At 72.1% G+C, this 56,018-nt stretch carries 55 protein-coding genes (2 of these 55 running past the window's edge); 28 read left to right on the top strand and 27 right to left on the bottom strand.

Translation table 11 applies throughout. The annotated features are described in order from the left end of the window. Nucleotides 1–550 carry the 5' portion of a glycosyltransferase family 2 protein gene (locus tag ACFVYX_RS09415; RefSeq protein ID WP_389680761.1) on the bottom strand. The gene continues 479 nt to the left of window position 1, outside the view, so the window shows 550 of its 1,029 coding nt (coding positions 1–550); the start codon lies at nt 548–550; its stop codon lies beyond the left edge, outside the window. Between the two features lie 219 nt (nt 551–769). Here ACFVYX_RS09415 and ACFVYX_RS09410 point away from each other — a divergent pair, with 219 nt between their 5' ends. From ACFVYX_RS09410 to ACFVYX_RS09360, 11 genes are all read left to right on the top strand, one after another. After that, nucleotides 770–2,059 (top strand): DUF6716 putative glycosyltransferase, encoded by a 1,290-nt coding sequence (locus tag ACFVYX_RS09410; RefSeq protein ID WP_389680760.1) that lies wholly within the window; start codon nt 770–772, stop codon nt 2,057–2,059. Beyond that, on the top strand, nt 2,059–3,456 hold the full coding sequence (locus ACFVYX_RS09405) for a cytidylyltransferase domain-containing protein (RefSeq protein WP_389680759.1): 1,398 nt from the start codon (nt 2,059–2,061) through the stop codon (nt 3,454–3,456). Before ACFVYX_RS09410 ends, ACFVYX_RS09405 begins: the two co-directional genes overlap by 1 nt. Nucleotides 3,457–3,467: 11 nt before the next feature. Then, entirely contained in the window at nt 3,468–4,361 is an 894-nt protein-coding gene (locus ACFVYX_RS09400; protein ID WP_389680758.1) for an N-acetylneuraminate synthase family protein, read from the top strand. A gap of 107 nt (nt 4,362–4,468) precedes the next feature. Beyond that, nucleotides 4,469–5,473 carry a hypothetical protein gene (locus tag ACFVYX_RS09395; RefSeq protein WP_389681115.1) on the top strand — a complete coding sequence of 335 codons (1,005 nt, stop codon included), beginning with the start codon at nt 4,469–4,471 and terminating at the stop codon, nt 5,471–5,473. Between the two features lie 116 nt (nt 5,474–5,589). Continuing rightward, nucleotides 5,590–6,810 (top strand): amidohydrolase, encoded by a 1,221-nt coding sequence (locus tag ACFVYX_RS09390; protein ID WP_389680757.1) that lies wholly within the window; start codon nt 5,590–5,592, stop codon nt 6,808–6,810. 485 nt (nt 6,811–7,295) lie between these two features. Next, a complete protein-coding gene (locus ACFVYX_RS09385; RefSeq protein WP_389680756.1) occupies nt 7,296–8,348 on the top strand; it encodes a BMP family protein in 1,053 nt (350 codons plus the stop codon). 106 nt (nt 8,349–8,454) lie between these two features. Next, entirely contained in the window at nt 8,455–10,167 is a 1,713-nt protein-coding gene (locus ACFVYX_RS09380; RefSeq protein WP_389680755.1) for an ABC transporter ATP-binding protein, read from the top strand. Then, nucleotides 10,164–11,282 carry an ABC transporter permease gene (locus ACFVYX_RS09375; protein WP_389680754.1) on the top strand — a complete coding sequence of 373 codons (1,119 nt, stop codon included), beginning with the start codon at nt 10,164–10,166 and terminating at the stop codon, nt 11,280–11,282. The genes ACFVYX_RS09380 and ACFVYX_RS09375 overlap by 4 nt, the downstream gene beginning before the upstream one ends. Then, the gene (locus tag ACFVYX_RS09370; RefSeq protein ID WP_389680753.1) at nt 11,279–12,541 is read left to right on the top strand and encodes an ABC transporter permease; all 1,263 of its coding nucleotides are present in this window, start codon (nt 11,279–11,281) and stop codon (nt 12,539–12,541) included. The genes ACFVYX_RS09375 and ACFVYX_RS09370 overlap by 4 nt, the downstream gene beginning before the upstream one ends. Continuing rightward, nucleotides 12,538–12,933, top strand: a complete 396-nt coding sequence (locus tag ACFVYX_RS09365) for a cytidine deaminase (protein ID WP_389680752.1) — start codon at nt 12,538–12,540, stop codon at nt 12,931–12,933. The genes ACFVYX_RS09370 and ACFVYX_RS09365 overlap by 4 nt, the downstream gene beginning before the upstream one ends. Before the next feature lie 82 nt (nt 12,934–13,015). Continuing rightward, entirely contained in the window at nt 13,016–14,293 is a 1,278-nt protein-coding gene (locus ACFVYX_RS09360) for a thymidine phosphorylase (RefSeq protein WP_389680751.1), read from the top strand. 174 nt (nt 14,294–14,467) lie between these two features. Here the strand turns inward: ACFVYX_RS09360 and ACFVYX_RS09355 are convergent, their stop codons facing one another. Then, on the bottom strand, nt 14,468–15,127 hold the full coding sequence (locus ACFVYX_RS09355) for an HAD family hydrolase (RefSeq protein ID WP_389680750.1): 660 nt from the start codon (nt 15,125–15,127) through the stop codon (nt 14,468–14,470). 87 nt (nt 15,128–15,214) lie between these two features. Here ACFVYX_RS09355 and ACFVYX_RS09350 point away from each other — a divergent pair, with 87 nt between their 5' ends. Then, nucleotides 15,215–15,469 carry an STAS domain-containing protein gene (locus tag ACFVYX_RS09350; RefSeq protein WP_389680749.1) on the top strand — a complete coding sequence of 85 codons (255 nt, stop codon included), beginning with the start codon at nt 15,215–15,217 and terminating at the stop codon, nt 15,467–15,469. 7 nt (nt 15,470–15,476) lie between these two features. Here the strand turns inward: ACFVYX_RS09350 and ACFVYX_RS09345 are convergent, their stop codons facing one another. The 3 genes from ACFVYX_RS09345 to ACFVYX_RS09335 all read right to left on the bottom strand — a co-directional run bounded on the left by ACFVYX_RS09345 (nt 15,477) and on the right by ACFVYX_RS09335 (nt 18,596). After that, nucleotides 15,477–16,448 (bottom strand): sigma-70 family RNA polymerase sigma factor, encoded by a 972-nt coding sequence (locus tag ACFVYX_RS09345; protein WP_389680748.1) that lies wholly within the window; start codon nt 16,446–16,448, stop codon nt 15,477–15,479. Between the two features lie 84 nt (nt 16,449–16,532). Further along, nucleotides 16,533–17,240: a L,D-transpeptidase family protein gene (locus ACFVYX_RS09340; RefSeq protein WP_389680747.1), complete on the bottom strand. Its 708-nt coding sequence runs from the start codon at nt 17,238–17,240 to the stop codon at nt 16,533–16,535. Nucleotides 17,241–17,318: 78 nt separating this feature from the next. Further along, nucleotides 17,319–18,596 carry an MFS transporter gene (locus tag ACFVYX_RS09335; protein WP_389680746.1) on the bottom strand — a complete coding sequence of 426 codons (1,278 nt, stop codon included), beginning with the start codon at nt 18,594–18,596 and terminating at the stop codon, nt 17,319–17,321. 62 nt (nt 18,597–18,658) lie between these two features. Here ACFVYX_RS09335 and ACFVYX_RS09330 point away from each other — a divergent pair, with 62 nt between their 5' ends. Continuing rightward, complete coding sequence (locus ACFVYX_RS09330; RefSeq protein WP_389680745.1) at nt 18,659–19,630, top strand: LysR family transcriptional regulator; 972 nt, start codon at nt 18,659–18,661, stop codon at nt 19,628–19,630. Here the strand turns inward: ACFVYX_RS09330 and ACFVYX_RS09325 are convergent. After that, entirely contained in the window at nt 19,616–20,389 is a 774-nt protein-coding gene (locus ACFVYX_RS09325) for an alpha/beta hydrolase (RefSeq protein WP_389680744.1), read from the bottom strand. The genes ACFVYX_RS09330 and ACFVYX_RS09325 overlap by 15 nt on opposite strands. A gap of 243 nt (nt 20,390–20,632) precedes the next feature. Here ACFVYX_RS09325 and ACFVYX_RS09320 point away from each other — a divergent pair, with 243 nt between their 5' ends. Both ACFVYX_RS09320 and ACFVYX_RS09315 read left to right on the top strand, forming a co-directional pair. After that, nucleotides 20,633–21,787 (top strand): adenosine deaminase, encoded by a 1,155-nt coding sequence (locus tag ACFVYX_RS09320; RefSeq protein WP_389680743.1) that lies wholly within the window; start codon nt 20,633–20,635, stop codon nt 21,785–21,787. 180 nt (nt 21,788–21,967) lie between these two features. Next, nucleotides 21,968–22,327, top strand: a complete 360-nt coding sequence (locus ACFVYX_RS09315; RefSeq protein ID WP_389680742.1) for a hypothetical protein — start codon at nt 21,968–21,970, stop codon at nt 22,325–22,327. Nucleotides 22,328–22,404: 77 nt separating this feature from the next. Here the strand turns inward: ACFVYX_RS09315 and ACFVYX_RS09310 are convergent, their stop codons facing one another. The 5 genes from ACFVYX_RS09310 to afsQ1 form a co-directional block, all read right to left on the bottom strand. Next, the gene (locus ACFVYX_RS09310; protein WP_389680741.1) at nt 22,405–22,605 is read right to left on the bottom strand and encodes a PspC domain-containing protein; all 201 of its coding nucleotides are present in this window, start codon (nt 22,603–22,605) and stop codon (nt 22,405–22,407) included. 90 nt (nt 22,606–22,695) lie between these two features. After that, a complete protein-coding gene (locus ACFVYX_RS09305; protein WP_389680740.1) occupies nt 22,696–23,277 on the bottom strand; it encodes a VanZ family protein in 582 nt (193 codons plus the stop codon). A gap of 81 nt (nt 23,278–23,358) precedes the next feature. After that, on the bottom strand, nt 23,359–23,985 hold the full coding sequence (locus ACFVYX_RS09300) for a hypothetical protein (RefSeq protein WP_389680739.1): 627 nt from the start codon (nt 23,983–23,985) through the stop codon (nt 23,359–23,361). Then, nucleotides 23,982–25,514 carry an ATP-binding protein gene (locus ACFVYX_RS09295; RefSeq protein WP_389680738.1) on the bottom strand — a complete coding sequence of 511 codons (1,533 nt, stop codon included), beginning with the start codon at nt 25,512–25,514 and terminating at the stop codon, nt 23,982–23,984. The genes ACFVYX_RS09300 and ACFVYX_RS09295 overlap by 4 nt, the downstream gene beginning before the upstream one ends. Then, the gene (gene afsQ1, locus ACFVYX_RS09290) at nt 25,511–26,188 is read right to left on the bottom strand and encodes a two-component system response regulator AfsQ1 (protein ID WP_017239746.1); all 678 of its coding nucleotides are present in this window, start codon (nt 26,186–26,188) and stop codon (nt 25,511–25,513) included. Before afsQ1 ends, ACFVYX_RS09295 begins: the two co-directional genes overlap by 4 nt. Before the next feature lie 170 nt (nt 26,189–26,358). Between afsQ1 and ACFVYX_RS09285 the strand changes: the two genes are divergently transcribed. Beyond that, entirely contained in the window at nt 26,359–27,081 is a 723-nt protein-coding gene (locus tag ACFVYX_RS09285; protein WP_389680737.1) for a SigE family RNA polymerase sigma factor, read from the top strand. A 145-nt stretch (nt 27,082–27,226) separates the two neighbouring features. Here ACFVYX_RS09285 and ACFVYX_RS09280 read toward each other — a convergent pair whose 3' ends face one another. From ACFVYX_RS09280 to ACFVYX_RS09270, 3 genes are all read right to left on the bottom strand, one after another. Then, nucleotides 27,227–27,922, bottom strand: a complete 696-nt coding sequence (locus tag ACFVYX_RS09280) for a uridine kinase (RefSeq protein WP_389680736.1) — start codon at nt 27,920–27,922, stop codon at nt 27,227–27,229. A 74-nt stretch (nt 27,923–27,996) separates the two neighbouring features. After that, nucleotides 27,997–29,523: an MDR family MFS transporter gene (locus ACFVYX_RS09275; protein ID WP_389680735.1), complete on the bottom strand. Its 1,527-nt coding sequence runs from the start codon at nt 29,521–29,523 to the stop codon at nt 27,997–27,999. Between the two features lie 3 nt (nt 29,524–29,526). After that, nucleotides 29,527–30,117 carry an NADPH-dependent FMN reductase gene (locus ACFVYX_RS09270; protein ID WP_389680734.1) on the bottom strand — a complete coding sequence of 197 codons (591 nt, stop codon included), beginning with the start codon at nt 30,115–30,117 and terminating at the stop codon, nt 29,527–29,529. A 114-nt stretch (nt 30,118–30,231) separates the two neighbouring features. On the opposite strand from ACFVYX_RS09270, the gene ACFVYX_RS09265 reads away from it, so the two are divergent. After that, complete coding sequence (locus tag ACFVYX_RS09265) at nt 30,232–31,224, top strand: TetR/AcrR family transcriptional regulator C-terminal domain-containing protein (RefSeq protein ID WP_389680733.1); 993 nt, start codon at nt 30,232–30,234, stop codon at nt 31,222–31,224. Nucleotides 31,225–31,270: 46 nt separating this feature from the next. Here the strand turns inward: ACFVYX_RS09265 and ACFVYX_RS09260 are convergent, their stop codons facing one another. From ACFVYX_RS09260 to deoC, 3 genes are read right to left on the bottom strand one after another with little or no spacing between them, the layout of a single operon-like run. Beyond that, nucleotides 31,271–32,158: an aldehyde dehydrogenase family protein gene (locus ACFVYX_RS09260; RefSeq protein WP_389680732.1), complete on the bottom strand. Its 888-nt coding sequence runs from the start codon at nt 32,156–32,158 to the stop codon at nt 31,271–31,273. After that, nucleotides 32,151–33,587, bottom strand: coding sequence for an aldehyde dehydrogenase family protein (locus ACFVYX_RS09255; protein ID WP_389680731.1), 1,437 nt, complete (start codon nt 33,585–33,587; stop codon nt 32,151–32,153). Before ACFVYX_RS09255 ends, ACFVYX_RS09260 begins: the two co-directional genes overlap by 8 nt. Nucleotides 33,588–33,592: 5 nt before the next feature. After that, complete coding sequence (gene deoC, locus ACFVYX_RS09250) at nt 33,593–34,552, bottom strand: deoxyribose-phosphate aldolase (protein ID WP_389680730.1); 960 nt, start codon at nt 34,550–34,552, stop codon at nt 33,593–33,595. Between the two features lie 305 nt (nt 34,553–34,857). On the opposite strand from deoC, the gene ACFVYX_RS09245 reads away from it, so the two are divergent. The 3 genes from ACFVYX_RS09245 to ACFVYX_RS09235 all read left to right on the top strand — a co-directional run bounded on the left by ACFVYX_RS09245 (nt 34,858) and on the right by ACFVYX_RS09235 (nt 37,870). After that, entirely contained in the window at nt 34,858–36,372 is a 1,515-nt protein-coding gene (locus ACFVYX_RS09245; RefSeq protein ID WP_389680729.1) for a hypothetical protein, read from the top strand. A 129-nt stretch (nt 36,373–36,501) separates the two neighbouring features. After that, complete coding sequence (locus ACFVYX_RS09240) at nt 36,502–37,149, top strand: class F sortase (RefSeq protein WP_389680728.1); 648 nt, start codon at nt 36,502–36,504, stop codon at nt 37,147–37,149. Between the two features lie 34 nt (nt 37,150–37,183). Beyond that, the gene (locus ACFVYX_RS09235; RefSeq protein WP_389680727.1) at nt 37,184–37,870 is read left to right on the top strand and encodes a PH domain-containing protein; all 687 of its coding nucleotides are present in this window, start codon (nt 37,184–37,186) and stop codon (nt 37,868–37,870) included. 140 nt (nt 37,871–38,010) lie between these two features. On the opposite strand, the gene ACFVYX_RS09230 is transcribed toward ACFVYX_RS09235, so the two are convergent. From ACFVYX_RS09230 to ACFVYX_RS09220, 3 genes are all read right to left on the bottom strand, one after another. Continuing rightward, complete coding sequence (locus tag ACFVYX_RS09230; protein ID WP_389680726.1) at nt 38,011–39,663, bottom strand: phospho-sugar mutase; 1,653 nt, start codon at nt 39,661–39,663, stop codon at nt 38,011–38,013. A 401-nt stretch (nt 39,664–40,064) separates the two neighbouring features. Then, nucleotides 40,065–40,868 (bottom strand): purine-nucleoside phosphorylase, encoded by an 804-nt coding sequence (locus tag ACFVYX_RS09225; protein ID WP_030323930.1) that lies wholly within the window; start codon nt 40,866–40,868, stop codon nt 40,065–40,067. A 189-nt stretch (nt 40,869–41,057) separates the two neighbouring features. After that, nucleotides 41,058–41,495, bottom strand: a complete 438-nt coding sequence (locus tag ACFVYX_RS09220) for a gamma-glutamylcyclotransferase (protein ID WP_352016873.1) — start codon at nt 41,493–41,495, stop codon at nt 41,058–41,060. 240 nt (nt 41,496–41,735) lie between these two features. On the opposite strand from ACFVYX_RS09220, the gene ACFVYX_RS09215 reads away from it, so the two are divergent. Beyond that, the gene (locus tag ACFVYX_RS09215) at nt 41,736–43,175 is read left to right on the top strand and encodes an NAD(P)H-quinone dehydrogenase (RefSeq protein WP_389680725.1); all 1,440 of its coding nucleotides are present in this window, start codon (nt 41,736–41,738) and stop codon (nt 43,173–43,175) included. Between the two features lie 201 nt (nt 43,176–43,376). Further along, a complete protein-coding gene (locus ACFVYX_RS09210) occupies nt 43,377–44,324 on the top strand; it encodes a DeoR/GlpR family DNA-binding transcription regulator (RefSeq protein WP_389680724.1) in 948 nt (315 codons plus the stop codon). Nucleotides 44,325–44,487: 163 nt separating this feature from the next. Here the strand turns inward: ACFVYX_RS09210 and ACFVYX_RS09205 are convergent, their stop codons facing one another. Beyond that, nucleotides 44,488–45,033: a TetR/AcrR family transcriptional regulator gene (locus ACFVYX_RS09205; RefSeq protein WP_389680723.1), complete on the bottom strand. Its 546-nt coding sequence runs from the start codon at nt 45,031–45,033 to the stop codon at nt 44,488–44,490. 77 nt (nt 45,034–45,110) lie between these two features. Continuing rightward, nucleotides 45,111–46,865: an acetyl/propionyl/methylcrotonyl-CoA carboxylase subunit alpha gene (locus ACFVYX_RS09200; protein ID WP_389680722.1), complete on the bottom strand. Its 1,755-nt coding sequence runs from the start codon at nt 46,863–46,865 to the stop codon at nt 45,111–45,113. 371 nt (nt 46,866–47,236) lie between these two features. Here ACFVYX_RS09200 and ACFVYX_RS09195 point away from each other — a divergent pair, with 371 nt between their 5' ends. After that, on the top strand, nt 47,237–47,674 hold the full coding sequence (locus tag ACFVYX_RS09195; protein WP_389681114.1) for a hypothetical protein: 438 nt from the start codon (nt 47,237–47,239) through the stop codon (nt 47,672–47,674). A gap of 27 nt (nt 47,675–47,701) precedes the next feature. On the opposite strand, the gene ACFVYX_RS09190 is transcribed toward ACFVYX_RS09195, so the two are convergent. From ACFVYX_RS09190 to ACFVYX_RS09180, 3 genes are all read right to left on the bottom strand, one after another. Continuing rightward, entirely contained in the window at nt 47,702–48,307 is a 606-nt protein-coding gene (locus ACFVYX_RS09190; protein ID WP_389680721.1) for a nucleoside triphosphate pyrophosphatase, read from the bottom strand. Between the two features lie 80 nt (nt 48,308–48,387). After that, nucleotides 48,388–48,516: a morphogenic membrane protein MmpB gene (gene mmpB / locus ACFVYX_RS09185; protein WP_389680720.1), complete on the bottom strand. Its 129-nt coding sequence runs from the start codon at nt 48,514–48,516 to the stop codon at nt 48,388–48,390. A 71-nt stretch (nt 48,517–48,587) separates the two neighbouring features. After that, entirely contained in the window at nt 48,588–49,256 is a 669-nt protein-coding gene (locus ACFVYX_RS09180; RefSeq protein ID WP_389680719.1) for a TetR/AcrR family transcriptional regulator, read from the bottom strand. Nucleotides 49,257–49,295: 39 nt separating this feature from the next. On the opposite strand from ACFVYX_RS09180, the gene ACFVYX_RS09175 reads away from it, so the two are divergent. Next, the gene (locus tag ACFVYX_RS09175) at nt 49,296–50,696 is read left to right on the top strand and encodes an MFS transporter (protein WP_389680718.1); all 1,401 of its coding nucleotides are present in this window, start codon (nt 49,296–49,298) and stop codon (nt 50,694–50,696) included. Nucleotides 50,697–50,800: 104 nt separating this feature from the next. Here ACFVYX_RS09175 and ACFVYX_RS09170 read toward each other — a convergent pair whose 3' ends face one another. Both ACFVYX_RS09170 and ACFVYX_RS09165 read right to left on the bottom strand, forming a co-directional pair. Then, a complete protein-coding gene (locus ACFVYX_RS09170) occupies nt 50,801–51,013 on the bottom strand; it encodes an acyl-CoA carboxylase subunit epsilon (RefSeq protein WP_389680717.1) in 213 nt (70 codons plus the stop codon). A 27-nt stretch (nt 51,014–51,040) separates the two neighbouring features. After that, nucleotides 51,041–52,633 carry an acyl-CoA carboxylase subunit beta gene (locus tag ACFVYX_RS09165; protein ID WP_389680716.1) on the bottom strand — a complete coding sequence of 531 codons (1,593 nt, stop codon included), beginning with the start codon at nt 52,631–52,633 and terminating at the stop codon, nt 51,041–51,043. 134 nt (nt 52,634–52,767) lie between these two features. Between ACFVYX_RS09165 and ACFVYX_RS09160 the strand changes: the two genes are divergently transcribed. The 4 genes from ACFVYX_RS09160 to ACFVYX_RS09145 form a co-directional block, all read left to right on the top strand. After that, on the top strand, nt 52,768–53,613 hold the full coding sequence (locus ACFVYX_RS09160) for a biotin--[acetyl-CoA-carboxylase] ligase (protein WP_389680715.1): 846 nt from the start codon (nt 52,768–52,770) through the stop codon (nt 53,611–53,613). Nucleotides 53,614–53,872: 259 nt separating this feature from the next. Then, entirely contained in the window at nt 53,873–55,012 is a 1,140-nt protein-coding gene (locus ACFVYX_RS09155; protein ID WP_389680714.1) for an adenylate/guanylate cyclase domain-containing protein, read from the top strand. A gap of 67 nt (nt 55,013–55,079) precedes the next feature. Then, nucleotides 55,080–55,874 (top strand): enoyl-CoA hydratase/isomerase family protein, encoded by a 795-nt coding sequence (locus ACFVYX_RS09150; protein ID WP_389680713.1) that lies wholly within the window; start codon nt 55,080–55,082, stop codon nt 55,872–55,874. A 78-nt stretch (nt 55,875–55,952) separates the two neighbouring features. Beyond that, nucleotides 55,953–56,018 carry the start of a diguanylate cyclase domain-containing protein gene (locus tag ACFVYX_RS09145; RefSeq protein ID WP_389680712.1) on the top strand. 1,104 nt of this gene lie beyond the right edge of the window, so the window shows 66 of its 1,170 coding nt (coding positions 1–66); it begins with the start codon at nt 55,953–55,955; its stop codon lies beyond the right edge, outside the window.

Below are 56,018 nucleotides of genomic sequence, written 5' to 3'. Positions count from 1 at the left end.
TCCGCAGACCGTGCGGGAAGTGCAGAAGGCCGCGGTCGAGGAGCCGCCGGTGGTAGATCCCCGCCCAGGCGTACGGGTAGTCCACGGAGGTCGTGCGGTGCGCCGGCAGGATCGCGTCCCGCGGGTTCAGCGCCTCGCCGCGCCGGGGGACCGGCACCCGGCGGATGCCGCGGTTCCGGCCGGTGACGGAGACGTGGTCGGTGCGCAGGAAGTCGCAGCCGAGGTCCTCGGCGGCGGCGACCAGGCGGGAGTAGTAGCCGGGGGCGAGCCAGTCGTCCCCGTCGAGGAAGGTGAGGTACTCGCCGCGGGCGGCGTCGAGCCCGGTGTTCCGGGCCGTGGCGAGACCCTCGTTGTGCTCGTGCCTGATCAGGACGGCACCCGGGATCTCGCGCGCGGCCCGTTCGAGGAGCTCCGGGGTCCCGTCCGACGAGCAGTCGTCGACAAGCAGGAACTCGAAGTCCTCCCGGGCGTTGGCCCGCAGGCTCATGAGGGTGTCGGGGGCGTATGTCTGCACGTTGAAGAACGGCACGACGACGGAGAGCTTGACCACGCGGCCGACGCTAGGCGCCGCCCCGGCATTCCCCCCGACCGGTGGGCGGCGATTCGGTGAACACCAAGCGGCGGGCCGATTAACCGCCTTTCCCCGCACGTGAATCCAGCCCTCTCGGGTCCGGTTCCCGACCCACTTCAGCGGGCGGAGAGGCTCTGTTCACCGTTTGTTGTGACTCAGTTGGGCCGAAAAGCGGAATGCCCTTCTAGCGTCCTCGGCGTGCAAGCAAGTACCAGAGAAGCGGTACGGGTCGCCGTACTCGCCGACTCCGACACCCGGTGGAAATGGGGCGCCCTCACCGCGCGCCGCATCACCACGGCGACCGCCGAACCCACCGGATTCGTCCTGCGCGGACGGGCGACGCCCACCCCCCGCCAGCTCACCGAGACCGGGGTGTCCACGGCCACCCCGCGCGAGGTGACGGGCGCGGAGTTCCTGCGTGCGGTACGGGACGCGGAGACGCGCGGCGAGGGTTACGACGTCCTTGTGCTCGCCCTCGTCGGCGGCACCGCCCGGGCCGTCCTCCAGGGCCTGGCCGATCTGGACCTGGACCGGCGCCCCGTGATCGTCACCGGTTACGTCGGTGTCGTCTACGAGAAGCTCACCGACGGCCTGCTGCTGCGCCACGGCGCGGACGTCGTCCTCGCCAACTCCCTTCATGACGCCGAGCGTTTCCGCGCCGTGTACGAGGGAGTGGGAGCCGGGGCCGACTCGGTCGTCGAGGCCGCGCTGCCCTTCCTCGGCGGCGCCCCGTACGTCCCCGAGGCCGGCCGCGACACCCTGGTCTTCGCCGCCCAGCCCTCCGTACCGGCGACCCGGGCCGAACGCGCCTACGTCCTGCGACGCCTCATCGGGCACGCCCGCCTCCACCCGGGGCGCGAGGTGCTGCTCAAGCTCCGCTCCAAGCCGGGCGAACACACCACGCACCTGGAGGAGTTCCCGTTCCAGAAGCTGGTCCGCGAGCTCGACCCGCCCGCCAACTTCAGGCTCGTGTACGGGCACATGGGCGAGGTGCTCGACCGGACCGACCTCCTGGTCACCGTCTCCTCCACGGCCGCCCTCGAAGCGCTCCACCGCCGGATTCCGACCGCGATCCTCACCGACCTCGGGGTCCGCGAGGCGCTCGGCAACCACCACTTCGTCGGCTCCGGACTGCTCGCCTCCTTCGACGGCCTCGACAAGGGGCCGGCGCCCGTACCCGACGAGACCTGGCTCGCCCGGCAGGGCGTCGCCTCCGACAGCCCGTACGAGGCGGCTTTCGACGCGGCACGTGACCGGGTCGCCGAGCTCCTGGCGCTGCCCGCGCTGCCCCCGATCACCCCCTACTACACCGCGGAGACGGCCCCCGGCTACCTGCCCGGGATCCTCGCCCGCCACCGCCTGGACGTCACCGCGACGGAGCCCCGCGAGAGCGGCCTCCGCCGGATCGTCCGGGAGGCGGCGCGGGGCGCGTACCGCCACGGCGTGCAACGTGTCGCGCCCGTCATCCGCCGCCTGGGAGAACTCTGATGACCGCCCCCGCCACGCCGCCCGCGAAGCCGGCCACGGAGCCCACGGCCACCCCGGCCACCGAGCCCACCGTCACCCCGGCCACGGAGCCCACCGTCACCCCGGCCACCGAGCCGGCCACCGAGCCCACGGCCACCGAGCCCACCGCGACCCCGGCGACCGAGACCACCGTGACTCCGGCGGCCGAACCCTCCGCGACCCCGGCCGCCAGGCCCGCGCCCACCGTGCTCGCCGTGATCCCCGCGCGCGGCGGCTCCAAGGGCGTCCCCGCCAAGAACCTCGCCCCGGTCGCCGGCGTCCCCCTGGTGACCCGCGCCGTCCGCGCCTGCCTCGCGGCCCGCCCAGTCACCCACGTCCTGGTCTCCACCGACGACGCCGGCATCGCGGCCGCCGCCCGCGCCGCCGGTGCCGAGGCCGTGCGGCGGCCCGCCGAGATCGCGGGCGACACCGCCACCAGCGAGGCCGCGGTCCTGCACGCCATGGACGCCTTCGAGGCCGGCCACGGCCGCCCGGCCGACGTGGTCCTCCTCGTGCAGTGCACGAGCCCCTTCCTCACCTCCGCCGAGGTCGCCGAGACCGCCGAGCGCGTCACCTCCGGCGCCGCCGACACGGCCTTCACCGCGGCCCCCACCCACGGCTTCCTCTGGCGGGAGACGGTCGAGGAGGGCGCCACCGGCGTCAACCACGACAAGGCACACCGCCCCCGCCGCCAGGACCGGGAGCCCGAGTACCTGGAGACCGGCGCCGTCTACGCCATGGACGCGGCCGGGTTCCGTACCCACGAGCACCGCTTCTTCGGCCGCACCGCGCTCGTCGCCACCGACCCCGCCCGGGTCCTGGAGATCGACGATCCGCACGACCTGGCCCGCGCCCGCGCCCTCGCGCCGCTGCTCGACACCCCGGCCACGCCCGGCTTCGCCGACATCGACGCCGTGGTCCTCGACTTCGACGGTACGCAGACCGACGACCGGGTCCATCTCGACGCGGAGGGACGGGAGTTCGTCTCCGCCCACCGTGGCGACGGCCTCGGCATCGCCGCCCTGCGCCGCGCCGGACTCCCCGTCCTCATCCTCTCCACCGAGCAGAACGCCGTCGTCGCCGCCCGCGCCCGCAAGCTCAAGATCCCCGTCCTGCACGGCATCGACCGCAAGGACCGGGCGCTCAAGGAGTGGTGCGACGCCGAGGGCATCGACCCGCAGCGCGTGCTCTACGCCGGAAACGACGTCAACGACCTGCCCTGCTTCCACCTCGTCGGCTGGCCCGTCGCGGTGAGCAGCGCCCACGACTCCGTACGGGCCGCGGCCCGCGCGGTCACCGTCACCCCGGGCGGCTCCGGCGCGATCCGCGAGATCGCCGCCTGGCTCCTCGGACCCGAGCTCAACACCCCCAACTCCTAAGGACCTGCACCATGAACACCCGCCTCCGCACCCTCGGCGACAAGACCGCGGGCCCCGGCCACTCCGTCTACATCACGGGCGAGATCGGCATCAACCACAACGGTGACCTCGACAACGCCTTCGCCCTGATCGACGTCGCCGCCGAGGCCGGCTGCGACGCCGTCAAGTTCCAGAAGCGCACCCCGGAGATCTGCACCCCGCGCGACCAGTGGGACATCGAGCGCGACACGCCCTGGGGCCGGATGACGTACATCGACTACCGCCACCGCGTCGAGTTCGACGAGACCCAGTACCGGGCCATCGACGAGCACTGCAGGAAGCGCGGCATCGACTGGTTCGCCTCCCCGTGGGACACCGAGGCCGTCGCCTTCCTGGAGAAGTTCGACGTCCCCGCCCACAAGGTCGCCTCCGCGTCCCTCACCGACGACGAGCTGCTCCGCTCGCTGCGCGCCACCGGCCGTACGGTGATCCTCTCCACCGGCATGTCCACCCCGGCGCAGATCCGCCACGCCGTCGAGGTCCTCGGCAGCGCGAACATCCTGCTCTGCCACGCCACCTCGACGTACCCGGCCAAGGCCGAGGAGCTCAACCTGCGCGTCATCCAGACGCTCCAGGAGGAGTACCCGAACGTCCCGATCGGCTACTCCGGCCACGAGACCGGCCTCCAGACCACCCTCGCGGCCGTCGCCCTCGGCGCCACCTTCGTCGAGCGCCACATCACCCTCGACCGCGCCATGTGGGGCTCCGACCAGGCCGCCTCCGTCGAGCCGCAGGGCCTCCAGCGCCTGGTCCGTGACATCCGGACGATCGAGGCCGCCCTCGGTGACGGTGTCAAGAAGGTCTACGAGTCGGAGCTCGGCCCGATGAAGAAGCTCCGCCGGGTCCAGGGGCTCGTCGCCGCATGACCGGGCAGCTGGCGTTCGTCGAGAGCCCGGTCCAGCTCCTCAACGTCCTGGAATGGGCGCACACCCGGGCACCCGCCCCGGGCGCGCCCCGCACCGCTCCCACCGGCATGCCCGGTTCGGCGGACGCCGCACCCCCCCTCACGGTCGTCGTGCTCTCGCCGACCGACCCCATGTCGCGTGGCCAGCTGCGCCGGATGGCCCAGCTGGCCCGCGACGAGGGCCTCACCGTCCACTGGCAGGAGGCCCGCGGCGGCCGGGGCGCGCTGGCCCGCACCCTGCGGCAGCTCGCCCGGCCGCTGCGCTCGGCGGAACGGGTGATCATCGGTGACCCGTTCTCCCGGTACGTCCAGCTGCTCCTGACGCTGTTCGGCCCCCGGCACCTGACGGTGGTCGACGACGGCACCGCCACCATGGAGTTCGCCGCCCAGATCGGCCGGGGCGAGCGCCTGGTGCGGTGGCACCGCAAGGGCAGCCTCGGTCCGCGCGAGCTGGTGCTCGCCCCGGTGACCTCCCTCGCCCGGCGGCGCCTCGCTCCGGCCCGGGGCCGTACGGTCGAGATCTTCACCTCGCTGCCCGTGGAGGCCCCCGAGGGCATCACGGTCACCGAGAACTCCTTCGCCTGGACCCGCACCCGCTTCGGCCCGCCGCTGCTCACCGGCGGCGCGGACCTGGTCGGCACCTCGCTGGTCGAGACGGGGGTGGTCGACGCCGGCCACTACGACCGGGTGGTGGGGGAGCTCGCCCGCACCCACGGCGCCACCCGTTACTTCGCGCACCGCAGGGAGAGCGCCGAGAAGCTGCACCGGATCGCGGTCGAGACGGGCCTGCAGGTGGTCCGGCCCGAACTGCCCCTTGAGCTGATCGCCCGGCGCGGCCCCGTGGGCCGTACGATCGTCAGCTTCCCGTCCACGGTCGTGCACACCCTGCCGCTGGCCCTCGCCGGGACGGGTGTGAAGGTGGCGGTCTGTGAGATCGCGCCGGAGTGGCTGCGGGAGAGCGCCTCACCGCGGGCCCAGGGATTCCTGTCCGGGGTGGCGGGGACCGCGGCCCACGAGGTCGACCGGCTCACCGCCCGGGCGGTGAACCCCACGGACCGGCTCGAATTCGGGTGAGCCTACCCACACCGGAAGGCCTTCATGCCTGGTGAACGAAGTTTCTTTCCCCTAACGGGTTGAAGTTTTCGTGATCAACGGGCAGTTGACCTGTCTGAAGGCCTACCCTTCAAAAGGTGAACCAGTTGAAGTCCCGTGAGCCAGGCTCCGTCACCCTGCCCGGAACGCTGTCCGATCCCCTGCGCGTCGAGCTGATCGCCTTCCGCAGGGACGTACACATGCACCCGGAGCTCGGGAACCAGGAGTTCCGTACGACCGCCGCGCTCAAGGCCCGCCTCGAAGCGGCCGGCCTCGCGCCGAAGGTCCTGCCGGCCGGCACCGGGCTCATCTGTGACATCGGCACCCCGGACCACCGCCGGCCCATGCTGGCGATCCGCGCCGACCTCGACGCGCTGCCGATCCCCGACGTCAAGACGGTTTCCTACCGGTCCACCGTGCCCAACCGCGCCCACGCCTGCGGTCACGACGTCCACACCACCACCGTCCTGGGCGCCGGACTCGTCCTCGCCGAACTCGACCGGCAGGGGCTGCTGCCCAACGCCGTGCGGCTGATCTTCCAGCCCGCCGAGGAGGTCCTCCCCGGCGGCGCCGCCGACGCCGTCGCGGCCGGGGTCCTGGACGGAGTGGGCCGGATCATCGCCCTCCACTGCGACCCTCGCGTGGACGCCGGGAAGATCGGGCTCCGCGCCGGCCCCATCACCTCCGCCTGCGACCGGCTCGAAGTCACCCTCGACGGGCCCGGCGGCCACACCGCACGGCCGCACCTCACCACCGACCTCGTCACCGCCGCCGCCAGGGTCGCCACCGACGTCCCCGCCGTCCTGGCCCGCCGCGTCGACGCCCGCTCGGGCCTCTCGGTGACCTGGGGCCGCATCGAGTCCGGCCACGCGCCCAACGTCATCCCCCAGCACGCCGAGCTCTCCGGCACCGTCCGCTGCCTCGACCTGCCGACCTGGCGAGAGGCCCCGGACCTGGTCCACGCGGCGATCGACGAGATCGCGACCCTGCACCGCGCGAAGTCGACCGTGAACTACGTCCGAGGCGTCCCCCCGGTCGTCAACGACCCGGGCGTCACCGAGCTGCTCCACGACGCCATGGCCGCCCGCCGGGGAACGCACGCGATCGAGGACACCGAGCAGAGCCTCGGCGGCGAGGACTTCTCCTGGTACCTGGAGCACGTCCCCGGCGCCATGGCCCGTCTCGGCGTCCGCACCCCCGGCGACAGCCGGGTCCGCGACCTGCACGCCGGCGACTTCGACGTGGACGAGCGCTGCATCGAGACGGCGGTGGAACTCTTCACGGCCGCGGCCCTGATCGACGCCGCCCCGCAGTCCTGACCGGCAGCGCTCCCCGGTCCTGATCGACAGCGCTCCCCGGTCCTGACCGGCAGCGCTCCCCGGCCCTGATCGACGCCGCTCCCCGCCCCCGACGGCAGCGCTTCCCCGTCCTGATCGACGCCGCTCCACGCCCTTCACGGCGGCGCTCCCCGGCCCGGACCGGCGCCACTCCCGGATCCACACCGACGCCACGCCGAAGTCCTGGCTCCGGCCGGACGGGCCCCCTCATCCGTCCGGCCGACCGCCGTCCCCCCTTCGGCCCACCGCCCGGCGCGGCGCGCCCCGGCCCCTGTCCCGCCGCCCCTTCGCGGCGGTATAACCGGCCGTACCGGGCCGAACGCCCCCGGTCGCCTCGACTGGCCGGTTCGCGACGATCCGATAACGACTCATGAACGGGTCTTTAACTGACATCTACGCGCGTTACGATCGCCGCGAAACCAGCGCCGGAAGAGGCGCTTTCGGTCAGTCTTGAAGGGACCCTCCTCTTGCGCCGGATCACCAGGATCACGACCGTGGGCATCGCCTCCGCGGCGCTCGCCCTCTCCGCCACCGCGTGTGGCAAGTCTTCGAACGACTCCGGCTCCGGGACGGACTCGAAGGCCGCCAAGGCCGCCATCGCGTACGACATCGGCGGCCGTGGCGACCAGTCCTTCAACGACGCCGCCTACGCGGGCCTGAAGAAGGCCGAGGACGAGCTCGGCGTCAAGGGCTCCGAGGCCGAGCCCTCCGAGGGTGAGGGCGACGCCGACAAGGTCCAGCGCCTCACCGCGCTCGCCCGCGCCGGCAACAACCCGGTCATCGGCGTCGGCTTCGCCTACGCGCCGGCGATCGAGAAGGTCGCCAAGGCCTACCCGAAGACCACCTTCGGCCTCATCGACGACACGTCGAAGACCGGCCCGAACATCGCCAACCTCGTCTTCAACGAGGAGCAGGGCTCCTACCTGGCCGGCGTCGCCGCCGCCAAGGCGTCCAAGACCGGCACGGTCGGCTTCATCGGTGGTGTCGAGGTCCCGCTGATCAAGAAGTTCGAGGCGGGCTTCGCGCAGGGCGTCAAGGACACCAACCCCAAGGCGAAGGTGCTCGTCCAGTACCTGACCCAGCCGCCGAACTTCGACGGCTTCTCGAAGCCCGACCTCGGCAAGGCCGCCGCGCAGGGCCAGCTCGACAAGGGCGCCGACGTGATCTACGCCGCCGCCGGTCTGGCCGGTTCCGGCTCGATCGAGGCCGCCGCGTCCGCCGGCAAGTGGGCCATCGGCGTCGACTCCGACCAGTACAAGCAGGCGGGTCTGTCCTCCTACAAGGAGCACATCCTGACCTCGGTCACCAAGGACGTCTCCGACTCCGTCTTCAACCTGATCAAGTCGGTCAAGGACGGCAAGCCGCAGACCGGTGAGATCCGCTACGGCCTCGCCGCGGACGGTGTCGGCCTCTCCGACTCCAACCCGGCGTACAAGAAGATGACCGATGTCACCGCCGCCGTGGAGAAGGCGAAGAAGGACATCGTCGACGGCAAGATCACGGTCAAGACCGCTCCGTAAGGACAGCAGGTCACCGACCTCAGGGCCCGGCAACGGTGGGACCCCCACCGGAGCCGGGCCCCGTTCCCGTACAGGTTTTCACTTTCCGGCAGCGCTACGCGTGTAGATGTCTCCCTGGCACGATAACTTCGCCCCGCCCTGCCCTCCCGCTCCCACTCCTTCCGGCCAAGGAGAGTGCGTCATCAACGCGTCCAGCCCCCCTGCCGTAGAACTGCACGGCATCACCAAGCGATTCCCCGGCGTCGTCGCCAACAGGGACATCGCCATCACGGTCCGCAAGGGCACCGTGCACGCCCTCATCGGCGAGAACGGTGCCGGCAAGTCGACCCTCATGAAGATCCTCTACGGCATGCAGAAGCCCGACGAGGGCACCATCGCCGTCGACGGCGAGCAGGTCACCTTCTCCAGCCCCGGTGACGCCATCGCGCGCGGCATCGGCATGGTGCACCAGCACTTCATGCTCGCCGACAACCTCACCGTCCTGGAGAACGTCGTCCTCGGCGGCGAGAAGCTCTACGGCATCGGCGCCAAGGCGCGGCGGAAGATCCAGGAGATCTCCGACGCGTACGGCCTCGGGGTCCGCCCCGACGCCCTCGTCGAGGACCTCGGAGTCGCCGACCGCCAGCGCGTGGAGATCCTCAAGGTCCTCTACCGCGGCGCCAAGATCCTCATCCTCGACGAGCCGACCGCCGTGCTCGTCCCGCAGGAGGTCGACGCGCTCTTCGACAACCTGCGCGAGCTCAAGTCCGAGGGCCTGACCGTCATCTTCATCTCGCACAAGCTGGGCGAGGTCCTGAAGGTCGCCGACGACATCACCGTCATCCGCCGGGGCACCACCGTCGGCACCGCCGACCCGAAGACCGCCACCACCAAGCAGCTCGCCGAGCTGATGGTCGGCAGCGAACTGCCCTCGCCGGAGACCCGCGAGTCGACGGTCACGACCGTCCCTATGCTCAAGGTCGAGGGGCTCACCCTCGTCGAGGGCGGAGGCGCGGCGGCCCCGCTGACGACCGCCGCCCCGCCGGACCCGTCGAGCGCGGCCACCGTCCGTGAGGAGGCCGCGGCGGGCCGCAAGCTCCTCGACGACATCTCCCTCACGATCCACAAGGGCGAGATCCTCGGCATCGCGGGCGTCGAGGGCAACGGCCAGACGGAGCTCATCGAGGCCCTCATGGGCATGGCGACTCCCGACGCGGGCGTCATCTCCCTCGACGGCAAGGACATCTCCAAGGTCTCGGTGCGCAAGCGCCGCGAGGGCGGCATCGGCTACATCCCCGAGGACCGCCACCGCCACGGCCTGCTCCTCGAAGCGCCGCTCTGGGAGAACCGCATCCTCGGCCACGTCACCGAGGCGCCCAACTCCAAGCGCGGCGTCCTCGACCCGAAGGCGGCCCGCAAGGACACCGAGCGGATCGTGCGCGAGTACGACGTGCGCACCCCCGGCATCGACGTGACCGCGGCCTCCCTCTCCGGCGGCAACCAGCAGAAGCTGATCGTCGGCCGCGAGATGAGCCACGCCCCCAAGTTCCTGATCGCCGCCCACCCCACCCGTGGTGTGGACGTCGGCGCGCAGGCGCAGATCTGGGACGCGATCCGGGACGCCCGCCGCGAGGGCCTCGCGGTGCTGCTGATCTCCGCCGACCTCGACGAGCTGATCGGTCTCTCCGACACCCTCCGGGTCATGTACCGCGGCAGGCTCGTCGCCGACGCCGACCCCGCCACCATCACGCCCGAGGAGCTGGGCTCCGCCATGACCGGCGCGGCCAGCGGTCACCTCGAAGGCAACGAAGAGCAGCCCGGAGACGGTGACGCCCGATGATGAAATTCGACAAGGACAAGCTGATCCTGGGCGCGGCGGGACCGGTGCTCGCGCTGGTCTCCTCGTTCGTGCTCACCGTCCTGGTGCTGCTCGCGACGGGTCTCGACCCGATCGAGCCGATCACGCTGATGATCGACAACGCGGCGTACTCGGACATCCAGGTCCTGATCGTCAACCAGACCGGGATCTACTACCTGGCAGCCCTGGCCGTCGCCATCGGCTTCCGGATGAACCTGTTCAACATCGGTGTCGACGGCCAGTACCGGCTCGCCGCGATGGTCTCGGCCCTCGTCGGCGCCTCGGTCGAGCTGCCCGGCCCGCTGCACATCCTGCTCATCGTGCTCGTCGCGATGCTGACCGGTGCCTTCTGGTCCGGCATCGCCGGCATCCTGAAGACCACCCGCGGTGTCTCCGAGGTCGTCTCGACGATCATGCTGAACGCCATCGCGACCTCGCTGGTGGCCTGGCTGATCCTGCCGAAGAACTTCGGCGTCCAGCCGGAGGGTTCGAACAACCTCACCACCGGTGAGATCTCCGAGTCCGGCTGGTTCCCCGGCATCGACATGGGCGAGGGCAACGGAGTCATCTACGGCTTCACGTTCGTCGCGCTCGCCCTCGGCGTCGTCTACTGGTTCGTCCTCAACCGCACCCGGTTCGGCTTCGACCTGCGCGCCACCGGCGCCAGCGAGTCCGCCGCCCAGGCCAGCGGCGTCGACGCCAAGAAGATGATCCTCACCTCGATGCTGCTGTCGGGCGCGCTCGCCGGTCTCGCCGGCATGCCGACGCTGCTCGGCGAGTCCCACACGTACAGCCTCGACTTCCCCGTCGGTGTCGGCTTCACCGCCATCACCATCGCCCTGCTCGGCCGTAACCACCCGGTCGGCATCTTCTTCGCGGCGCTGCTCTTCGCGTTCCTCGACAAGGCCTCCTCGTCGCTGGACACCGAGGGCTATCCGAAGGAGATCACCAAGATCATGCAGGGCATCATCGTGATCGCGGTCGTCGTCTCCTACGAGCTCGTCCGCCGTTACGGCCTCCGCCGCCAGCAGCAGAAGGTCGGCGAGGAACTCGCCGCCGGCGGCGCCATCAAGACCGACAAGGAGGTCTCGGCATGAGCACCGGCACTGTCACCAAGCCGAGCGCCGCGCCCAAGGGCGGCGGACGCCGCAAGCTCACCCTGCCGTGGATCATGCTGATCGTCGCGGCCGGTCTCCTGCTCTTCTCCCTCGTACGGGCCGTCTCCGGGGCCAACGACCTCACCTCCGTGGGCCAGGTCTCCGGTGCGCTCCAGCTCGCCGTCCCGATCGGCCTCGCCGGTCTCGGCGGTCTCTGGGCCGAGCGCGCGGGCGTCGTCAACATCGGCCTCGAAGGCATGATGGTCCTCGGCACCTGGTTCGGCGCCTGGGCCGGGTACCAGTGGGGCCCCTGGGTGGGCGTCCTCTTCGGTCTCCTCGGCGGCGCGCTCGGCGGTCTGCTGCACGCGATCATCACCGTCACGTTCAACGTGAACCACATCGTCTCCGGTGTGGCGATCAACATCCTCGCGGTCGGCTTCACCCAGTACCTGTCGAACTTCACGTTCGCCGAGGCCGAGGGCGGCTCCTCCAAGCAGTCCCCGCGCATCGACCAGATCACCAAGATCACGATCCCAGGGATGTCCGACTGGCTCTCCGATCTCCAGGGCAAACACTGGTTCCTGATCTCCGACCTGGCCGGCATCCTCGGCGGCCTCGTCACCAACCTGTCGCTGCTGACGCTCGTCGCCCTGCTGCTCATCCCGGCCACCTGGTGGCTGCTGTGGCGCACGGCCTTCGGCCTGCGGCTGCGCTCCTGCGGTGAGAACCCGGTCGCGGCCGAGTCCCTCGGCGTGAACGTCTACAAGTACAAGTACATCGCCGTCACCGTCTCCGGCGCCCTCGCCGGTCTCGGCGGCGCGTTCCTCGCGATCGTCGCCACCGGCATCTACCAGGAGGGCCAGACCGGCGGCCGCGGCTACATCGGTCTCGCCGCGATGATCTTCGGCAACTGGATGCCCGGCGGCATGGCGCTCGGCGCCGGCCTCTTCGGCTTCACCGACAGCCTCAAGCTGCGCGGCGGCGCCGAGAACGTCCACGCGCTGCTGCTGCTCGTCGCCGTGCTCCTGGTGATCGCCGCCGTGTGGCAGCTGTACAAGAAGAAGTACGTGGCCGGTGTGGTCGCGGCCGCCTTCTCCGCCGGCTTCTTCCTCTGGTACGCGCTGACCGACGAGGTCCCGAGCCAGTTCGTCGACGCCGCCCCGTACATCACCACCCTGCTCGTGCTCGCCCTGTCGGCGCAGCGCCTGCGCATGCCCAAGGCGGACGGACTGCCGTACCGGAAGGGCCAGGGCAAGTGACGACGGCGCCCGACTGGGACCTCCTCCGGGAGACCGCCAGGGAGGCCATGTCCCACGCGTACGCCCCGTACTCGGAGTACCCGGTCGGCGCGGCGGCTCTCGTCGACGACGGCCGGGTGGTCTCCGGCTGCAACGTGGAGAACGCCTCCTTCGGCCTGGGCCTGTGCGCCGAGTGCGGTCTCGTCTCGGCGCTCCAGGCCACGGGCGGCGGCCGGCTGACCCACTTCGTGTGCGTCGACGGCCGGGGCGAGTCCCTCGTGCCGTGCGGCCGGTGCCGGCAGCTCCTGTACGAGTTCGGCGGCCCCGAGCTCGTCCTGGAGACGCCCGCCGGGTTCCTGACGCTGGCCGAGATGCTGCCGCAGGCGTTCGGCCCGGACCACCTCACCAAGTAGCACTTCGGAGCGGCCCTTCCGGCACGATGGGAGGGTCGCTCCCCCCTTCCCCCTCTATGCGCGTAGAAAGAGGAACCACCTCATGGACGTCATCTCCGTCATCCGCACGAAGCGGGACAAGGGCGAGCTGAGCCCGGAGCAGATCGACTGGGTCATCGACGCGTACACCCGTGGTGCGGTCGCCGACGAGCAGATGTCCGCCCTGGCCATGGCCATCCTGCTGAACGGCATGAACCGCGCGGAGATCGCCCGCTGGACCGCCGCGATGATCGCCAGCGGCGAGCGCATGAACTTCGACTCCCTCTCCCGCCCCACCGCCGACAAGCACTCCACCGGCGGCGTCGGCGACAAGATCACCCTCCCGCTCGCCCCGCTCGTCGCCGCCTGCGGCGCGGCCGTCCCCCAGCTCTCCGGCCGCGGCCTCGGCCACACCGGCGGAACCCTCGACAAGCTGGAGTCCATCCCGGGCTGGCGGGCGCTGCTCTCCAACGAGGAGATGCTGCACGTCCTCGACACCACGGGCGCGGTGATCTGCGCGGCGGGCGACGGCCTGGCCCCGGCGGACAAGAAGCTCTACGCGCTCCGCGACGTCACGGGCACGGTGGAGGCCATCCCCCTGATCGCCTCGTCCATCATGTCGAAGAAGATCGCCGAGGGTACGGGCTCGCTGGTCCTCGACGTGAAGGTCGGCACCGGCGCCTTCATGAAGAACATCGAGGACGCCCGTGAGCTGGCCTCCACGATGGTCGGCCTCGGCACCGACAGCGGCGTGAAGACGGTGGCCCTGCTCACCGACATGTCCACCCCGCTCGGCCTCACCGCGGGCAACGCGCTCGAGGTCCGCGAGTCCGTCGAGGTCCTCGCGGGCGGCGGCCCGGCGGACGTCGTCGAGCTGACGATCGCGCTGGCCCGCGAGATGCTCGAAGCGGCCGGCATCAAGGACGCGGACCCGGCGAAGGCGCTGGCCGACGGCTCGGCGATGGACCACTGGCGCCGGATGATCGCGGCCCAGGGCGGCGACCCGGACGCGGCCCTCCCGGTCGCCCGCGAGCAGCACGTCGTCACGGCCCCGTCGACCGGCGTCCTCACCCGCCTCGACGCGTACGACATCGGCATCGCCGCCTGGCGGCTCGGCGCGGGCCGCGCCCGCAAGGAGGACCCGGTGCAGGCGGGCGCGGGCGTCGAGCTCCACGCCAAGCCGGGTGACACGGTGACGGCGGGCCAGCCGCTGCTCACCCTCCACACGGACACGCCGGAGAAGTTCGACTACGCCCTGAAGTCCCTGGACGCCGCCTGGGACATCGCGGCCGAGGGCACGGCCTTCACCCCGAACCCGATCGTCCTGGACCGCATCGCCTGAGGCGGGGCATATACCTCTGACACCTTCGGGTGAACGGGACCGATGGACCCCCACCGGTCCCGTTCGGCATGCTGGGATCGGTGACGCACCGACAGAGGAGACCGCCATGAGCGCACTCACCGTCGATCACTCGTCGCCGGGGTCACCTCACCCTCGACACCGCCGAGCTCCCCGTCAGTTGAGTGCCGCCCCCAGCAGCCCCGGCAGCTCCCGCATGTGCTCGAAGACCACCGTCCGGGGGCCGGCGAGCCGCTCCGCCCGGGACAGACCGCCCACGTAACCGAAGGCCCGCATCCCGGCCGCGCGGGCCGCCTGGACGCCGTACGGACTGTCCTCCACGACCGCGCAGCGCTCGGGCGGCACGCCCATCGTGGCCGCCGCGTGCAGGAAGAGGTCCGGGGCGGGCTTGCCGCGGGCGACGTCGCGGGCGCTGAACATCCGGCCCTCGAAGCGGTCGATCAGGCCCGCGCGCGTGAGGTTCCTGCCGATGCTGGCGTGGCTGCCGTTGGAGGCGAGGCAGTACGGGAGCGGCAGGGTGTCCAGGACGTCCGTGACGCCCTCCACGGCCGTCAGTTCCGCGTCCAGGGCGTCCTCGTACCGCTGCCGGAAAGGCGCGTTCCACCCGGGCGCCAGGGGGCGGCCGATGCGCTCCTCCAGGATGGAGGTGAGCAGTTCGTGGGAGGAGCCGACGAAGTGCTCCACCATCTCCGCCTCGGTGAAGTCCGCCCCGAGCGTGGCGAACACCTCCCGGTCCACGCGGCAGTAGATCTTCTCGCTGTCCACCAGAACGCCGTCACAGTCGAAGATCACCAGTTCGACAGGCTCGTGAGTCATGATCCAGAGCCTAGCGACACGGGCCCGCGATGAGTTCTCACCTCCCGCCCGGTCTCAACGGACGTGGACCCCAGTCAACCGCTTGTCGTGACCCTGACCGCCTGCCCGACCCGGGACGAGGTGGCGCGGCTCTGTGCCGAGCTCGCCGCCGCCCCGCCCGGAGAGGTGGTCTGCGAGGTCGGCGCCCTCGTCCGCGCCGACCTCGCCGCCGTCGACGCCCTCGCCCGGCTGAGACTCGAAGCCGGCCGACGCGGCCACCGCATCCGCTTCCACGGAGCAGGAGCCGACCTGCGGGCCCTGCTCCGGCTGACCGGGATCGGCGAGACCCTAGGGCCTGTCTGAGCAGGCCCTAGGCCTCTAGCCTGGCGGGCAGGTCGAAGAGCGGGAACCAGCGCTCGGTGTCCAGGAAGAAGTCCATCCCCGCGACCTTCCCGTCCCGCAGCTCCAGGACGATCAGCGCCCACGGAGCGAAGCCGCCCGCCGGGTCCGGGTGGTACTGCGCGAACGCCGGGGAGCCGTTCGCCACGGTCGGCACCAGCTTCGAGCCGGAGCAGACCTCGCCGACGCCCAGCATCCAGCCCACGATGTCGTCGTGACCCTGGAGCCACAGGTCGTACGGCGGCATGGACATGGTCGCGTCCTCGTGGAGGAGCGCGGTCAGCGCCTTCATGTCGTAGCCCTCGAAGGCGGCGACATACCGCTCCAGGAGCGCCTTCTGCTCCTCGTCCAGCGGGTTCGCCGGGTCGGAGGTGGCCGGCGCCTGCTCGGCCAGGGTCGCGCGGGCCCGCTGGAGGGCGCTGTTGACCGAGGCGACGGTGGTGTCGAGGAGCTCCGCGACCTCGCTCGCCTTCCAGGCGAGCACCTCGCGCAGGATGAGCACCGCCCGCTGCTTGGGCGGCAGGTGCTGGAGCGCGGCGACGAACGCGAGCCGCACGGTCTCCCGGGAGACGGCCGTCTCCGCCGGGTCGGCGACCGAGGGCAGCACCCGGCCGTCGGGGATCGGCTCCAGCCAGGTGATCTCCGGCTGCTTGACGAGCTGCGCCTGCGCGACCGGCGTGGGGGAGGTCAGATCCATCGGCCGTGCCCTCTTGTTGCCCGCGTTCAGCGCGTCGAGGCAGACGTTGGTGGCGATCCGGTACAGCCAGGACCGCAGCGACGAGCGGCCCTCGAAGGAGTCGATGGCCTTCCAGGCCCGTACCATCGTGTCCTGCACCGCGTCCTCCGCCTCGAAGGACGAGCCGAGCATCCGGTAGCAGTAACCGGTCAGCTCCCTGCGGTACTTGTCGAGTTCGTCGGTCGTCGCGGTCGCGGCGTCACTCATCGGGTCCACACCCCACTCACCCCTCACCGGCACCCGTTCGGTGCCGGTGAGAGGGAAGCTACCGCAGCGGACTGACAGTCCGGGTCAGGTTCCCGGCTTCCGTCCGTAGACGAAGACGTCGTCGCCGTTCCTGAGCAGGTTCCAGTACGCCTTGGCGTCGGACGGGCGCATGTTGACGCAGCCGCCCGAGCCCGGCGGGTTCCACATGGACTTGGTGGTCGAGTGGAAGGCCTGGCCGCCGTCGAAGAACTGCGCGTACGGCATGGAGACGTGGTAGATCGTCGACCAGTGGTTGATGTTCCGCCAGTAGATCTTCTTCGATCCGGTACGCGTCTCGGTGCCGTCCTTGCCCGTACGGACCGGCACGGGACCGTACTTGAGGCGGGAGCCGTCCTGGATCCAGCTCAGCTGGCGGGTCAGGTCGACACAGGCGATCCGGCCCCGGTTCGTCGGACACTTGCGGTCCTTGTTGGGGTTGGTGCCCGCCGCCTTCTGCTGGATCATCGTGTTCATCGTGCGCCAGGTGAGCGGCCCCGCGTACCCCATGGTCGGGGTGATGCCGTGCTTGCGCTGGAAGGCCTGGATGGCCTGGCAGTCGCCGAGCGACTGACGGCCGTCGACGGTCCGTCCGAGGAACTTCTCCACCTGCTTCTGGTACGGGCCCGTCGTCACGTTGCAGGACGCCGCCTGCGCCGGAGCCGCGCCGAGCGCGATCGTCATCGGCACCACCAGCGAGGTGAGGCCGGCCGCGATGCCCGCTCTCCTGCCTATCCGACCCGTGATTCTCTTCATGATCGTCAACTCCCCCTTGAGTCCTATGCCTTATGACGTCCGGGGGAGCGACTCAGTTGCAGCGGAATCCGGGCGGAATCAGCAGGACGCGGCGAGCTGGATCCGCCGCGCCTCGGTGCGGGCGCTGTGGCTGCCGTACAGGGTGACCGAGACGACTCCGAGGACCGCGACGAGGCCGATCAGTACCGTGCCGGCCCAGCCGCCCGCGTGGAAGGCGACCGCGCCGAGCGTGCCGCCCGCGCTGCTGCCGAGGTAGTACGCGGACTGGTAGAGCGCCGAGGCCTGTGCGCGCCCCGTCTTCGCCGTACGGCTCACTGAGGAGGAGGCGACCGCGTGGCCCGCGAAGAAGCCGGCCGTGATCAGGACGAGGCCCGCGAGGACGGCGGCGAGCGCGTCGGACAGCGAGAGCAGCAGGCCGAGCGCGGTCGTCGTCACCGCCAGGTAGAGCGCCCCGCGCCGGCCGAGCCGCCCGACGAGCTTCCCGGCCGCCGCCGAGGAGACCGTGCCGACCAGGTAGACAAGGAAGATCGAGCCGATCACGCCCTGCGGCAGCGAGAACGGGGCCTCCACCAGGCGGTAGCCGATCACGGTGTACACCGCGCCGAAGACCGTCATGAACAGCGCGCCGATCACGTAGAGCCGCATGAGCAGCGGGTCGGCGAGGTGCGTCCGCACGGTCCGGGCGAGCGCCTTCGGGTTCAGGGTGCCGGGCGTGAAGTGCCGTGCCTTCGGCAGCAGCGCCCGGAAGGCGAGCGCGCACAGCAGGGAGGTCAGGCCGACGGCGGCCAGACCCGCGCGCCAGCCCCACATCTGGGCCACCCAGCCGGTCACCAGGCGGCCGCTCATGCCGCCGATCGAGTTGCCCGCCACGAACAGGCCGATCGCGGCGATCAGCGCCTTGGGCCGTACCTCCTCGGCGAGGAAGGCCATCGCGGAGGCCGGCAGCCCGGCGAGCGCCGCGCCCTGGATCGCGCGGAGGGCGATCAGGGACTCCAGGTTCGGGGCGAGCGGCACCAGGAGAGCGACGCCGACCGCGAGCGCGAGCGAGGCGGTCATCATCGCGCGCCGGCCGAAGCGCTCCGAGAGGGCGCTGAGCGGGAGGACACAGAGGGCGAGGGCGCCGGTCGCGGCCGAGACCGTCCAGGAGGCGGCGGAGGCGGTGGCGCCGAACTCGGCCGAGATGGCCGGCAGCAGGGCCTGCGTGGAGTAGAGGAGAGCGAAGGTGGCGAGGCCCGCGGCGAAGAGCGCGAGACTCATCCGGCGGTAGCCGGGGGCGCCGGGGGCGAGGCGGGAGTCGGCGGGGCGGGAGTCGGCGGACGCGTGGGTGGCGGCCGCCTTGGTACTGGCGGAAGGCATGTCACGAACGTAGGACGCCCCGTTTCATGCGTCCAATGCACGGAACTGCTGTAATCGTTCCCATGGTGCATGAGTACAGGTCACAGGCTCGCCTGTCACCGAACAGTAACGAAGAAGACATGGGACCGCTGCTCGCGCCGCGGCTCGCGTACTTCGCCGCCGTCGCCCGGCATGAGCATGTGACCCGCGCAGCGGCCGAGATGGGCGTGCCGCAGTCCACGCTCTCCCGGGCGATGGTCCGGCTCGAACAGGACCTCGGCGTCAGCCTCTTCGCCCGCCGCGGCCGCACGGTCTCCCTCACCCCCGCCGGGCGCCGCTTCCTCACCGCCGCCGAACGGGCGCTCGCCGAGGTGGAGCGGGCGGCCGACACCGTACGGGCCGACGCCGACCCCACGGCGGGCCGCGTCGCCTTCGGGTTCCTGCACACCATGGGCTCCGAGACGGTCCCCGGCCTCATCCGCGCCTTCCGCGTCGACCATCCGCGGATCCGCTTCACCCTCGTCCAGAACTACGGCGAGGCGATGATCGAACGGCTCCGGGCCGGCGACCTCGACCTCTGTCTGACCTCCCCCGTGCCGGACGCCCCCGACCTGGTCGCCCGCCGCCTCGACGAGCAGCGGCTGCGGCTCGTCGTCCCCGACGACCACCGCCTCGCGGGCCGCAAGCGGGTCCGTCTCGCCGAGGCCGCGGACGAGACGTTCGTGACCCTGGAACCGGGGTACGGGCTGCGCCGCATCACCGACGACCTGTGCGCGGAGGCCGGCTTCAAGCCCCGGATCGCCTTCGAGGGCGAGGAGGCCGAGACCCTGCGCGGCCTGGTCGCCGCCGGTCTCGGCGTGGCCCTGCTGCCGCCGCCCGCCGTCCCGCGCCCCGGCGTCGTCGAGCTGACCGTCACCGCCCCGCGCGCGGTCCGCGAGATCGGTGTCGCCTGGCTCGACGGCCACCCGGACACCGCCCCGGTGGCCGCGTTCAAGAAGTTCCTGCTGAGCCGCAGGGGCCATCTGCTCCCGAAGGAGCCCTCACCGCCGCAGTGAGCCCCCGAAGCCCGCCGCCAGCGGCATCCGCAGGCCCAGCGGCGGGGGAGCGGCCATCGCGTCGGTCACGGGACGGGCGACCGGGCGGGCGAAGAGCGCGCCGAGGACGAAGTCGGCGGCCAGGGCCCGCACCTCGTCCGCGTACTGGCGGAGCGCGTGGCCGTCCGAGTGCACCTCGAAACGGCAGGTGTCCCGGTTCGCCTTCTTGGCCCGCTCGGCGAACCTGAACGACAGCTCGGGGTCCGTCCGCGCGTCGTTCGTGCCGTGTACGAGCAGCACCCGGCGTCCCACCAGCTGCCGTACGGCCTCCGGCTCCGCCGCCACGTCGTCCTCCGGCAGCCAGGGGGCGAGCCCCAGGACCGCGCCGACGGCGCCGTGTCCGGCCGCCCGCAGCGCGGCCCGGGCGCCGAGCCCGTGCCCGACGAGACAGACCGGGACGTCGCCGTACCGCCGTACCGCCTCCGAGACCGCCCAGCCCGCGTCCTCCGCGAGGTTCGCGTCGGCCCCGTTCCAGCCGCGTCCCCGGTAGCGCACCACGTGGGCGACGAGGCCCTCTGCCCGGCCCGCGCGGACGAGCGCGCGCCCGAGCGGCAGCATGGCGGCGTGGGCCCGCGTCGAGGCCCGCCGTCCCGACACCGGCTCGCCGTCCGGCAGGAGCAGCACCACGCCGCCCGCCGCCGACGTCCGTGAACCTCCGACAGGCCGTCCGAGCCGGGGTCTCCGGGCGTCGGACGGCCCCACGAGTGCGAAGTGCGCCATGGCAGAACAGTCTCAGAAGCGGAGATGTACGCCAGCCGTACGCGCGGTCACTGTTACGTATCGTCCGGTCAGCGAACGCCCTCTGCGTGCCCCTTGCCGAGATGGGCACCGCGCCCCGCCGTGCGCCGGGACCCGGCCGGTGTGCCGCATGAGGTCTTCTGGATCGGGCCTGGAAGTGAAAAAGCCGTACGCGGTGCCGCGCAGGGAGGCGCGTTCTACGCGCGTAGGGGCTACAGTGCGGAAATGACGAGCCAGACCCCCAGCGTTCCCACCGCGGACCAGATCCGCCGCGCCCCGAAGGTGCTGCTCCACGACCACCTCGACGGCGGGCTGCGCCCCGGCACGATCATCGAACTCGCCCGGGAGCAGGGCTATCAGCAGCTCCCCGAGACGGAGCCCGACAAGCTCGGCATCTGGTTCCGCGAAGCCGCCGACTCCGGTTCCCTCGAGCGGTACCTGGAGACCTTCGCGCACACCTGCGCCGTCATGCAGACCCGCGACGCCCTCTTCCGCGTCGCCGCCGAGTGCGCCGTCGACCTCGCCGAGGACGGCGTCGTCTACGCGGAGGTGCGCTACGCCCCCGAGCAGCACCTGGAGGGCGGCCTCACCCTCGGCGAGGTCGTGGAGGCCGTCAACGAGGGCTTCCGCGAGGGCGAGCGGCAGGCCAGGGCCAACGGGTACCGCATTCGCATCGGCGCCCTGCTCACCGCCATGCGGCACGCCGCCCGCGCCCTGGAGATCGCCGAACTCGCCAACAGCTACCGCGACTCCGGCGTCGTCGGCTTCGACATCGCGGGCGCCGAGGCCGGCTACCCGCCCACCCGCCACCTCGACGCCTTCGAGTACCTCAAGCGGGAGAACAACCACTTCACGATCCACGCGGGCGAGGCCTTCGGACTGCCCTCCATCTGGCAGGCGCTCCAGTGGTGCGGCGCCGACCGGCTCGGGCACGGCGTCCGGATCATCGACGACATCGAGGTCGCCGACGACGGCTCGGTGACCCTCGGCCGGCTCGCCGCGTACGTCCGTGACAAGCGCATCCCCCTGGAGATGTGCCCCTCGTCCAACCTCCAGACCGGTGCCGCCGCCTCGTTCGCCGAGCACCCCATCGGCCTGCTCCGCAAGCTGCACTTCCGGGCCACGGTCAACACCGACAACCGGCTGATGAGCGGGACGTCGATGAGCCGGGAATTCGAGCTGCTGACCGAGGCATTCGATTACACGCTCGATGACATGCAGTGGTTCACGGTCAATGCGATGAAATCAGCGTTCATTCCTTTCGATGAACGTCTGGCCATGATCAACGAGGTCATCAAGCCCGGATACGCCGAGCTGAAGTCCGCATGGCTGTTCCAGCAGACCGCCACGACCAGCGAGTCTTCCCGTACGGCGGGCTGAGGCCGCACCCCGTCAAGGGGAGGCGAGCGGCCGGGTGAGCGCGACACCCGGCCGCTTTCCGGTGTTTGCGGAGAGATCGTCAGGTGGTTAGGTTGCAGAGCCGCTCTGCATTCCCAATTCCCAGGATTTCCCCGTCCGGCTTTCCCGGAAGCCCCCGGATTCCCCAAGGATGATTTTCAGATGAAGCAGTCTGCCGCCAAGAAGTTCGGTGTCGCCGCTCTCGGTGCCGCTTTCGCCGCCACCGCCGCCGGCACGGCCTCCGCCGCGCCCTCCCTGCCCGTCGGCACCGACGTGCTGGGCACGGTGACCCAGGCCGTCCCGCTGGGGGACGGACTGACCGAGCTCCCCGCCGGCGCCGCCGACTCCCTCGGTGCCGGCCAGGGCGCCCTCGACCAGGGCACGAAGACGCTCCCGGCCACCGCTGGCAAGGCCACCCAGGGCCTCCCCCTCGACGCCGCCACCGGCGGCCTCGGCGCCACCCCGCTCGGCGGCCTCCTCGGCGGCCTGCCGCTGGGCGCCGTCGGTCTGCCGATCGGCTGACCCGAACCGCGGGACGCACGACGCCGCAGGGGCGCGCATCCGGTCTTCCGGGTACGCGCCCCTGCGGCGTGCGGCGGCTACCAGGCGGTGCTCGCGCTCTTCTCCGCCGGCAGGAAGACCCACAGGCCCAGGTAGATCAGGAACTGCGGGCCGGGCAGCAGACAGGAGACCAGGAAGATCACGCGCATCGTCGACGCGGAGGTGCCGAAGCGCCGGGCCAGCGCCGCGCACACTCCGCCGATCATGCGTCCGTCACGGGGGCGGGCAAGTGCGGCCATGGTGGGCTCCTTCGGAGTCGGTCCGGGAGCCGCTCCGTCGGGCTCCCGATGACTCCATACTGCCGCCGGACGGGGGTCCCGGGCGTCGGTCTACCGGGCGACCGGCACCCTGGAAATCGTCGGGGTCGCACCCTGAGACCCCTCATCCCGCAGCAGGGCGGGACCGCGCCCCCGGCCGGTCCCCGCGGAGGAGTCCGGCCGCGCCGCGTCCGACCTGCGTCGCAGCCACGTCCGCCCGGCCGGCACGAGGAGCAGATGCGCGAGCGCCACCCCGGCGGTGTTCAGGAGGATCGAGTCCACGTCCACGACCTGGCCGGGCACGGCGGTCTGCAGCAGCTCCACACCCAGCGACACCAGCGCCCCGGCGGCTGTCGTCCGGACCAGCGAGGCCCAGGCGGAGACGTCGAGGCGTCCCTCGGCCATCGGCAGCAGCGCCCCGAGCGGGGCCAGGAGCAGCAGACCCTCGCCGATCAGCCGGGCCGCCTCGGCGGCGCCGAGCGCGAGATCCGCCCGGAGGCCGTTCAGGGGGACGGTGTTCGGAGCGGTCACCCAGGCCACGTCCCGTGGGCGCAGGCTGACCCAGGCGACGAGCAGCAGATGCGCGAGGACGAGGACGAACCCCGCCACGCGGACGACCACGGCGGCACTGCCGCCCGAACCTTGACGCTGCACGCCCCCCAAGACGCCCCGCACGGCGGAATCGGTTCCGCCGGAGGCGGCCCGGCCCGCCGCGGCCACCCGAGGGGCCTCCCGTCAGCCCGTGGGGGTCGCCGGAGGAGCGGGCAGGGCGGCCGTCGGCGGCGCCGACTCGGGCCGTTCCCGCAGGTCCGCCGTGCACCGGTAGCGCTTCGGCGCGTACGCGCCGGGCCCGCCGAGCAGGACCGTGTGGTCACCCGCGCCCGCCGAGCTCCCCGCGAACGTGCAGACCAGCTGCGACAGCGCCGTCGGCGCCAGGTCCTCCGGCTGCCGGCTCAGCCGCAGCGTGCCCGCCGGGTCGCCCTCGCGGCCGCCGCCCACCTCCAGCGGGCCGCGCACCGCGGTCGTGAACCCGGCCTGCCGCTCACTGTCCGAGGGCTCGGCCAGCAGCTGCGCGAGCAGCCCCCCGGCCGTACGCACCGGGTCGCCGCCCGCCTTCTCCTCCGGCAGCGGCGAGCGCCGGTCCACCGCCTCCAGCTGGGACCCGCAGACCAGGAACACCCGGACCGGCACGCCCCGCGACGCCGCCCCCGTCGTACCGCCGTCGGCGGTGCTGCACGGGACCCGGGACGGGGCCGCGCCCGCGTCGACCGGGACCGACGTCGTCCTGATCCCGCAGCCGGTGACCAGGGTGGTCAGCGTGACCGCCGCCAGAGCCGTACGCCCGAAGACCCCGCGCCTCACGCTTCCTCCACCTCGCCCTGACTGCTGCGGGTCTGCACCTCACGGGTGATCCCCGAGGCGTCCAGGGGCAGCCGCAGCACGAACACCGCGCCGTCCACCGCCCCGTCCTCGCCGACCGAATTGGAGGCGGTGATCGAACCGCCGTGGATCAGCGCGTTCTCCATGGCGATCGACAGGCCGAGGCCGCTGCCGTCGGACCGGGGCCGGGACGCGCTCGCCTTGTAGAAGCGGTCGAAGACGTGCGGCAGCACCTCCTCGGGGATGCCGGGGCCGTGGTCGCGTACCGCGATGACCAGTTCGTCGTCCTCGGTGCGCACCGAGACCCGCACCGGCGAACCGCCGTGCTTCAGCGCGTTGCCGATCAGGTTCGCCAGGATGACGTCGAGCCGGCGCGGGTCGAGCGGTGCCACGATCCCGCGCTCGGCGTCCAGGTCGACCGCGTCCAGCCAGGCCCGCGCGTCGATGCACGCGGTGATCTGGTCGGCGATGTCCACCTCGTCGAGGACGAGCCGGGCGGTGCCCGCGTCGAAACGGGTCACCTCCATCAGGTTCTCCACCAGGTCGTTGAGCCGCCGGGTCTCGCTGACGACGAGCGCCACCGCCGGCGCGATCATCGGGTCGAGGGAGTCCTGCTCGTCCTCCAGGACCTCCGTGACGGCCGTGAGCGCGGTCAGCGGGGTCCGCAGCTCGTGCGACATGTCGGCCACGAAACGGCGGGAGGACTCCTCCCGGGCGCTCATGTCCGCGACCTTCTTCTGCAGGGACTCGGCCGCGCTGTTGAACGTACGCGAGAGATCCGCCAGTTCGTCCGCGCCGGTGACCCGCAGCCGGGTGTCGAGCTTGCCCTCGCCGAGCTGCCGGGCCGCCTCGCCGAGCCGGTGCACCGGGCGCAGCACGGTCGTCGCCGCTACCTGCGCGAGCAGCACCGAGCCGGCCACGGCGAGCGCAGTGGCGATCCCGAGCGACCAGGCGAGCGAGTTCAGATCGGCCTTCTCCGCGGCCAGCGACTTGAACATGTAGCCGGCGGGCCCACCGCCGTCGATCCGTGTCCCGCCGACCAGGTACGGCGTCCCGTTCCGCTCCGTACGCTGCCAGAACAGGTGGTACGGGTACGGGTTGGCCTCCGTCACCGGCCGCTCGGTGTCCACGGCCTCCGTCAGCGAGCGCGGCACGTCGGCCAGGGTGAAGTCGTCCGGGTCCGAGGCGCCGACGATCGGCTTGCCCGCGGCCCGCTCCCCGAGCAGCAGCACCTGGTAGTTGGCGCCGCTCGCGCTCGCCATCTGCTCGGCGGTCCGCCGCAGGTCGTCCTGGGTCGGCCGGAGCGGCAGCGTCGCCGCCCGGTTCTGCATCTCCTGCCGGAAGTCGTTGAGCGCCCCGTCCTGGGTGCGGGTCAGCACCGCCTCGCGGTTCAGCCAGTACGCGATGCCGGACGCGGCGACCGCGGCGGTGAGCGCGACGAGGGCGAAGACGACGACGAGCCGCAGCCGCAGGCTGGAGAGACGCAGCCTCGTGAGGATCCCCTTGCTCACGCAGGGACGTCCAGCCGGTAGCCGACCCCGCGCACGGTACGGATCAGGGTCGGCGAGGACGGCACGTCCTCCACCTTGGCGCGCAGCCGCTGCACACACGCGTCGACGAGCCGCGAGTCGCCCAGGTAGTCGTGCTCCCACACGAGCCGCAGCAGCTGCTGCCGGGAGAGCGCCTGACCGGGGCGGCGGCTCAGCTCGAGGAGCAGCCGCAGCTCGGTCGGGGTGAGCTGGAGGTCCTCGCCGTTCTTGGTGACCGTCATCGCGGAGCGGTCGATCACCAGCGAGCCGTACGTCGCCGAATCCGTCGACTCCCGCTCGCCGCGCCGCAGTACGGCCCGGATACGGGCGTCGAGGACGCGGCCCTGCACCGGCTTCACGACGTAGTCGTCGGCTCCGGACTCCAGGCCCACGACCACGTCGATGTCGTCGCTGCGCGCGGTCAGCAGGATGATCGGCAGCTGGTCGGTGCGGCGGATGCGCCGACACACCTCGAAGCCGTCGATGCCGGGCAGCATGACGTCGAGCACGACCAGGTCGGGCCGCTGCTCGCGCAGCAGCTGGAGACCGTCCTCACCGGTCGCGGCGGTGGCCACCCGGTGGCCCTGCCGGGACAGGGAGAGTTCGAGGGCCGTGCGGATGGCGTCGTCGTCCTCGATCAGCAGCAGAAAAGGCACGGACGCATTCTGTCGCATGCGGCCGTCCGAGTTCGACCGCTGGGAGGCGCGCATCTGTCACGGCCCCCTGTGACACGTCTGTGACAGTCGGCGGACAACGCCATGAAGTCCGGTGGGCAAGCTTCTTGGCACACGGACCGAAACACACTCCAACCGACGGGGGGCGCGAGATGAACGCACTGCACAGCACCACCTCGAGCGCAGTAGTCACGCGTCTCCACGACGTCGTACGGAGCACGGAGAAGTCCGGCGCGATCGTGAACCAGCGGGGGTGCGTTCGCGGCGTCGGACGTCAGCGCAAGGCGCCGTACATGGTGGCCGTCGCTGACGGGGGAGCGGCGTACGGGGAGGTCACGGGGGAGCGCAACTGTTCGGAGGCCGAGTTCACGGCCTACGTCCAGGAGCGTCGTGCCTCCCTGTACGCCACCGCCTACCACCTCACCGGTGACCGTTTCGAGGCCGAGGACCTGCTGCAGAGCGCGCTGTTCTCCACGTACCGCGCCTGGGAGCGGATCAGCGACAAGGCCGCGGTCGGCGGATACCTCCGTCGCACCATGACCAACCTGCACATCAGCGCCTGGCGCCGGCGCAAGCTGAACGAGTACCCGACCGAGGAGCTCCCGGAGACGGTGGGCGAGACGGACGCGATGCGCGGCACGGAGCTGCGCACGGTGCTCTGGCAGGCCCTGGCCCGGCTGCCCGAGCTCCAGCGGACCATGCTGGTGCTGCGCTACTACGAGGGCCGGACCGATCCGGAGATCGCGGAGATCCTGGACATCAGTGTCGGCACGGTGAAGTCGAGCATCTGGCGCTCGCTGCGGCGACTGCGCGAGGACGAGGTGCTGAGCTTCGGCCGTGACGAGGAGGAGTCCTTCGGCGAGCTGGTGGCCTGAAGGTCGGGGGGAAAGACCCACGAGGGCCTACGGGGGAAACGGGGCCGGCGGGGGTTGTTGTTCACGGGGGACCCGTACGGGGGTGCGGGTTGAACGAAGCGGGTCGTACGGGCCGGGGGGCCACGGACGACCCGCTTCGTGCGTGTCAGCCGGCCGCTGGGGTGCGGTGGCGGCCCGCCGCCGCCGCTGCCAGGCGGCCCAGGGCCTCGGGCTTCGCGCAGGGGTGTGCGCCCAGGGCGGCCTGGCGGGCCACGATCGCCCGCTCGGCCCGCATCAGACGCCAGCCGCGCCGCAGCAGGAACGGCACCGACTTGCGGCCCTCGCGGAGATCGCGGGCGAGCCGCCGGCGGAACGTCGTCGAGGGGCGGCCGCGCAGGCACAGCGCGTCGGCGAGGACGTCGAGTTCGCGGCAGCGGGCCACGATCTCGGCCGCGAAGATCCCCTCCGCCACGAAGAGCGGCGTCCGCTCGATGTCGAACCGCTCGCGGTCCACCCGGGAGCTGGTGGCGATGTCGTACACGGGGACCTCGGTCCGCCCCGTACGGCACAGTTCGACGATCGCGGAGACGGCGGCGTCCGCGTCCCAGGACCGTGGGGAGTCCCAGTCGATGTCCGCGCTGCCTTCGACGAGCGGGAGGGTCGGGTCGTCGGCCTCCTTGTAGAAGTCGTCGAGGCGCAGGACCGGGAGGCCGGTGACGGCGGCGAGGGACGACTTGCCGGAGCCGGAGGGGCCCGCGAGCAGGACGACCCGGGTCGGGATCGGTAGGGAACTCACGGGACACCAGTGTGAACCATCCCCCCGTGCGGGGGACCCCCGAGGAAGGCCGTAGGTATCGAGCATCACACCTCGACCACCGTCGGTGGCCGTCCGGTGACCTTCTGGAAGGATGGATGCCGACGTGGTGACCGGCCACCTCACGAACGGCGGGGCAGTGGCGGATCCGCCGGTCGCGGGTCCGCCGACGCGGCGGCTGCCTCCGTGGCGGGAGCCGCCCCCGCCGTGGGCCGCAGCGGATCCTCCCGTACGAACCAGGCCACGGCGAACGCCAGGGCGGCGAGCAGGGCCGTGCCGAGCAGGACCCCGTGCAGCCCGCTCGTCACCGCCGCGCGCAGGCCCTCCCGTACCGGCTCCGGCAGCCGCTGGGCCTGCGCCGGAGTCACGTTCGGGTCGGTCCCCGCGAGGCGGGCGGTGAAGACCGCGCCGAGGACGGCCACGCCGAGCGAGCCGCCGAGGGTCCGCACGAGGGTCACGGTGCCGCTCGCCGCTCCCATGTCACGCGGCTCGGCGGCGTACAGGGTGACGAGCAGCGTCGCCTGCATGAGGAAGCCCATGCCGGCTCCGACGACCACGGTGAGTCCGGAGGCGACGGCCGTGGGGGTCTCCACGTCGAGCAGCAGCAGGAGGAGTGCCCCCGCCGTCATCAGCGCGCCGCCGAGGATCGGGTAGATCCGGTAGCGGCCGGTGCGGGCGATGATCCGGCCCGAGCCCAGCTGTGCGGCGACCATGGCGAGCATCAGCGGCAGCAGCAGCAGGCCGCTCGCCGTGGACGACTGACCGCGGACGAACTGCAGGTACTGCGGCAGGTAGTTCATCGCGGCGATCATGCCCGCGCCGACCAGGAAGCTCAGGATCTGCGCGAGGGTGAAGTTGCGGCCGCGGAAGAGCCGGGGCGGGATCACGGGCTCCTCGGCCCGCCGCTCGACCCGGACGAACCAGGCGAGGGCCGCCGCCGCGACCGCGCCGAGGGCCAGGATCCGCGGCGAGGTCCAGGCGTGGGCGGTGCCGGCCCAGCCGGCGAGCAGGGTGAGGGCCAGGACGCCGGTGGTGAGCAGCAGGGCTCCCGCCCAGTCGATGCGGGCGCGGACGCGTTCGGTCCGTACGTGCAGGGCGAGCGCGACGATCAGTACGGCGGCGAGGCCGACCGGCAGGTTGACGTAGAAGGCCCAGCGCCAGTTCAGATGGTCGGTGAGGACACCGCCGAGGAGCGGGCCGCCGGCGAAGGCGACCGGCAGCATGGCCCCGGTGACGGCCTGGACCCTGGGGCTGTCCTTCGGCTCCACCAGGGTGCCGATGAGCGCGAAGGCGCCGACCATCAGGCCGCCGGCGCCGATGCCCTGGAGGGCGCGGAAGGCGATGAGCTGGTCCATGGTCCCGGCGACTCCGGAGAGCACCGAACCGGCGAGGAAGACGGCGACCGCGGACAGGTAGCTGCCCTTGCGGCCGTAGAGGTCGCCGAGCTTGCCCCAGAGCGGGGTGGCGACGGCGGCGGTGAGCAGATAGGCGGTGACGACCCAGGACAGCCGGTCGAGGCCGCCGAGTTCGCCCGCGATGGTGGGCAGTGCGGTGCCGACGATCGTGCCGTCGAGGGTGGCGAGGACGATGCCGAGCATGAGTCCGGTGACGGCCAGGTAGGGGATGCGTGCCCGCTGAGGTGTCGTCATGGATCAGGCCCCGTACGGCTTGCGGGCGCGGGCCTCGCGGAGTGCCTCGGCCCACCAGGTGAGTTGTTCGAGCATCGACTTCGCGGCGGCGTCGGCCGCGGGGTCGACGGCCTGGCCGTTCGCGTCGAACCGGCCCCAGACTCCCTGGAGTCCGACCGCCTCGCGGACGGTGACGGCGTGCAGTTCGGCGAAGACGCCCCGGAGGTGTTCGACGGCGCGCAGGCCGCCGGAGAAGCCGCCGTAGGCGACGAAGCCGACCGGCTTGGCGTGCCACTCCTTGTTGTGCCAGTCGATCGCGTTCTTGAGGGACGCGGGGTAGCTGTGGTTGTACTCGGGGGTCACCACGACGAAGGCGTCGGCGGCGGCCAGGCGCGGGGACACGGCGGCGAGCCGGGCGCGGTCCTCGGTGCGCTCGGGGGCCTGGCCGAGGTGGGGGAAGACGGTCGGGAGCGGGGTCTCGGCGAGGTCGATCAGGTCGGTGGTCAGCTCGGGGCGGGCGGCGGCGTGGGTGAGCAGCCACTTCGCGACGGTGGGGCCGAGGCGGCCCTCGCGGGTCGAGCCCTGGATCACGGCGAGGTGGAGCGGTGTGCTCATGGTTCCCCCTGGGAGCGGTGACGTGTACGGCGTACACGCTCTGGCGTACAACGTACACGTCGGTGTGTACAGCGTCCACAAGGCATACGCTGTACGCGAGAGAGGGAGGCCGGTATGGCGAAGAAGGAAGAGGCGGACCCCGTCTCGCTGTGGGAGCGCCTGGAGCGGCCCGCCGCGGCGCCGAGGACGTCCCTCACCCCGCAGCGGATCGCCGAGGTCGCGATCGGCATCGCGGACCGCGACGGATTCGAGGCCGTCACCATGCGGAAGATCGCCGCCGAACTCGGCGTCGCGCCCATGGCCGCCTACCGGCACGTCGAGGGCAAGGACGAGCTGTGGGCGCTCATGGTCGACCGGGTGTCGGCAGAACTCGAACCGGCCGGAGCGGAAGCGGTCGGACCGGAGCCCGCGGGGGCGGAAGCGGTCGGACCCGAGCCGGCCGGACCCGAGCCCGCCGGAGCGGAATCGGCCGGAGCGGAGCCCGCGGGAGCGGAAGCGGTCGGACCCGAGCCGGCCGGACCCGAGCCCGCCGGACCGGAAGCGGTCGGACCGGAGCCCGCGGGGGCGGAAGCGGTCGGACCCGAGCCGGCCGGACCCGAGCCTGCCGGAGCGGAATCGGCCGGAGCGGAGCCCGCCGGGGGCGCCGCGGACTGGCGTGGCACGCTCCGTGCGCACGCCGTGCGGAGCCGGGAGTCGATGCTGCGCCACCCCTGGCTCGCCCAGATGCCCGCCCCGCTCTTCGCGATCACCCCGAACCGGATGGCGGCGGCCGAACGCCAGCTGGCCGCGCTCGACGGTCTCGGGCTCGACGCCGACACGATGATGGCCGCGTTCCGCGCGGTCAGCGCCTACGTCCACGGGGCCGTGCAGGCGGAGGCCGCGCTGCGCCGGTACATGGCGGAGCAGGGCTGGGGGGACGGTGACGAGACGCGCCGGGCCCTCGCCCCGCAGATGTCGTACCTGATGGAGACCGGGCGCTACCCCACCTACCGGCGGTACGCGCACGGGGCCGCGCGCAAGGACGACGCGGAGTGGCAGTTCCTCACCGGGCTCGACTGCGTGCTCGACGGCGTGGCCGGGCTTGTCGAGGGCCGCGGGCGGGCATGACGGAACGGGCCCCCGGGGTTCACCCGGGGGCCCGTCCGACGGAGCATCAGTACGAGGAGCCGCTCGCGCCCAGCGAACCCGTCGGGTGCCAGACCGTCTTCGTCTCCAGGAAGGCGGTCATGCGGTCCAGGCCCGGGGAGTCGGCGAAGTCCTCCGTGCGCGGGCGCAGGACGCGCTTCAGGTTGTCCGCCGCCGCGATCTCCAGGTCACGGGCGAGGTCGCCCTCGGTCGCGCCCGTCAGATCGATCGCGTTGACGTCCTGGTGCGCCGCCAGGTGCGGGCCCATCTCGGCGGCCTTGCCGGAGAGGATGTTCACGACGCCGCCCGGCAGGTCGGACGTGGCGAGCACCTCGCCCAGGGAGAGCGCCGGCAGCGGGGCCTTCTCGCTCGCGATCACGACGGCCGTGTTGCCCGTCGCGATCACCGGGGCGATCACCGAGACCAGGCCGAGGAAGGACGAGTCCTGCGGGGCCACGACCGTGACGACACCGGTCGGCTCGGGCGTCGACAGGTTGAAGTAGGGGCCCGCGACCGGGTTGGCACCGCCCACGACCTGGGAGATCTTGTCCGTCCAGCCCGCGTACCAGACCCAGCGGTCGATGGCCGCCTCGACGACCTCGGCCGCCTTGTTCTTGGACAGGCCCTCCGCGTGCGCGACCTCGTGCACGAACTGGCCCTTGCGGCCCTCCAGCATCTCGGCGACGCGGTAGAGGATCTGGCCGCGGTTGTACGCGGTCGCGCCCGCCCAGCCGCCGAACGCCTTGCGGGCCGCGACGACCGCGTCACGGGCGTCCTTGCGGGAGGAGAGGGGGGCGTTGGCCAGCCACTTGCCCTTGCTGTCCTGCACTTCGTACACCCGGCCGCTCTCGGAACGCGGGAACTTCCCGCCCACGTACAGCTTGTAGGTCTTGAAGACGGAAAGACGATCAGACATCGAGGTACGCCTCCAGGCCGTGGCGACCGCCCTCGCGGCCGAAGCCCGACTCCTTGTAGCCGCCGAACGGCGAGGTCGGGTCGAACTTGTTGAACGTGTTGGCCCAGACGACACCCGCGCGGAGCTTGCCGGCGACCGCGAGGATGCGGGAGCCCTTCTCCGTCCAGATGCCGGCGGAGAGGCCGTACTGGCTGTTGTTGGCCTTCGCGACCGCCTCGTCGGGCGTGCGGAAGGTCAGCACCGACAGGACCGGGCCGAAGATCTCGTCGCGGGCGACGGTGTGCGCCTGCGTGACGTTCGTGAAGAGCGTCGGGGCGAACCAGTAACCGGACGCCGGGATCTCGCAGTCGGCGGTCCAGCGCTCGGCTCCCTCCGCCTCGCCCTGCTCGACCAGCGTGGTGATACGGGCCAGCTGCTCGGAGGAGTTGATGGCCCCGATGTCGGTGTTCTTGTCCAGCGGGTCGCCGAGCCGGAGCGTGGAGAGCCGCCGCTTCAGGCTGTCGAGCAGCTCGTCCTGGATCGACTCCTGGACCAGGAGACGCGAGCCCGCGCAGCAGACCTGGCCCTGGTTGAAGAAGATGCCGGTGACGATGCCCTCGACGGCCTGGTCGATCGGGGCGTCGTCGAAGACGATGTTCGCGCCCTTGCCGCCCAGTTCGAGCGTGACCTTCTTGTCCGTTCCGGCGACGGAGCGCGCGATGGCCTTGCCGACGGCGGTCGAGCCGGTGAACGCGACCTTGTTCACGTCCGGGTGCTCGACGAGCGCGGCGCCGGCGTCCCCGTAACCGGGAAGGATGTTGACGACGCCCTTCGGCAGCCCCGCCTGGCGGCAGATGTCCGCGAAGAACAGGGCGGAGAGCGGGGTCGTCTCGGCCGGCTTCAGGACGACCGTGTTGCCGGTCGCGAGCGCCGGGGCGATCTTCCACGCCAGCATGAGCAGCGGGAAGTTCCACGGGATGACCTGGCCGGCCACACCGAGCGGGCGCGGGTTCGCACCGTACCCGGCGTGGTCGAGCTTGTCGGCCCAGCCCGCGTAGTAGAAGAAGTGCGCCGCGACGAGGGGGAGGTCCGCGTCGCGGGTCTCCCTGATCGGCTTTCCGTTGTCCAGGGTCTCCAGGACGGCCAGCTCGCGGCTGCGCTCCTGGATGATCCGGGCGATGCGGAAGAGGTACTTGGCGCGCTCGGAGCCGGGCAGCGCCGACCACTTCTCGAAGGCCTTCCGGGCCGCCTTCACCGCGCGGTCGACGTCCTCGGTGCCCGCCCGGGCCACCTCGGCGAGGACCTCCTCGGTGGACGGCGAGACGGTCTTGAAGACCTTGCCGTCGGCCGCCTCGACGAACTCGCCGTCGATGAACAGGCCGTAGGAGGGGGCGATGTCGACGACGGAACGGGACTCCGGCGCCGGTGCGTACTCGAATGCAGATGCCATGTTGATCAGTCCACCGTCACGTAATCGGGGCCGGAGTAACGGCCGGTCGCCAGCTTCTGGCGCTGCATCAGCAGGTCGTTGAGCAGGCTGGAGGCGCCGAAGCGGAACCAGTGGTTGTCCAGCCAGTCCTCGCCCACGGTCTCGTTGACGAGGACCAGGAACTTGATCGCTTCCTTGGTGTTGCGGATGCCGCCGGCCGGCTTCACACCGATCTGCACACCGGTCTGGGCGCGGAAGTCGCGCACGGCCTCCAGCATGAGGAGCGTGTTCGCCGGGGTGGCGTTGACCGCGACCTTGCCGGTCGAGGTCTTGATGAAGTCCGCGCCGGCCATCATGCCGAGCCAGGAGGCGCGGCGGATGTTGTCGTACGTGGACAGCTCGCCGGTCTCGAAGATCACCTTGAGGCGGGCGCGGTCGCCGCACTCCGCCTTGACCGCGGCGATCTGCTCGAAGACCTCCAGGTAGCGGCCGGAGAGGAAGGCGCCACGGTCGATGACCATGTCGATCTCGTCGGCGCCGGCGGCGATGGCGTCCGCCGTGTCGGCGAGCTTCACCGGGAGGGCGGCGCGGCCTGCCGGGAAGGCGGTGGCGACCGAGGCGACCTTGACGCCCGAGCCCGCGGTGGCGGCCTTCGCGGTGGCCACCATGTCGGGATAGACGCAGACGGCGGCGGTCGTCGGGGTCGTGCGGTCGGTCGGATCGGGACGGACGGCCTTGGCGGCGAGCGCCCGGACCTTGCCCGGGGTGTCCGCGCCTTCGAGCGTCGTCAGGTCGATCATGGAGATGGCCAGGTCGATGGCGTACGCCTTGGACGTGGTCTTGATCGAGCGGGTGCCGAGGGACGCGGCGCGCGCCTCCAGGCCGACGGCGTCGACGCCGGGCAGCCCGTGGAGGAAACGGCGCAGCGCACTGTCGGACGCGGTCACGTCGGCGAATGCGAGAGCTGCGGGTGCAGTGGTGGGCATGGTCACCAGTCGAGCATATCTACGCGCGTAGCGACCTGTACAGGGGAGCGGGTCGCGGGAGCCCGGGGTCGGCGGCGCGGGAAGGAGTGCCGCGGAGGCGTCCTGGCGGCAGGCGAACCGGAGATGGCCTCCAGAGGAATCAGGGGTGACCTCTGTCACGTGCCTGTGACACGGAGCGGATGGCTCCCTCATACAAGATCAATAGATTCTTTTCAGCAGCCAGCGAGAACTCACCGGCCTTCCCGAGGAGACGTCAGCGGCATGCGACTCGTCTTCACCCACCAGCGGACTTCTCGGGAGTCGTTATGCGCACCGCCCTTCGTACCGCCCTCGCCACCGCCCTCGTCGCCGGCGTGGCCGCCGCCCCGGCCCTCGCCGCCGGCAGCGCCTTCGCCGCCGGTACGGCCCCGGCACCGAAGCCCACCTCGGCGACCACCAGGCCCGCCGAGACCGCGGACTCCGTGGCGGCCGGGAAGGCCGTGGCGGCCGCGAAGCCCGGCACGACCCGGAAGGCGCCTGCGGCCGCCACCGCCGGGGCCGCTCCGGCCGCCGCCGCGACCACCGCCACGCCCGACGTCACGGTCGGCGCCCCGCCGGCCCGCACCGTGCAGCTCGGCGGCGGCCTCTCGGCGAAGGTGTACGCCAGGGGCGAGAAGCACCGGTACCACACCGCCACCGTGCTGAAGGGCGGCACCGAGCTGGGCGAGCTGAAGGCCGGCGCCGGCCATGCCCCCGAGGCCACCGAGGTCTTCGCCGGATGGGCGGTGACCCTGGACTCCGAGGGCAACGTGAGCGCCGTCGCGAACGGCACCCTGGTCCGCACCCAGACCCTCATCGGCGGCACCATCGCCAAGATCTACAAGGTCGGCACCCTGAACCACCGCGCCGAGCTCTTCCGCGAGGGCCGTCCGGTCGGCGTCCTCCAGGCGGGCAACCGCTCCGCCGCCGGCAACGACAACGGCGAGTTCTTCGTCCTCAACGGGGACGGCACCACCCACAACTGGGTGGGCAACTACCGCCCCGGCGCCACCCCCGGCATCTACCGGCTCGCCGACGGCACCGTTCTCGAGCTCACCAGGAAGGACGGCCGCTACGGCCTCCAGCTCATCGAGAACGACAGGGGCCGCGGCTTCACCTACCTCAACGGCGACCGCCAGGTCTGGACGTACGGCAAGGCCGTCGTCGTCCTGGAGAGCGACGGGGGCTTCGCCGCCTACGTCCCGGGCTCCGCCACGCAGGCCGCGCCGCAGCCGTACGGCATGGGCGGCGGCGGTCAGGGCGAGCCCGCCCCGGTCGACAAGGACACGCTCGCCCCGTGCACCATCGCCCGGACCGTCGACATCGGCGCGGGCACCGGCGCCAAGCTGATCATGAGCCCCCAGGGGCCGAAGGCGAAGCTCATCACCGCGGGCGACAACAAGCTCATCGCCACCCTCGACCGCGCCCACCCGTCGCTGCCGAAGAGCGCCGGCATCCTCGCCCGGATCGTGAACCCGTACGCCGCCACCCCCTCGCTCCACACGAAGGTCGAGGGAGGCACCGCCAAGGGCTCCACCCACGCCTTCCCGAAGCTGCCGAAGGGCTGCGAGCTCGTCCCGGTCAAGGGCTCGACGGTGAACAGCGGGACGGGCGGCACGGGCGTCACCGCGCACGCCGGGCAGACCTCCGTCATCCCGAAGGGCGGCGTCGCCGCAGGCGCCGAGCTCGGTGCCGAGAACGGCTCCACCGCGCTGGTCGCGGCCGGCGCCGGTGCCGCCTCGCTCGCCGCCGCGGGCCTCGGCTTCGTCGCCCTGCGCCGCCGGACCGGCGGCCGCGTCTGATCCCGGGCGGGGTCCGGCCGGAGACCGACGTCCGGCGCCGGCCCCGACCCGAGCAGGTGCACCCCTTCCCGGCCGGCCGCCGCACCCGAGCGGCGGCCGGCCACACCCCGTGCCGTCCGGAGCTCTCCCGTGAACCGTCGCCGTACCCCAACCCGTACCCCTGCCCGTACCGTCCCCGTCCTCCTCGCCGCCGCCCTCGCCGTCACCGCGCTCGCCGGCTGCTCCGGCGGGCCCGGGCCCGCCGTCCCGCCCGCGCGTGTCGCCGAGGCCGCCGCGCCCGCCCCGGTCGTGAGCTCCGTCTCCGTCCGGCCACTGGGCCGCTCCCTGCCCGTCCGGATCCAACTGCCCGCCGCCGGGGTCGACACCGGGCCCGTCCTTTCGCTGGGGCTCGCCGCCGACGGCACCGTCGAGGTGCCCCCGGTCGCCGACGCCGACCGGATCGGCTGGTACGACAAGGGAGTGACGCCCGGCGAGACCGGCCCCGCCGTCCTCATCGGGCACTTCGACACCGCCCGCGGCCCGGCCGTCCTCAAGGACGTCTCCCGCGTCCGGGTCGGCGACGAGATCACCGTGACCCGCGCCGACGGCACCCGCGCCGTCTTCCGCATACGCGAGCTGGAGCAGGTCGACAAGAAGACCTTTCCGACGGCCAAGGTGTACGGGGACACCGAGCGCCCCGAGCTGCGCGTCGTGACCTGCGGTGGCGAGCTGGTCGACGGCCACCGCCCCGACAACATCATTCTGTACGCGGACCTCGTGGCCGTGCGGGCCGCCTGAGCCCCCGCCTGCCCGCTGAGGCAGAATCGGCGGCATGACGACCCCCGAGCCGACCCCCGAGCCCAGCCACGAGCCGAGCCGCGAGTCGACCCCCGAGCAGCCGTCCGCGAAGCAGACGTCCCCCGACCGTGTCTTCCGGTCGCCGCTGGGGATCGCGAGCGGGGTGTTCCTGCTGCTCCTGGCGTGCGTGTTCGCCGGTGACGTGCTGCTGCGCGGCGAGGGCCGCTCACCGTGGATCGCGCTCGCGGGTCTGATCCTCGCCGTCCCGCTGATCGTCGCCTTCACCATCCGGCCCGCCGTGTACGCCAACGACGACCGGCTCCGGATCCGCAACCCGTTCCGGTCGATCACGCTGCCCTGGGCGACGGTCGCCGACGTCCGCGCCGGCTACTCGAGCGAGGCCCTCACCAAGGACGGCACCAAGTACCAGCTGTGGGCCGTCCCCGTCTCGCTGCGCCAGCGCAAGAGGGCGGCCCGCCGTGCCGCCCGCGCCTCCCAGGACGACCCGCACGGCCGTACCTCGGTCTCCGCCGACGTACGGGACAGCGCCTCCCGGACCGCGCCCAGCGACCAGACCGTCGCCGACCTGCGGGAGCTCGCCGAGCAGCGCTCCACCGCCCCGGGGGCGCAGGGCGAGGTGCGCGTGCGCTGGGCGTACGAGATCGTCGGCCCCGCCGTGGCCGGACTGCTGCTCCTGGTGGTCCTGCTGGCGACGGGCTGACATCCATCCGTACCGGCGGGCCGACCGCCGGCGGCTGACGAACCCGCCGACGGGGGTTCACCCGCACGGATGAAGGGCCGGTACGGAGCTGACTCCGTACCGGCCCTTCGCGGCTGCGGCCGCCCGCGTTCCCCGGGGCGTCAGAGCCCCGCGGCCGCCGACAGGTCCCGCTTGATCGCGACCAGCACTTCCGCGGCCTTCGCGCGCGCCGGGGCGAGGTCGACCGCCGAGGCGACCGGGACCACGACCTCCAGGTAGCACTTGAGCTTGGGCTCGGTGCCGCTGGGGCGGACGATCACCCGGGCCTTGTACGTGCCCTCCAGGTGGTAGCGCAGGCCGTCCGTCGGCGGCAGCGACTCCGTGCCCTTCGTCAGGTCCTCCGCCGAGACGACCGTCAGACCGGCCAGCGAGACCGGCGGCCGCTCACGCAGCGACGTCATCGCGTTCGCGATGACGCTCAGGTCCTCGACCCGCACGGACAGCTGGTCCGTGGCGTGCAGCCCGTGCTCCACCGCCAGGTCGTCGAGCAGATCGGTCAGCGTCCGGCCCTGCTCCTTGAGCACCGAGGCCAGCTCGGTGACGAGCAGCGCCGCCGTGATGCCGTCCTTGTCGCGGACGCCCTCGGGGTCGACGCAGTAGCCGAGCGCCTCCTCGTACCCGTACCGCAGGCCCTCGACGCGGGCGATCCACTTGAAGCCGGTCAGGGTCTCCTCGTAGCCGACGCCCGCGGCCTCGGCGATCCGGCCGAGCAGCGAGGACGACACGATCGACTCGGCGAAGACGCCCGTGGCGCCCTTGTGCACGAGGTGCGCGGCGAGCAGCGCGCCGACCTCGTCGCCGCGGAGCATCCGCCAGCCTCCGGCGACCGACGGGTCCGGGACGGCCACCGCGCAGCGGTCGGCGTCCGGGTCGTTGGCGATGACCAGATCGGGGTCCACGGCACGGGCCGCCTCGAAGGCCAGGTCCATGGCCCCCGGCTCCTCCGGGTTGGGGAAGGCGACCGTCGGGAAGGCCGGGTCGGGCTCGGCCTGGGCGGCGACGAGCGCCGGCGGCGGGAAGCCGGCGCGGGCGAACGCGGCCGCCAGGACCTCCTTGCCGACGCCGTGCATGGCCGTGTAGACGGTCCGGGCGGTGCGGGGAGAACCGGGGGTCAGGACGTGGTCCGTGCGCTCCAGGTACGCGTCCAGGACCTCGTCGCCGAGGGTCTCCCAGCCGTCCGTCGGGCGCGGTACGTCGTCCAGCGAGCGGATCGCGTCGATCTGGGCGGCGATCTCCGCGTCGGCGGGCGGCACGATCTGCGAGCCGTCGCCGAGATAGACCTTGTAGCCGTTGTCACGGGGAGGGTTGTGGCTCGCGGTGACCTCGACACCCGCGACCGCGCCCAGATGCCTTATGGCGTACGCGAGGACGGGCGTAGGCAGCGGGCGGGGGAGCAGCGCGGCGCGGAGCCCGGCGCCGGTCATCACGGCGGCGGTGTCGCGGGCGAAGTCGGCGGACTTGTAGCGGGCGTCGTAGCCGATGACGACGAGCCCGCCGTCCTCGCCCTTCGCCCTGAGGTACGCGGCGAGACCGGCGGCGGCGCGGATGACGACGGACCGGTTCATGCGCATCGGCCCGGCGCCCAGCTCGCCGCGGAGCCCGGCGGTGCCGAACTGGAGGGTGCCGGCGAAACGGGCGGTGAGCTCCTCGCCCGCGCCGGTCTCGATGAGCTTCGCGAGCTCCTCGCGGGTCTCGTTGTCGGGGTCCTCGGCGAGCCAGGCCTGGGCCCGGGCGAGGAGGTCGTCCTGCGTCACGGTGTGCCTTTCGGGGTGGGGCGGGCGGGTACGGGGTGCGGGTCCGGGGGCGGTAAGCCGCTGCGCGGAGCCCTTCCCCACCCCGCCCCTTCCCGAACTGGGGGCAAGCCCCCAGCCCCCCGTACGGCCTGCGGCCGTGCCCTCAAACGCCGGGCGGGCTGAAAATCAGCCCCGCTGGGGGGACCCCCCACGCCGCTGGGCGTAGGGGGAGTTCGAGGCGCGGGGTCTGGGGCGGAGCCCCAGTTCGGGAAGGGGCGGGGTGGGGAAGAAGCCCCGCGCCGCGGCCCCGGCAGCCGGCAGCCGACGGCCGAGGCCGGGGCCCCGGCGGTCGGAGGCCGCCGCAGCGCTCCGAAGCCCGGTCGGCCCCCAGGGCCGACCGGTGCGAGGGGCGCGGTGAAAACTCAGATCCGGTCGAGGACCCGCGTCAGCAGCTCACCCATCCGCGCCGCCGAGTCCCGCCCCGCCTGGAGGACCTCCTCGTGGTTCAGCGGCTCGCCCGAGAGCCCCGCCGCGAGGTTGGTGACCAGGGAGATGCCGAGGACCTCCGCGCCGGCCTCGCGGGCGGCGATGGCCTCCAGGACGGTGGACATGCCGACGAGGTCGCCGCCGAGGACGCGGACCATGTTGATCTCGGCCGGGGTCTCGTAGTGCGGGCCGGGGAACTGCACGTAGACGCCCTCTTCGAGGGTCTCGTCGACCTCCTTGCAGAGCGCGCGGAGCCGCGGCGAGTACAGGTCGGTGAGGTCCACGAAGTTCGCGCCGACGATCGGGGACGCCGCCGTCAGGTTGAGGTGGTCGCTGATGAGTACCGGCTGGCCGGGGCGCATGCCCTCGCGCAGGCCGCCGCAGCCGTTGGTGAGGATGACGGTCTTGCAGCCGGCGGCGACGGCGGTGCGGACGCCGTGGGCGACGGACGCGACGCCGCGGCCCTCGTAGAAGTGCGTGCGGCCGAGGAAGACGAGGGCGCGCTTCTCACCGATCTTGTACGAGCGGACCTTTCCGCCGTGGCCCTCGACGGCGGGCGGCGGGAAGCCGGGGAGGTCGGTCACCGGGAACTCGGCCTCGGGAGCACCGAGCGCGTCGACGGCGGGCGCCCAGCCCGAGCCCATGACCAGGGCGACGTCGTGGTTCTCGACTCCGGTCAGCTCGCGAAGACGTGCGGCAGCGGCCTCGGCGGCCTCGTACGGGGTGGCAGTTGCGTTCACTGACTCTCTCGCCTCGGGGAGGGGGGTCCGAGGCGGGCCCCGGACTGATTTCCTACGCGCAGAAGCGTAGCCGGAGATTGCCTACGCGCGTAGATGACGATGCCGACGGACATGCGATCGTTGTCTTGTCGTTTCCGACGAAAGGCCCACCACGTACCCCGTCCCCGTCCCTGGGGCGTTCGTACACCGTCAGCAGGGCCGCTTGCGCAACTCCATCACGTAGTCGTGCGGCGCGCCCGCCGACTCGGCCGCGTCGGCGACCTCGCCCAGGTAGCGGGCCGAGGGCAGTCCGCCCTCGTAGGCGTTGAGCACGTACACCCAGGCGGCCTCCTCGCCGTCCAGGGTGTGCACCCGGACCCGCATTCGGCGGTAGATGTCGAGGCCGACGCCCTCCCACCGGTCCATGGAGTCCTCGTCCATCGGCGCGATGTCGTACAGCGCCACGAAGACCTGGGAGCGGGGGGCCTCCACGATGGTGGCCAGCGCCCCCTCCCAGCCCATCTGCTCGCCGCCGAAGGTCAGCCGCCAGCCGTTCAGCCAGCCGGTGCCGCGCAGCGGGGAGTGCGGTGCGCGGCGGCTCATCAGCCGCGCGTCGAGGTTGCCGGCGAAAGCGGCGTAGAGCGACATGGGACCGAGGGTACGGGAGCGGGCGGGGTGTCCGCCGAACTCCGAGGTGGGGGCCGCGGGCCACGCCCGGCGGGAGACCCGACGGGCGCGGGCGCCCTTCGGCGGGCCCCGGCGTGAGACCGCGCCGGGCGTGCGGGAGAATGGGGTACGCACTTGAGGCGTGCGGGACAATGGCGTACGCACTGCATCCCAGCGGGGGACCCCCCGGCAGCAGAACGAGAGCGCGAGGCGTAGATCCCAGTGACCCGGATCGTGATCATCGGCGGCGGACCCGGCGGATACGAGGCGGCCCTGGTGGGCGCCCAACTCGGCGCGGAGGTGACCGTCGTCGACACCGACGGCCTCGGCGGCGCGTCCGTCCTGACCGACTGCGTCCCCTCCAAGACGCTCATCGCCACGGCAGAGGTGATGACCACCTTCGACTCCTCCTACGAGGAGCTCGGCATCATCGTCGCGGACGACACCCCGCACCTGGAGCAGGCCGCCCGTGTCGTCGGCGTGGACCTCGGCAAGGTCAACCGACGGGTGAAGCGCCTCGCGCTGGCCCAGTCGCACGACATCACCGCCTCCGTCACCCGGGCGGGCGCCCGCGTCCTGCGCGGCCGCGGCCGGCTCTCCGGCCGGCAGGCGATGGACGGCTCCCGCCAGGTGGTCGTCACGGCCGCCGACGGCACGGAGGAGACGCTGACCGCGGACGCCGTGCTCATCGCGACGGGCGGCCACCCGCGCGAGGTGCCGGACGCCAAGCCGGACGGCGAGCGCATCCTGAACTGGACCCAGGTCTACGACCTCAAGGAGCTCCCCGAGGAGCTCATCGTGGTCGGCTCCGGCGTCACCGGCGCCGAGTTCGCCGGCGCCTACCAGGCGCTCGGCTCCCGGGTCACCCTCGTCTCCTCCCGCGACCGGGTCCTCCCCGGTGAGGACCCGGACGCCGCCGCCGTCCTGGAGGACGTCTTCCGGCGCCGCGGCATGAACGTCATGGCCCGCTCCCGCGCCGAGTCCGCCAAGCGGGTCGGCGACCGGGTCGAGGTCACCCTCGCGGACGGCCGGGTCATCTCCGGCACCCACTGTCTGATGGCCGTCGGCGCGATCCCGAACTCGGCCGGGATGGGCCTGGAGGAGGCCGGCGTCAAGCTGAAGGACTCCGGTCACATCTGGACCGACAGGGTCTCCCGCACGAGCGCCCCCGGCGTGTACGCGGCCGGTGACGTCACCGGGGTCTTCGCGCTCGCCTCGGTGGCCGCCATGCAGGGCCGTATCGCGATGTACCACTTCCTCGGCGACGCGGTGGCCCCGCTCAACCTGAAGACGGTCTCGTCGAACGTCTTCACCGACCCCGAGATCGCCACCGTCGGCTACACCCAGGCCGACGTGGACGCGGGCAAGATCGACGCCAAGGTCGTGAAGCTGCCGCTGCTGCGCAACCCCCGCGCGAAGATGCAGGGCATCCGGGACGGCTTCGTCAAGATCTTCTGTCGTCCGGGCACCGGGATCGTGGTCGGCGGCTGTGTAGTCGCCCCGAAGGCGAGCGAACTGATCCATCCGATCTCGATCGCGGTCGACAACAATCTGACGGTCGAACAGATCGCAAATGCTTTCACCGTGTACCCCTCCCTGTCGGGTTCGATCGCGGAAGTGGCACGGCAGTTGCACACCCGGAAGACCGCGGACGAGGTGTAACTCTCTGTCAGGCCCCCGCTCCCGCCTGCGGGAACGGTTCGCCGACTCGGACAACCCCCGGCAAGCCAGGGCATAGACCAGGCGCACAGCGGATCAACGACGGGGCCTCCAATACCACTTGGAGGCCCCGTCTGTGTGCATCTTCTGCAATTCGGCGCATAGTGCTGAAAACTATCGGCCGGTCACGTTACTGTCAGTTTCGTGTTCGCTGCAGAACGTCGCCAGTTGATCCTCGAAATGGTGCGAGCCAATGGGGCCGTGTCGCTCCGCGAGCTCGCCCGCGTCGTCCAGACCTCGGAAGTGACCGTACGGAGAGACGTACGGGCCCTTGAGGCAGAAGGACTCCTCGACCGCCGGCACGGCGGTGCGGTGTTGCCGGGCGGATTCACGCGAGAATCCGGCTTCCCGCAGAAATCCCATCTCGCGACCGCGGAGAAGACGGCCATCGCCGACGTCGCCGCGAGCCTCGTCGAAGAGGGCGAGGCCATCGTCGTCGGCGCCGGGACGACCACGCAGGAGCTGGCCCGCCGGCTCGCCCGCGTGCCCGGTCTGACCGTGGTCACCAACTCCCTGCTCGTCGCCCAGGCCCTCGCCCACGCCAACCGGGTCGAGGTCGTCATGACCGGCGGCACCCTGCGCGGCTCCAACTACGCCCTGGTGGGCAGCGGGGCCGAGCAGTCGCTCCAGGGCCTCCGGGTCTCCCGCGCCTTCCTCTCCGGGAGCGGACTGACCGCCGAGCGCGGCCTGTCCACGTCCAACATGCTCTCCGCGAGCGTGGACCGGGCGCTCGTCCAGGCGGCGGCGGAGGTCGTGGTCCTCGCCGACCACACCAAGCTGGGCTCCGACACCATGTTCCAGACGGTGCCCACGGACGTGATCACCCGCCTGGTGACCGACGAACCGCCCGCCCACGACGACCGGGCCGCCACCGAGCTCCAGGCCCTCGCCGACCAGGGCGTGCAGATCGCCGTCGCCGGCGGGCCCCCGGGCGGTGAGCAGGTCCCCCCGGGCGCCCGGCCCCGCCGTGACATGCCGCTCCCCGTCCAGCGCGGACGGCTGGCGGCCGGTCAGTTCCGGGGACCGGGCGGAGGGATGGCCGCCGAGACACTGGAGCGCACCGCACGCGTCGCGGACATGCGCCGCCGCTGAGAGGCCCGAGGGGCCTTCCCCCAGGGGTCCCACGCCGCCCGAGACGCACAGGACGACGGCCGTCCTCGCGGCCCGGTCGTCACGCGCGGGACGATGGCCCACCTCCCGGTGCGGTCGGTCACGCACAGGACGACGGCCGTCCTCGCGTACGTACAGGACGACGTCAGTCCTTGATGCCCCGTAGCGTCAGCGCGAGCAGGCGGTCCGCCAGTTCCACATCCTCCGGGCACTGTTCCGCCGCCAGCGCGATCGCGTTGGTCAGCTGCATCAGATCGCCGATCGACACGTCGGCGCGCACCTGACCCGACTCCCTGGCGCGTTCGAGCAGCCGCTCACCCGCCGCGCGCAGCGGCTCACTGCACCCGGCGAGCGCCGAACTCCGGTCGTACGACGCGGACATCAGCGCATGCGCGAGGCCCCGGTACTCGCCCGCGTGGGCGATCAGGGCCCGCAGCCACTCCACGAGCGCCCGGCACGGTTCCTCGGCCTCCGCCAGCTCCGCGGAGCGGCGGACGAGTGCCGTGAGGGCCTCCTGGAAGACGGCGTTCAGCAGCTCGGCCCGGGAGGGGAAGTGACGGTAGAGGGTCCCGATCCCCACGCCCGCGCGCCGCGCGATCTCCTCGAGGGACGCGTCGGCTCCCTGCTCGGCGAACGTGCCACGGGCTTCGACGAGCAGCCGCTCGTGGTTGCGGCGTGCGTCGGCTCGCATGGTGGAAGGCCCTCCCCTCGGCGAAGGGCCCGCAGGCGGCTGCCTGCGGGCCCTTCGTACCGTACTCGGTGCGACCGTCAGTCCTTGATGTCGCAGATCGCGGCACCGGAGGTGACCGACGCGCCGACTTCGGCGGTCAGGCCCTTGACGGTGCCGGAGCGGTGCGCGTTGAGCGGCTGCTCCATCTTCATGGCCTCGAGGACGACGATCAGGTCGCCCTCCTTGACCTCCTGGCCCTCCTCGACCGCGATCTTCACGATCGTGCCCTGCATCGGGGAGGCGAGGGTGTCGCCGGACGCGGCCGGGCCGGACTTCTTCGCCGCCCGGCGCTTCGGCTTGGCACCGGCGGCCAGGCCCGTGCGGGCCAGGGTCATGCCGAGCGAGGACGGCAGGGAGACCTCGAGACGCTTGCCGCCGACCTCGACCACGATCGTCTCGCGGCCTGCCTCGTCCTCGTCGGCCTCGGGGCCGGCCGGGGCGAACGGCTTGATCTCGTTGACGAACTCCGTCTCGATCCACCGCGTGTGGACCCGGAACGGGTCCGCGGTGAACGCCGGGTCGACCACGACGGCCTGGTGGAAGGGGATGGCGGTGGCCATGCCCTCGACCTTGAACTCGGCCAGGGCGCGCGCGGCACGCTGGAGCGCCTGCTCACGGGTGGCGCCGGTGACGATCAGCTTGGCCAGGAGCGAGTCCCACGCCGGGCCGATGACGCTGCCGGACTCCACGCCCGCGTCGAGACGGACACCCGGGCCGCTCGGCGGGTCGAAGACGGTGACGGTGCCGGGGGCGGGCAGGAAGCCACGGCCCGGGTCCTCGCCGTTGATACGGAACTCGAAGGAGTGACCCCGCACCTCGGGGTCGCCGTAACCGAGCTCCTCGCCGTCCGCGATACGGAACATCTCGCGGACCAGGTCGAGGCCGGTGACCTCCTCGGTGACCGGGTGCTCCACCTGGAGACGGGTGTTGACCTCCAGGAAGGAGATGGTGCCGTCCACACCGACGAGGAACTCGACCGTGCCGGCGCCGACGTAGCCGGCCTCCTTCAGGATCGCCTTCGACGCCGCGTACAGCTCCGCGTTCTGCGCCTCGCTCAGGAAGGGGGCGGGGGCCTCCTCGACCAGCTTCTGGTGACGGCGCTGCAGCGAGCAGTCACGCGTGGAGACGACGACCACGTTGCCGTGGGAGTCGGCCAGACACTGCGTCTCCACGTGGCGCGGCTTGTCGAGGTAGCGCTCCACGAAGCACTCGCCACGGCCGAAGGCCGCGACGGCCTCACGGACGGCGGAGTCGTACAGCTCGGGGACCTCTTCGAGCGTGCGGGCCACCTTCAGACCGCGGCCGCCACCACCGAACGCGGCCTTGATCGCGATCGGCAGACCGTGCTCCTCGGCGAACGCCACGACCTCGTCGGCGCCCGACACCGGGTCGGGGGTGCCGGCGACGAGCGGGGCACCGGCACGCTGCGCGATATGACGCGCCGCCACCTTGTCGCCCAGGTCCCGGATCGCCTGCGGCGGCGGGCCGATCCACGTCAGACCCGCGTCGAGCACGGCCTGGGCGAACTCCGCGTTCTCCGACAGGAAGCCGTACCCCGGGTGGACCGCGTCGGCCCCGGAGTCCTTCGCCGCCTGCAACACCTTCGCCATGTCCAGATAACTGGTCGCCGGAGTGTCACCGCCCAGAGCGAACGCCTCGTCGGCCGCCCGGACATGCAGGGCGTCCCGGTCCGGCTCGGCGTACACGGCCACGCTGCCGATACCCGCGTCCCGGCACGCCCGGGCCACACGGACAGCGATTTCGCCACGGTTGGCGATGAGCACCTTGCGCACGATGGCTCCCTCCTTGAAACAAGCTGAGTTTAGGGACTGCCGACACGGCCTTTCGACCCGTCCCCAGTGGTGAGCTTGCCCACACGGAGGGTGACCCCGGGCCTGCTCGGGTCGTGAATTCCCTTGTCGCACCACGGTACGCAGGGTTCCTTTACGGCACAGTAGCTCTGAGGTGTGGCGCAGGTCTCTGTTCGCGCGGCCAGTCGCCGTTCGGGTTTCTTTGTCGGGTCCCTACGAACGGCCCCATGATTCTTTGCCGAATCGGCAGCCATCGGCCGTCGTGTCGCCACTCTTGTCCGGAGGTTTACCGGCCAGTAGCCTGCGCGCAGTCGACGTACTGTCGGTAACCGCGAAACCAGGGGGTGGCCGAGGTGGCCCGCAGACCGATAGCTCTCGTGACGGCGGCGGTGCTGTTCCTGGAGGCACCCGGGATCGTCGCGATCAACGCCGTCATGGCGCGTTTCGTGCAGGTCCAGTCGATGTCCCTCGACGGTATGGACCCCGGCGCGATGTACACCGGTACATGGGCGCTCGGCATCGGCTCCGGGATCGCCCTCGCCCTCTGCGGCCTCGTGGCGCTCCTCGCGGGCATCCGCGACCGCCGCCCCGGCCGGGCGGCCCGGGGCCTGCTCATCGGCTGCGCCGTCGTCCACGGAATCCTCGCCGCGGTGGCGGTGGGACTCCTCGGCTGGCCGGCGTTCACCTTCCTGGTGGTCGTCCTCGGCCTGATCGTGCTCACCCTCGTGATGTACGGCGAGGGGTACGACAGGACCGCCGAGCTCCGCGAGGAGACCCCGGCGGCGGCGTAACTCCCCGCCGTACGGCGCACGGTGTGCTCAGACCCACAGGTCGGTGATCCGCACGCCCAGCTTCCCGAGGAGCGTGCGCAGCAGCGGCAGCGACAGCCCGATCACATTGCCCGGGTCGCCGTCGATGCCGTCGATGAACGGCGCCGAGCGCCCGTCCAGGGTGAACGCGCCCGCCACGTGCAGCGGTTCGCCGCTCGCCACGTACGCGGCGATCTCCTCGTCCGTCGGCTCGCCGAAGCGGACCACGGTGGAGGCCGTCGCCGACTCGAAGCGCTTGGCGGCCGTGTCGTACACGCAGTGACCGGTCTGGAGGACGCCGACCCGGCCGCGCATCGCCTTCCAGCGAGCGGTGGCCTCCTCGGCGTCGGCCGGCTTGCCGAGGGCCTGCTTGTCGAGCTCCAGGACCGAGTCGCAGCCGATGACCAGGGCGCCGAACACCTCGGGACGGGCGGCCACATGGGCGGCCTTCGCCTCCGCGAGGGCGAGCGCGAGCTCGGCCGGGGTCGGGGCGTGGACCTTGTCCTCGTCGACCCCGCTCACGATCACCTCCGGGGCGAGACCGGCCTGCCGGAGCAGACCGAGCCGGGCGGGGGAGGCGGAGGCGAGCACGACACGGCGCGGATCAGCAGTCATGGGGGCAGCGTAGCCAGTGCGGCGGCCGGGGCGTGTCGTGGCGAGCCCGCCTTGATCCGGCGCGAATTGTCAGACAGGCCCTAGCGCGCGCTCGCCACGAACATCGCGACCACCATCGCCACGGCCAGCAGCACGCCCGCGCGACGGAGCATCGCCTGCATGTCACGCATGAACTTCGGCGGCTGATTCTTCGGATCGGACCACAGCATGCCTCCGATCCTGCGGCCGGGACGGGTGGGGCGCCTGAGTACGGATACTCAGGCGCCCCGGTGCCGAAGGACTATTCGCGGAGGAACACCCCGTCCCGCGCCGCCGCGAGCGCCGCCGTCACCGCCCGTTCCGCCACGGCCCCGGTGAGCTCCTCGCGGGTGACCGTGAAGCGGTAGTAGAGCGGCGCGGAGACGGCGCGGAGCAGTTCGACGGGGTCGGTGTCCGCCGGGATCTCGCCGCGCGCCACGCCCTTGCCGACGACCGGGGCCCATTCGTCGAGCCGGGCCCGGTAGAAGGCGGCGAGGGCGCGGGCGCACTCCTCGTCGCAGGCGGCCGCCGCGATGACCGCGCGGAAGACGGCGCCCATCCGCGGCTCGGTGAGGGTGGCCCGTACGAGTTCGGCGTTGGCGCGCAGGTCGCCCGCGAGGCTGCCGGTGTCGGAGGCGGGCAGCGACTGCTCGGCCATGTCGTGCAGGAGGTCGGTGACCAGGCCGACGGGGGTGCCCCAGCGGCGGTACACGGTGGTCTTGCCGACGCCGGCGCTCGCGGCGATCCGGTCCATGTTGAGGGCGTGGAAGCCGCTCTCGGCGAGGGCGTCCTGGGTGGCGTCGAGGACGGCCCTGCGGACCTTCGCGGTGCGGCCGCCGGGGCGCAGGGTGCCGGGCGAGGCCGGCTGACTCTCAGGCAAACGGGTCTCCTGTTCCATTAGCTCCATCGACTCTGCTACGGTACGGGACATCTTAACGGAACCGATCTCCCATTAAGGGGACGTGACGTCATGGCTGCCCTGGATCTCCCCGCACAGACACACGCCCGGACCGAAACCGAGCCGCAACCCCCGGCACCCGCCCCGGACACCCGCATGACCGCCCGGATGCGGCTCGTCCTCGTCGTCCTCCTCGTCGCCCAGTTCATGCTGGCCGTCGACTTCTCGATCCTGAACGTCGCCCTGCCCGTCATCGGCCAGGGACTCGGCTTCACCCTCGGCGGACTCCAGTGGATCGCCACCGCCTTCGCCCTCGCCGCCGCCGGCTTCACCCTCCTCTTCGGACGCGTCGCCGACCTCGTCGGACGCCGCCGCCTCTTCCTCGGCGGCATGGCCCTCCTCGGCGTCTCCTCCCTCGCCGGCGGCCTCGCCACCAGCCCCGAGGTCCTCATGGCCGCCCGCGTCGCCCAAGGCCTGGCCACCGCCGCCGTCACCCCCGCCGGCCTCTCCCTGCTCACCTCCTCCTTCCCCGAGGGCCCCCTGCGCGCCCGCGCCCTCGGCCTCAACGGCGCCCTGATGTCCGCCGGCTTCACCACCGGCGCGATCCTCGGCGGCGTCCTCACCGACCTGCTCTCCTGGCGGTGGGCCTTCCTCGTCAACGTGCCGGTGGCCCTCGCGGTCCTCGTCGTCGCCCCGATCGTCCTCAAGGAGAGCCGCCCGGCCGTCCGGCCCCGCCTCGACGTCCCCGGCGCGATCACCGTCACCGCGGGCCTCCTCGCCCTCGTCTACGGGCTGACCACCGAACCCCTGGCCCTCGTCGCAGGCGCCGCCCTGCTCGTCGCCTTCTGGTTCGTGGAGCGGCGCTCCGCCTCACCCCTCGTACCCGTACGGATCCTCACCCGCCGCACCGTCGTCTGGGGCAACCTCGCCGGGCTCGTCGCCTTCGTCACCGAGACCTCGCTGGTCTTCCTGATGACGCTCTACCTCCAGGACGTCCTCGGCTTCTCCCCGCTCGCCGCCGGGCTCTCCTTCGGTGTCCTCGGCGCCGGCACCGTCCTCGGCGGAGTGTTCGCCTCCCGCTTCATCGGCCGCTACGGCGCCCGCACCGCGCTCGTCGCCGGCGGGCTCCTCCAGGCCGCCGCGACCCTCGCCCTCTACGGACTCGGCGACGACCGGGGCAGCCTCGGGCTGCTGCTCGCCGCGACCTTCGCGGGCGGCGTCGGCAACATGCTCGCCATCGTCGGCTTCATGGTCACCGCCACCTCCGGCATCTCCGACCACGAACAGGGCACGGCGACCGGCCTCGCGACCATGACCCAGCAGATCGGCATCACCATGGGCACGCCGATTATGAGCGCCGTCGTCGTCACCGCGCCCGTGCTCCTCGACGGCATCGGCCTCGCGGTCCTCGTCAACGCCGCGATCGTCGCCGTCGGAGCGGTCCTGGCCGGCGTCTTCCTGCGCCGCGCGTGACGGGCGCCGGGACACGCGGAAGGCCGGACCCCGTCCACCGGGGTCCGGCCTCTCCTCATGTGCGACGCCTAGGGGGTGTCCGGCGGATCAGGGCCGGAAACGCCCTAGACGGGCCAGTACGACCGAGCCCAGGACCGCGGTCCGGGCCGGTGCCGTACCGACCGCGCGATGCGGGAGGGGTCCGACCATCCCTCCGGTACCGCCGGGCCGCCGCCCTCGGCGGACGCCGCCGCCGTGGCCGCGGCCCGGGCCTGGACCACCGCCAGTGCGGCGGCCAGCTCCTCCGGCGTCGGGTTACCTCGTACGACCTTGATCACAACGACTCCTTCGAGGTCCTGGAGGGCTTAGAGCGGGATGTTGCCGTGCTTCTTCGGGGGCAGGGATTCCCGCTTCGTCCGCAGCTGACGCAGCCCCTTCACGATCTGCGGGCGCGTGTCCGACGGCAGGATCACCCCGTCGATGTAACCGCGCTCGGCCGCGATGTACGGGTTGAGCAGGGCGTCCTCGTACTCCTGCATGAGCCGGGCCCGCTCGGCGTCCTGGTCGGCGGCCTCCGTGATGGTGCGCCGGTGCAGGATGTTCACCGCGCCCTGCGCGCCCATGACCGCGATCTGCGCCGTCGGCCACGCCAGGTTCAGGTCCGCGCCGAGGTGCTTGGAGCCCATGACGTCGTACGCGCCGCCGAACGCCTTCCGGGTGATGACCGTGATCAGCGGGACCGTGGCCTCCGCGTACGCGTAGATCAGCTTCGCGCCGCGCCGGATGATGCCGCCGTACTCCTGGTCCACGCCCGGCAGGAAGCCCGGCACGTCCACGAAGGTGAGCACCGGGATGTTGAAGGCGTCACAGGTGCGGACGAACCGCGCCGCCTTCTCGGACGCGTCGATGTCCAGGCAGCCCGCGAACTGCATCGGCTGGTTCGCGACCACACCCACGGGGAAGCCCTCGACCCGGCCGAAGCCCGTCAGGATGTTCGGCGCGAACAGCGCCTGCGTCTCCAGGAACTCGCCGTCGTCGAGGACGTGCTCGATGACCCGGTGCATGTCGTACGGCTGGTTCGCCGAGTCCGGGATCAGCGTGTCGAGCTCCCGGTCCTCGTCCGTCACGTCGGTCTCCGCGACCTCCGGGAAGGCCGGCGGCTCGGAGAGGTTGTTCGACGGGAGGTACGACAGGAGGGACTTCACGTACTCGATGGCGTCCTTCTCGTCCCCTGCCATGTGGTGCGCCACGCCCGAGGTCGCGTTGTGCGTCCGGGCACCGCCCAGCTCCTCGAAGCCCACGTCCTCACCGGTCACCGTCTTGATGACGTCCGGACCCGTGATGAACATGTGCGAGGTCTGGTCCACCATCACCGTGAAGTCGGTGATCGCGGGCGAGTACACCGCACCGCCCGCGCACGGGCCGACGACCAGGGAGATCTGCGGGATCACCCCGGACGCGTGGGTGTTGCGGCGGAAGATCTCGCCATACATGCCGAGCGCGCTCACACCCTCCTGGATGCGCGCGCCGCCGGAGTCGTTGATGCCGACGACCGGGCAGCCCGTCTTCAGGGCGAAGTCCATCACCTTGATGATCTTCTGGCCGTACGTCTCGCCGAGCGCACCGCCGAAGACCGTGAAGTCCTGCGAGAACACGGCCACGGGACGCCCGTCGACCGTGCCGTAGCCGGTGACGACACCGTCTCCGTACGGCCGGTTCTTCTCCAGACCGAAGTTGGTCGACCGGTGCCGGGCCAGTTCGTCCAGCTCGACGAACGATCCCTCGTCGAGGAGCAGGGCGATCCGTTCGCGCGCGGTCAGCTTGCCCTTGGCGTGCTGCTTCTCCACCGCACGCTCCGAGCCGGCGTGGGTGGCCTCGTCGATACGGCGCTTGAGGTCCGCGATCTTGCCTGCGGTCGTGTGAATGTCGATCTCGTACTGCTCTGCCGGCTCGGACATCGGGATGCGGCTCCCTGCCTGGTCACGGGGGGTTCGTTGACTACGAATGGGCTACTGCTCAGCTACTGAGCCGTAGCGTATCCACGCCGATACGGTTCGGCACTGCGGTCTTTGCCACACCTACTCTGGCTTGCATGACGTCCTCACAAGGCTCCGGCGGACCCTGGTCCGACCTCGACCGGCCCCCGCTGAACGCCGAAGCACTGCGCCGCGCACTCGTCCTCCCCGACGGCCTGTGGACCTCGCTCGACGTGGTCACGACCACCGGATCGACCAACAGCGACCTCACCGCCCGCGCCGACGACCTCCCCGAGGGCGCGGTGCTCGTCGCCGAGGAACAGACCTCGGGCCGGGGCCGCCTCGACCGCAGCTGGACGGCGCCCGCCCGCTCCGGCCTCTTCCTCTCCGTCCTCCTCAAGCCGGACGTGCCCGTCCACCGCTGGGGCTGGCTCCCGCTGCTCACCGGCGTGGCCGCCGCGACGGGCCTCGTGAAGGCCGCCGGAGTGGACATGTCCCTCAAGTGGCCCAACGACCTCCTTGTTTCCGTCGGGGGCGAGGAACGCAAGACCGGCGGCATCCTCGCCGAGCGGGCCGGCGCGGACGGCGTCGTCGTCGGACTCGGCATCAACGTCACCCTCCGTGAGACCGAACTCCCCGTCCCCGGAGCCGGCTCCCTGCTCCTCGCCGACGCCGTCTCCACCGACCGCGACACCCTCCTCCGGGCCGTCCTGCGCTCCCTCGCCCAGTGGTACGGGGACTGGGTACGGGCCGACGGCGACCCCGAGGCCTCCGGGCTCCAGGCGGCGTACGCGGCCGGCTGCGCGACCCTCGGCCGCCGGGTCAGGGCCGAGCTGCCCGGCGAGCGCATGCTGGAGGGCGAGGCGGTCGCCCTCGACGGAGACGGCCGCCTGGTGGTCGCCACGGAGGGCGGCGGCACGGAAGCGGTGGGAGCGGGCGACATCGTCCACCTGAGGACGTAGGCGGGGGCGGTCCCCCGCCCCCGGTGCGGGCATGCGTTCCGCCCCGGGCGGAACGGGTGGGCCCACCCCCGCCGCGCGCTGCGCCCTCCAGGTCGTGCACCCGGAGGGCCCGCGCCCCGGAAGGGCCCGCACCACCGGGCCCGGCAGCGAAGGCGGCGCCGTTCGCGCGTGAGCCATTCCACACCTGCCGTATCGTGGAGCGCGATCCAGGCGACAGATCGGCAGGGCAAGTGGGCAGGGAACGGGCAGGAGGCGGCCGGTGACCGTCGACGACGAGAACAAGGGCGACGCGCCCGAGCCTCCCACGTACCCCACCCCCCACCACGAGGTCGACCACACGGCCGAGCCGACCGACGATCCGCTCGCCATCCGCCTCGAACAGCTCATCCTCGGCGCCGACCGCCGGTACACCCCGTTCCAGGCCGCCCGCACCGCCGGCGTCTCCATGGAGCTCGCCTCCCGCTTCTGGCGCGCCATGGGCTTCGCCGACATCGGCCAGGCCAAGGCGCTCACCGAGGCCGACGTCCTCGCGCTGCGCCGGCTCGCCGGCCTCGTCGAGGCAGGGCTGCTGAGCGAACCCATGGCCGTACAGGTCGCCCGTTCCACCGGACAGACCACCGCCCGGCTCGCCGAGTGGCAGATCGACTCCTTCCTCGAGGGCCTCACCGAGCCGCCCGAGCCCGGCATGACCCGTACGGAGGTCACGTACCCCCTCGTCGAGCTGCTCCTGCCGGAGCTGGAGGAGTTCCTGATCTACGTCTGGCGGAGGCAGCTCGCCGCCGCCACCGGCCGGGTCGTGCAGGCAGCCGACGACGAGGAGATGGTCGACCGGCGGCTCGCGGTGGGCTTCGCGGACCTCGTCGGCTTCACCCGGCTCACCCGCCGCCTGGAGGAGGAGGAGCTCGGCGAACTGGTCGAGGCCTTCGAGACGACCTGCGCCGACCTGGTCGCCGCGCACGGCGGGCGGCTCATCAAGACCCTCGGCGACGAGGTGCTCTACGCGGCGGACGACGCCGGCACGGCCGCCGAGATCGCGCTGCGCCTGATCGAGACCCTCGGCCACGACGAGACGATGCCCGCGCTGCGCGTCGGCATCGCCTTCGGCACCGTGACGACCCGGATGGGCGACGTCTTCGGCACCACCGTGAACCTGGCGAGCCGCCTCACCTCGATAGCGCCGAAGGACGCCGTCCTGGTGGACGGCGCGCTCGCGGAGGAGCTGTCCAGGACGGGCGAGGCGCCGGTCTCGGAGGCGGAGGCGGCGGAGCTGGCGGCCAGCGCGGAGAAGGAGGGCCGCAAGGCCGCCACGTACCGCTTCGCGCTCCAGCCGATGTGGCAGCGCCCGGTCCGTGGCCTCGGCGTCGTCGAACCCTGGCTCCTGACCCGCCGCCCGACTTAGGATCACTCCCGTGAACGCCGGTTAACAGCCGTTAACGGGCGGGTCTTGGTCGGGAGGGTGTGCGGTCATGTCCGAGCAGCGCTTCGGTGAGTTCGTGGTGGTCAGGAAGGACGGGGGCGGGCACGTCGCCGAGCTGGTCCTCGACCGGCCCAAGGCGATGAACGCCGTCTCCTCCGAGATGGCCCGCTCCCTCGGCGCCGCCTGCGAGGCCCTCGCCGCCGACCCCTCGGTCCGCGTCACCGTCCTCACCTCGTCGAACGACCGCGCCTTCTGCGTCGGAGCCGACCTCAAGGAGCGCAACTCCTTCACCGACGCCGAGCTGGTCCGTCAGCGGCCGACCGCCCGCGCCGCCTACACCGGCGTCCTGGAGCTTCCGATGCCGACCGTCGCCGCCGTGCACGGCTTCGCCCTCGGCGGAGGCTTCGAGCTGGCGCTCGCCTGCGACGTGATCGTGGCCGACGCGACCGCCGTGGTCGGCCTCCCCGAGGTGTCCGTGGGCGTCATCCCTGGCGGCGGTGGTACGCAGCTGCTGCCGCGCCGAGTGGGCGCGGCGCGCGCCGCCGAGCTGGTCTTCACGGCCCGCCGGGTGGAGGCGGCGGAGGCCCGCGAGCTGGGCCTCGTCGACCTCCTGGAGGAGGACGCGCGGACGGCCGCCCTGGAGCTCGCAGGCCGGATCGCGGTCAACTCGCCGGTGGGCCTGCGCGCCGCGAAGAAGGCCATGCGGCTCGGTCAGGGCCTCGACCTTCGGGCGGGCCTCGAGGTCGAGGACGCGGCCTGGCGTTCGGTGGCCTTCTCGGGGGACCGGGCGGAGGGCGTGGCCGCCTTCAACGAGAAGCGGAAGCCGAACTGGCCGGGCGAGTAGGCCCACCTGATGCAGTAAATGTCACGGACGGTGACGTCCCGAAAGGGAAAACGGATCAAACCTCCCTAAGCTGGAGGAATGGGTGAGGACGGGCGGTTGCGGGCCGTAGTGGCGCTGGCGCAGGGGATGGCGGCGGCGCACACT

Origin of the sequence: Streptomyces sp. NPDC058326 (assembly GCF_042879855.1) — a bacterium.
Taxonomy (GTDB): domain Bacteria; phylum Actinomycetota; class Actinomycetes; order Streptomycetales; family Streptomycetaceae; genus Streptomyces.
The sequence above is the reverse complement of the archived record's forward strand: the minus strand, read 5'-3'. Positions and strand labels throughout refer to the sequence as shown.

Coding starts and splice junctions, on each gene's coding strand:
- ACFVYX_RS09265 (WP_389680733.1), top strand. CDS start 30,232: ATGGCGAAGAAGGAAGAGGCGGACCCCGTCTCGCTGTGGGAGCGCCTG.
- deoC (WP_389680730.1), bottom strand. CDS start 34,552: ATGCCCACCACTGCACCCGCAGCTCTCGCATTCGCCGACGTGACCGCG.
- ACFVYX_RS09400 (WP_389680758.1), top strand. CDS start 3,468: ATGAACACCCGCCTCCGCACCCTCGGCGACAAGACCGCGGGCCCCGGC.
- ACFVYX_RS09275 (WP_389680735.1), bottom strand. CDS start 29,523: ATGACGACACCTCAGCGGGCACGCATCCCCTACCTGGCCGTCACCGGA.
- ACFVYX_RS09325 (WP_389680744.1), bottom strand. CDS start 20,389: ATGGCGCACTTCGCACTCGTGGGGCCGTCCGACGCCCGGAGACCCCGG.
- ACFVYX_RS09205 (WP_389680723.1), bottom strand. CDS start 45,033: ATGCGAGCCGACGCACGCCGCAACCACGAGCGGCTGCTCGTCGAAGCC.
- ACFVYX_RS09285 (WP_389680737.1), top strand. CDS start 26,359: ATGAACGCACTGCACAGCACCACCTCGAGCGCAGTAGTCACGCGTCTC.
- ACFVYX_RS09380 (WP_389680755.1), top strand. CDS start 8,455: ATGTCTCCCTGGCACGATAACTTCGCCCCGCCCTGCCCTCCCGCTCCC.
- ACFVYX_RS09335 (WP_389680746.1), bottom strand. CDS start 18,596: ATGCCTTCCGCCAGTACCAAGGCGGCCGCCACCCACGCGTCCGCCGAC.
- ACFVYX_RS09255 (WP_389680731.1), bottom strand. CDS start 33,587: ATGGCATCTGCATTCGAGTACGCACCGGCGCCGGAGTCCCGTTCCGTC.
- ACFVYX_RS09165 (WP_389680716.1), bottom strand. CDS start 52,633: ATGTCCGAGCCGGCAGAGCAGTACGAGATCGACATTCACACGACCGCA.
- ACFVYX_RS09360 (WP_389680751.1), top strand. CDS start 13,016: ATGGACGTCATCTCCGTCATCCGCACGAAGCGGGACAAGGGCGAGCTG.
- ACFVYX_RS09235 (WP_389680727.1), top strand. CDS start 37,184: ATGACGACCCCCGAGCCGACCCCCGAGCCCAGCCACGAGCCGAGCCGC.
- ACFVYX_RS09345 (WP_389680748.1), bottom strand. CDS start 16,448: ATGAGTGACGCCGCGACCGCGACGACCGACGAACTCGACAAGTACCGC.
- ACFVYX_RS09245 (WP_389680729.1), top strand. CDS start 34,858: ATGCGCACCGCCCTTCGTACCGCCCTCGCCACCGCCCTCGTCGCCGGC.
- ACFVYX_RS09220 (WP_352016873.1), bottom strand. CDS start 41,495: ATGTCGCTCTACGCCGCTTTCGCCGGCAACCTCGACGCGCGGCTGATG.
- ACFVYX_RS09180 (WP_389680719.1), bottom strand. CDS start 49,256: ATGTCCCGTACCGTAGCAGAGTCGATGGAGCTAATGGAACAGGAGACC.
- ACFVYX_RS09320 (WP_389680743.1), top strand. CDS start 20,633: ATGACGAGCCAGACCCCCAGCGTTCCCACCGCGGACCAGATCCGCCGC.
- ACFVYX_RS09175 (WP_389680718.1), top strand. CDS start 49,296: ATGGCTGCCCTGGATCTCCCCGCACAGACACACGCCCGGACCGAAACC.
- ACFVYX_RS09280 (WP_389680736.1), bottom strand. CDS start 27,922: ATGCTCGATACCTACGGCCTTCCTCGGGGGTCCCCCGCACGGGGGGAT.
- ACFVYX_RS09260 (WP_389680732.1), bottom strand. CDS start 32,158: ATGTCTGATCGTCTTTCCGTCTTCAAGACCTACAAGCTGTACGTGGGC.
- ACFVYX_RS09370 (WP_389680753.1), top strand. CDS start 11,279: ATGAGCACCGGCACTGTCACCAAGCCGAGCGCCGCGCCCAAGGGCGGC.
- mmpB (WP_389680720.1), bottom strand. CDS start 48,516: ATGCTGTGGTCCGATCCGAAGAATCAGCCGCCGAAGTTCATGCGTGAC.
- ACFVYX_RS09315 (WP_389680742.1), top strand. CDS start 21,968: ATGAAGCAGTCTGCCGCCAAGAAGTTCGGTGTCGCCGCTCTCGGTGCC.
- ACFVYX_RS09375 (WP_389680754.1), top strand. CDS start 10,164: ATGATGAAATTCGACAAGGACAAGCTGATCCTGGGCGCGGCGGGACCG.
- ACFVYX_RS09270 (WP_389680734.1), bottom strand. CDS start 30,117: ATGAGCACACCGCTCCACCTCGCCGTGATCCAGGGCTCGACCCGCGAG.
- ACFVYX_RS09405 (WP_389680759.1), top strand. CDS start 2,059: ATGACCGCCCCCGCCACGCCGCCCGCGAAGCCGGCCACGGAGCCCACG.
- ACFVYX_RS09160 (WP_389680715.1), top strand. CDS start 52,768: ATGACGTCCTCACAAGGCTCCGGCGGACCCTGGTCCGACCTCGACCGG.
- ACFVYX_RS09190 (WP_389680721.1), bottom strand. CDS start 48,307: ATGACTGCTGATCCGCGCCGTGTCGTGCTCGCCTCCGCCTCCCCCGCC.
- ACFVYX_RS09340 (WP_389680747.1), bottom strand. CDS start 17,240: ATGAAGAGAATCACGGGTCGGATAGGCAGGAGAGCGGGCATCGCGGCC.
- ACFVYX_RS09310 (WP_389680741.1), bottom strand. CDS start 22,605: ATGGCCGCACTTGCCCGCCCCCGTGACGGACGCATGATCGGCGGAGTG.
- ACFVYX_RS09395 (WP_389681115.1), top strand. CDS start 4,469: ATGCCCGGTTCGGCGGACGCCGCACCCCCCCTCACGGTCGTCGTGCTC.
- ACFVYX_RS09330 (WP_389680745.1), top strand. CDS start 18,659: ATGGTGCATGAGTACAGGTCACAGGCTCGCCTGTCACCGAACAGTAAC.
- ACFVYX_RS09150 (WP_389680713.1), top strand. CDS start 55,080: ATGTCCGAGCAGCGCTTCGGTGAGTTCGTGGTGGTCAGGAAGGACGGG.
- ACFVYX_RS09355 (WP_389680750.1), bottom strand. CDS start 15,127: ATGACTCACGAGCCTGTCGAACTGGTGATCTTCGACTGTGACGGCGTT.